The organism is Rothia sp. CCM 9417, assembly GCF_048513575.1.
Taxonomy (GTDB): Bacteria; Actinomycetota; Actinomycetes; order Actinomycetales; family Micrococcaceae; genus Rothia.
Genome location: NZ_JBLXXT010000004.1, coordinates 115,343 through 156,628 on the forward strand (window position 1 = coordinate 115,343; position 41,286 = coordinate 156,628).

Sequence of the window (41,286 nt, forward strand, 5' to 3'; positions counted from 1 at the left end):
TCAGAAGCACTGGGGGAGTTTCTTGTTCGACGCCCAGAGCACACAGACCTGCTAGAGATTGAGGATAAGCAGCTAGCCTATGAAGATTTCCCCCGGTCGCTGCTACCGGAAACTGATAATGAGTTCCTGACCCCCATTGCCCCGCTTGACACCGTGTACCGGACAGACCTGCTCAAGGCCGTAGGAGCGGACCCTGATTCTGATACACCCAAAGCAAGCTTGACGGGAAAAGAGGCTTACACCGCGCTTCGCGTAGCCTACCGCCGGCACATCACCGAGCTAGCTATCCACGACCTCACCAGCTACGCGCCGGTCAAATTTATGCCTACTGTGGGGCATGTCTTAGCTGACCTGGCAGCGGGCGCTCTTGAAGCAGCACTGGCCGTTGCTCGCGCCGAGGTTTCGGCAGCGCGAGGAGAGGACACTGTTGCCGCAGTTGAACTGGCGATCATCGGTATGGGTAAATGCGGTGCACGGGAACTCAACTACATCTCGGATGTTGATGTGGTCTATGCAGTGGCACACGCACCGCTTTCAGACCTTCCAGAGGGATTCACCCCCCTAGATGAGAACACCCTGACACAGGTGGGCCTTGAGCTCGTTCAGGCTCTATCCAAAGCAATTATGGCACCAGCGCCAGAACCAGCCCTATGGGAGGTCGACGCCAACCTCCGCCCCGAGGGTAAAGACGGGGCGCTTGTCCGTACCGTAGAGTCCTATACCAGCTACTACAAACGGTGGGCGGATAACTGGGAATTCCAGGCCCTCCTGAAAGCCCGCCCCATAGCGGGCAACCCTGCCCTGGGGGTACGGTGGGCGAGGGCTATGCGCCCCTTCGTCTGGGAGTCAGCGGCCAGGGACTCCTTCGTGGAATCCGTCCAGGCCATGAGACATAGGGTGACAGATAATATCCCTGCCGCTGAAGTTGACCGTCAGATTAAGCTTGGCCCCGGAGGGCTGCGCGACGTAGAGTTCACGGTTCAACTACTCCAGCTAGTCCACGGTCGAACCGATGAGAGCGTCCGAACTCAGACAACCACCGACTCTCTGAGTGCACTAGCAAAGGCCAGCTATATCAGCCGCAAAGATGCCCTTGACTTCGCCGAAAACTATGCCACCCTCCGGGTCATGGAACACCGTATTCAGCTGCTCTATATGCGCCGGACCCACCTCATGCCCGCCAAAGAAAAGGACCGACGCACCCTAGCTAGGGGTATGAGCTCGCCACTAGCCCCCAACCAGCTGACCGAAGCCGACATGCTCAAACAGTGGGCAAAAATCAAACGGGTGGTTAAGCTACTCCACGAAAGGCTCTTCTTCCGTCCGCTTCTTGCCGCGGTGGCTCACCTATCCAAGGACGAGGTAGCCCTCAGCCCCCAAGCCGCACAAGACCGTTTGGCAGCCCTGGGCTACAAGGACCCCCGCCGCGCTATGGGGCACATCGAGGCCCTGACCAAAGGCCTACGCCGCTCTGCCGAAATTCAGCGAACGCTCATGCCGGTACTCTTGGGGTGGTTCGCTAAGGGAGTAGACCCCGATGCTGGCCTACTGGGTTTCCGCCGTATCAGTGAGTCCCTTGGCGGTACCCCCTGGTACTTGCGTATGCTCCGAGACTCACCCGCCGCAGCAGAGCGTCTATGCACCCTACTCTCCAGCTCACGCTTTATCACTGACCTACTGGAAGATACCCCCGAACCCATTGCTTGGCTTGACCGAGACGAGGACCTCAAACCGCGAGACACCGAGGTCATCATTGGTGAACTACGCTCCCAGCTCACCCGGCACACCGACCCCCTGGATGCCATCCGTGCCGTCCGCATGGCACGACGCCGTGAAATCCTCCGGTTATCTATGGGTGAAGCGCTAGGACTGACCACCACTGAGGAAGTCGCACACGGTCTGTCCGACATCGATCGAGGGGCTATCCAGTCAGCGCTCGCTATTGCCGAACGCGAACTCTACGCTGAGGGCCGAGATCCGCTCACCCATGTAGCAGTTATCGCAATGGGCCGTCAAGGCGGGGCCGAAATTGGCTACGGCTCAGACTCAGACCTCATGTACGTTCATATTCCGCGCCCAGGAGCAGACGAACGTGAAGCCCAAGCAGAAGCCACCGAACTCATTAACCGCATGGTTCAGCTCCTCAAACAGCCGACCAAGCCGCCCATCCGTGCCGAGAAAGTGCTCGAGATTGACGCCGACTTGCGGCCTGAAGGCAAGCAGGGGGCTATGGTGCGCTCGCTGGACTCATTCCGGGAGTACTACGAACGTTGGGCCGATACCTGGGAGTTCCAGGCCCTACTGCGTGCCCGCCCCTTTGCTGGTTCTGAGACGGTGGGTAAGGCTTTTATAGAGCTGATTGCTCCTTACCGTTACCCGTCTACTTTTGGGGCTGCACAGGTGACTGAGATTCGGCGTATGAAAGCGCGTGTGGAAACCGAACGTATGCCTCGTGGAGCCGATAAAACACGCCAGCTCAAACTAGGCCGGGGAGGTCTGACCGATGTTGAGTGGCTGGTTCAGCTCCTTCAGCTTCAGCACGCGCACCGGGTTCAGGGTATGCAAACGACCTCAACCTTGGGGGCTTTGTCCGCCGCAGTTGAAGCCGGAATTGTTGAGCAGGACGATGCTCAGCTTCTGAGTTCGGCTTGGACGCTTGCCTCAAAGATTCGTGGTTTGAATGTCTTGAGGACCGGACGGGCTTCAGATACTTTAACGACAACCCGATCTGATCTTGAGGCCATTGCACGCTGGTGCGGCTATGAACCGAACTCGGCACGCTTACTCGAAGACGACTACCTGCGTATCACCCGTCAGGCTCGGGCTGTCTATGAGAAGCTGTTCTACCCGGCCTAGACACCACGAGGAAAGATAAGAAGATAGTGACTGAGCACAATGGTGTGGCTACTGTACATATCGACCGTCTTGACTCTATGGATGACCGCGTTTTACGCGCCGGATGGCCGACTGGCAGGTTACACCTTAATGTACCGGCTTCAGGGAAGCGAAACGGTTGAGCAGGATGATGGGCGACTACCGAGGCAAGGGACTGGGCCTTGCTCTCAAGATAGCCAACCACCGTCAGCTTGAGCCTAAGGGCACCGATTTTACGGGGCTGGTGAGTTGGGTTGATCGCAATGACCTTGCAATGCGAGCTATCAACCAGCAACTGGGCTATCAAAGCCTGGAACTAGGCCAGATAGTCGAGAAGCAGGGGTAGCTAGTGCTGCTCTGCCTTCGAGATTTGGTCTGCCAAATCTTCGGGGGAGAGATCTGCATTTGAGAAAGCCTCGTTGAGCGGCAGGTGCAGGCGGAGCCCGGTACCCGGGCAGATTTCTACATGCGCACTGCGGAGTTTGAAGTCTACAAGGTGCCCACCCTTATCGCGTTCATCGTTGATAAAGTGTGCATGACACCCGGGCACACCGATACCCTGCTCGTAAATAGGGGTGCGGAACCCAACGATAGTGCCGGTAACATCATCAAACTGGACGATGTCCTCGCCTTCTACCGCATCAACCATCTTGGGGTAGGGCTTGGACTGCTTCTTGACGGTTCGGGTGCGTACCCACTCAAAGTCGCCCACAATTTTGATGGCATACATGTAATTATCTGAGAGAGTGAAATCATCAAGCACCTGGGCTGCTCGTTGACGGAGAAGATTGCGGGGTAAATCCCGCTTAATTGCCGGAACAAAGTTAGTAATCACCGCAAAGGGTGTCTTCTGGTCCAGGTCCGCTAAGGACACAGAGCCGTCAAAGCGCATCTGGTAGCAGGTTCCATCGAGCACAACCATCTCACCGTCAAGACCGTCAAAGGTGCCCACCCCAAAATTGCCGTGCCCCAGGAGCTCACCGATTGTCATATCGCCGTCGTAGATACCGTCTAATAGCTGGCTCATGAGGCCGGTCTGGAAGACTTCGTTCCGGTAGATGGTGCTACGTCCTTCAAGAATTGAACTCTGCTTGCTCATGTTTTCATCTCTTCTGAACTTATCGGTCTTTACACTCAAAAGCCGCGCCCCACACCCACAGAATCTGTGGATGTGGGAGCGCGACCCTGGGCTTATGGCACCAGTTTACGGCAGATTAGACACCGTAGTACAGCTGGTACTCCAGCGGGTGCGGCACCAGTGAGAGGGGCTCCAGCTCCTTGGTGCGCTTATAGTCAATCCATGCCTGGATGAGGTCCTCGGTGAAAACATCGCCGGCGAGCAGGAAGTCGTGGTCTGCTTCAAGAGCGGCCAGGGCTTCTTCGAGGTTGGCAGGAGCCTTCTTGATATCTGCTGCTTCTTCAGCGGGCAGCTCGTAGAGGTCCTTGTCAATCGGTGCTGGGGGTTCAATGCGGTTGCGGATACCGTCTAGACCAGCCATGAGCTGGGCTGCAAACGCCAGGTAGGGGTTTGAAGAGGGGTCCGGTGCACGGAACTCTAGACGCTTGGCCTTGGGATTTGAACCGGTGATGGGGATACGGATACCGGCGGAACGGTTACCCTGCGAGTAGACCATGTTCACGGGTGCTTCGTAGCCGGGAACCAGGCGCTTGTAGGAGTTTACGGTGGGGTTGGTGAAAGCCAGAACTGATGAGGAGTGCTCAATCAGACCACCGATGTACCAGCGGGCAAGGTCGGAGAGGCCAGCGTAGCCACGCTCATCGTAGAAAAGGGGTTCGCCGTCGAGCCAGAGTGACTGGTGGCAGTGCATACCTGAACCATTGTCGCCAAAGACGGGCTTGGGCATGAAGGTGACGGTCTTGCCCCAAGCGTCGGCGGTGTTCTTGATGACGTACTTAAACTTGAGCAGGTCATCTGCAGCCTGGGTCAGGGTGGAGAACCTGTAGTTGATTTCTGCCTGGCCGGGTGCGCCAACCTCGTGGTGAGAACGCTCGACTTCGAGGCCAACTTCATCGAGGGCTACGCACATGGCATCGCGTAGGTCGGCCTGCTTATCGACGGGGGAGACGGGGAAGTAGCCGCCCTTGGTGAGAGTCTTGTTACCCAGATTACCGCCATCTTCGGTCCTAGCTGAGTTCCAGGGAGCTTCATCGGAGTCGATCTTGAAGGAAACAGACTGGGGGGTCACCTCGTGCTGGACGTTCTCGAAGACGAAGAATTCAGCTTCTGAGGCGAAGAAAGCGGTATCGGCAATACCTGTTGACTTGAGGTATTCTTCAGCACGCTCAGCAACACCTCGGGGGTCACGGTGATAGGGCTCTCCGGTGCGTGGGTTGACAATGGAGCCGGTGATGATCAGGGTCTTCTCAAGACGGAAGGGATCAACATAGGCACTGGCTACATCGGGAATGAGCTGCATATCGGACTCAGCGATACCCTGAAAGCCCCGAATAGAGGACCCATCAAACATCTGGCCTACTGTGAAGAAATCTTCATCAATGGATTTTGCGGGCATGTTGAAGTGCTGCTGGACACCGGGAAGGTCGGTGAAGCGGATGTCAACAAACTTGACGTCTTCCTTGGTGATGAAGTCTAGGACTTCCTGTGAGGTTGTGAACATAATTGGGTGTTCTCCTTGAGATATATCGACCCCGGGGCCCCATGGGTGGGCACCTGGATGTTGTATCTAGCCTAGAGCTAGTTTTTTGCCCTCAAGTGTCGCCTTTGTTTCGCTTGTGTAACAGCCTGAGCACCAAGTTGCAGGCGTGTTAAGGGCTCCTGCAGCTGGCTAAGCTCTCTTTCATTCTAGGAAAGCGGTCAGTGCTCTTGGGTGACCGTGGTATCTCATAGATGACTTTTCTGGGTAGGGGAGTTGCTCTTAAGCCGGTAAGGTTAGATGTTGTGGTATCAAGAAAAGATTTAGGTTCATGGCTTGACGGTGCCCCCACCCATATGGATTACCCGGGGCAGGATATGGGGCGCCCCCGTTCTGGCAGGGGAGCAATTGCCCGCCCTTTGAGCCGCTTGATTGCGTTTTGTATGGATTGGTACCTCATTAAAGGTATTTTCTTCCTCCTGGGGAAGTTTGTTTTCCCCGGTGCGAACCTAGCCTCTCTCGATATTGCCCAGCTCATTTTTTTCTGGCTTTACATGGTTTCTGCCGTTGGTTTCATGGGGCATAGCATAGGTCATTTTGTCATGGGAATGCAGGTTCAGAGCCTTGACGGTAAACCTGCTGGGTGGCTCTCTGCTCTCGTCCGCCAGAGCATGGTGATGCTGGTTCTTCCTGTCCTGATCATGGACGCTGACCAACGGGGGCTTCACGACCGTGCACGTCATACCATTTTGGTTCTTATTCGTTAGATGGTGTAGATATGTCAGATGATTCCACAAGGGAAGACAAAAACCCTAGCATGCAAAGAGAACATGACCCAGCTCTGCCCCCTTTCCTGACTTCCCCAGGCAAGGTCGATAAGATTCTGCTGTCCCTACTGGGATTCATGACGATTTTCTCCCTGGCGATTATACCCACTCGGGCTTTCTTGCTGGTTGAGCATCCCTGGGTTCTGTCGCTCTTGACCGGCTCCGGTTTGGGAGTTCTGATTACCGCCGCCCAGAATCCCCACCAGTACCTTCTATGGGCTGTGTTGGTTACGGTGGCAGCTCTGAGCCACATCAAGTTCATGGCCGTTTACTTTTTTATGGGTAAGCATTGGGGCCAAGACTTTATCAATTGGATTTTCGCCAGCCATACACCGCTCTGGTACCGCAAGCTGGAGGGCTTTGTGGAACGGCACCTACTGGTGAGCCTTCTCCTGGGGTTTATCCCTTTTTCGCCTATTCCCGCTACCTTGCTGGTAGCTATAGCCGGTATCCGCAGGATCAAGGGTATGGTCATCGGTGTCTATATCTATATTCTCGCCCTGCTGAATAAGTGCTTCTACCTGTACCTGGGCGTTACCTTTGGTGAGGGAATCCAGCCTATTCTCAAAACCATTGATCGCTACATGATGCAGATAACCCTGGCGCTGTTGCTCTATGTCTTTGTGGTCAACTGGTGGAAGGGCTCCAAGAAGCAGAAAGAAGGTCGGTAGGTACGGTAAAGGCCGGGTTCTTAAAGAACCCGGCCTTTATATATCAAGCCAAATGGTGCTAGCGCATGCCCTTACGGCTGGGGCGCATACGTAGGGGATCAACGCCCTTGGGGATCGCACTGAGCATATTGTTGTGCTTGGAGATGGAATCAATGCGGTTAGAAACCTGGTGCATCTCCTGCTGAGTCAGGTGCTTGGGTAGCTTGTTCATTGCCTTAGTGACCTGTTTGAGCTCTACCTGACCCTCCGCGGTACCTGTGTTGATAACGTGAACGGGTACGGTAGGAACAATCTTCTTATAGCGGAGCTTTTCTTTCTGAACCAGGCCGTTGACGCGGTTAGTGGGGCCCTCGGTCACCAGAACGATGCCGGGGCGTCCAATAGCGCGGAAGACAACATCCTGTGACTTATTCACTGCAACGGGTTGCTGCTCAAAAATCCAGCCGCGGCGCAGGGTTGAGAGAGCAGCGCCTGCGCGGCCGGGGCGGTCCTCAAGCTGAGCAAAGGCGGCCTTTTCTGCGCGGCGAGAAAGAACAATCACTGCGAAGAGGATGCCGAAAGGAATACCGATCAGAAGGAAAGTAATCCAGTTCTTCAGCAGAATACCGATGAGCAGGAAAATAAGGACGGTTGCACAGAAAACCAGCGCCAAAATCCAGGGGATATTGGGGTCTTGTTGGCGGGTCACACCATAGACCTGCTTCATCTGGGCAAACATGCCGGGGCCACGCTTAGCGCGGCGCTCTGCGCCTGCCTTTTTCTTTTCTTCGCGGGTGTTGCCACGAGATTCAGCCACTGTGTATCCTTCGTGAGTCGAGAACCGGGCGCCCTAGCTATCTAAGTGATGAGAGCGCCGTAACTTACCCATTCTATACGGCAGGTGCCCGCCGATAAAGCCGGCAGGCACCCAAATGAGATGATAAAGCTAACGGCTGGGGAGACCCTGAAGCCTGGTTTACGCGCCAGCTGCTACCAGTGAGCTTGCTTCTTGCATGGCAAAGCCTTCATCGTCGATGTGAGAGAGGTGCTCAGGTATCTGGCGGCCGTGCTTCTTCATGGCGCGGGCCCAGAGCTTACCGGCACGGTAGGAAGAACGAACCATGGGCCCAGCCATGACACCGGAGAAACCGATTTCCTCGGCCATTTGGGAAAGTTCAAGGAACTCGGTCGGCTTGACCCAACGCTCGATGGGGTGGAAGAGCGGGCCGGGGCGTAGGTACTGCGTCAGGGTAATAAGGTCTGTTCCTGCATCGTGTAGGTCACAGAGGGCCTCATAGATTTCCTCGTTAGTTTCCCCCATACCCAAAATCAAGTTGGACTTAGTGATCAGGCCGGCTTCTTTGCCCTGGGTTATGACATCGAGTGAGCGCTCGTAGCGGAAAGCGGGGCGAATCTGCTTGAAAATACGGGGTACTGTCTCAAGGTTGTGAGCAAAGACTTCGGGCTGGGCATCAATGACCTGCTGGACGTCTTCTTCTTTGCCTTTGAAGTCAGGGATCAGGATCTCGACACCTGTGGTGGGCGATACCCTGTGAATCTGCCTGATTGTCTCGGCGTAGAGCCAGGCACCACCGTCTTCAAGGTCATCGCGGGCAACGCCGGTGACAGTTGCGTAGCGCAGGCCCATCTTTTTGACATTGAGGGCTACCTTAATTGGTTCCGTGCGGTCAATAGCAATCGGCTTACCTGTATCAATCATGCAGAAGTCGCAGCGACGGGTGCACTCAGAGCCGCCAATCAGGTAGGTCGCTTCACGATCTTCCCAGCACTCGTAGATGTTGGGGCAACCTGCTTCTTCGCATACTGTATGCAGGCCTGAACCGCGGGAGAGGTTAATCATCTCCTGATATTCAGGGCCTACTTTAGCCCTGGTTTTAATCCATGAGGGCTTCTTCTCGATAGGTACTTCTGCATTGCGCGCTTCAACGCGCAGTAGCTTGCGGCCGTCAGGCTGGGCGCTCATGTGGAGGAATCTCCTTTGTAGATTGGTCTCATCGTTAAGTCTATGTGGGGGCTTAAGGTTTTGAGGGGAACCCCTTTGAGGGCTAGGTGGCGGGAACGAAAGATGCCGCTAGCTGGTTGGCGTAGCGGTCGAGTTCCTTTTCAACCTGCTCAACAATATCTGCTGGAGAAATATTCCGCCCGAGCTGTTCACTAATCGTGGTGACCCCGGCATCTGTAATTCCGCAGGGAATGAAAGCCCCGAAAGGGTCAGTGGGGTTATTGCAGTTGATGGAAAAGCCGTGCATGGTGGTGTTTTTTGAGACTCGAATTCCAATGGCGGCTATTTTCTTATCTGGTAGCAGTGCCCCGTCACCCCGGACCCAGACACCAGAGCGACCTTCCACTTGCTGGCAGGTGATACCGAGCCCGGTAAGGACCTTGATGAGGACCTCTTCTAAGACTCGCACGTACCTGACCACGTCAATGGGTTCGGGCAGCTGGACGATGGGATATCCAACGAGCTGGCCGGGGCCGTGCCAGGTCAGTTTGCCACCACGATCAATTTTGATCACAGGAACTCGATTGTCGCTGGGGTACTCATGGTCTTCGGTTCTTTTCCCAGCGGTAATAACTTCCTGGTGCTCTAGGAGCAGGACGGTGTTTTGTTGTTGGCCGGTAGCGACTTTTTCGTGTGTCTTGCGCTGGTATTGAAGCGCCGTCTCATAGTCAACGTACTGGGGTGCAAAGCCGACCCGCTCAAACAAAAGTGCCATACCCTCTAGGGTAGTCCTTTTAGTCAGACTCTAAAAATAGCTAGCCTAAGTGTGGCTTTAAGTTTTTGGTGACCAACTGTGAATTTTTATCCACAGCCAACTAATGTATCTCTGACTAGTATAAATGTCTGTTCTGTGGATAACTTTTTAATGGGTTCTTGCATGTGAGGTATGTCTAGAACATGAAAAGCCAAGCATCTCTTCACCCACAAGACGCACCATCTCACCCTGAGCAGGAACCCCTTGCATCTGACAGCGCGCTCAAGGGCCTGACCGATGTCATCCTCCGATATCGCCTTGAAAGCGGGCCGACCCACTCTACCTGGATTGCTGACTGTGGCTATCAGGCAGCAGGACAGCTTGAGATACAAGCAGGGCCTTACACGCTGACTCAATATTCAAAGAGCGCAACCGCCGCAATGAAAGCAGCTGAGCGGCTCTGCTCTTTACCTACCCACCCCGCCGTCCTGAGAGTAGATGCAGTAACCAGCTCACCTCGTGCAGGTCATATCTGGTATGAGGCAGCTGAAGCAGGTACTCTAGCGGATTATTGCAGAGCCCGGGGCCAGCTTCCACTTGCCCAAGTTACCACCGTAGCTAAGGCCCTGACTGCGGCATTAACATACCTCCACCAGCAAGAGCTTGCCTACCGAGACCTTAGGTTAGAGCACTGCGTTTTCACTGTTAAGGGGGAGCTTAAAGTTCTAGCGCCCGACCTTGATCTCAGAACTTCACCCGATGCTGCCAAAGAAGCCAAAAAGGCAGAGGATATTGCCGCCTGTGCCGCTATTCTCTGGTTCTGTCTTACGGGCAAGGAACCTAAGGCACAAAGGCTCCGGGCGCCGCTTCTATTGAGCCTACCTCAGGCCAGCGACGCTCTTGCTCAAACACTTGAAGATGCTATTGACCTGAGAGCAAATCAGCCGAGCCTGACCGATCTTGCCGCCCTATTTGACCTGACTGCGGATTCTGCCCCCTTAGAGCTCCATCTGAGTGCCAACGAGAGCGTCCTAAGCCGGCTCCCTGCCTACACGGCGACTGAGACTGAGCCGATGACCAACAAGCCTAAAACCCGCATGAGGAGGGCACCGAAAGTCTACGGGCAGCCCCAAACACTGAATAGACGGTCCTCATCAAGTGCTGGTATCTCCTTATGGAAATCGGGGAAGCAGGGGGTTGCTATAGCGCTTCTGGCGGCTATCGTTCTTGCGCTGGGGGCGTGTATATCTGTTTTCTTACCGTGGATCCAGGACCGTCTCAGCGCTAGCCCGCAAGAACAAGCCGCGGAGGAAACTCAGTCACAGGAAATGTCACTACCGACTAGCCCAGCCACGCTATCACCAACAAAGGAGCCAGAATTACAGAAACCTTCCGAACCGGTGAGTGGTATCAGCGGTGATCACCAGGAAGTAATTACCCAACAAACAGCCGAACTCATCCGCCTGCGAAGCCAAGTTCTATCTTCTGGCAATAGCAATCGCGTTCAGGACTATGCCTTACCCGGTTCTGAATTAGAACACAATGACCGTAATATGCTGACTCAAGAAGGAGCAAGAGATCTCAGCCAGATGTCGTCCCAAGTAGTGTCCGTTGAGGAAATTTCTGCCGGTCAGGAGGGTAGCTACACAGTAATAGCGGTTCTTGAAGCTCGCGGCTACAACCCTAAGGGGAGCGACGAGGAACTAGCGCGGTTAGGTATGACCCGAGATGGAGAACGCATTATGCAGAAAGTCAGCTTGTCACTACAGCCCTCTAGTCAAGGGCTAAGAATTGAATCAGCAAAACCTATTACTGCCAACCAAGGCTAGGCTTCAAGCACTGTAAGCGAATAAGAAATAGAGCGGTAGGCAGTTGATGCCTACCGCTCTAGTGGCGAATTCGATATGCCCTTAGATTACAGGCAGTGATTTAGATTTGTGGGTACTGGATAAAAATTGCGATAGCAATATTAATCAGCGCAAGACCGCCAACGGTGTGGGCAAGAGCAATGTTCTTACCTGATTCAGGAGTACCAAGAGCAAGAGCGGCCTTGTACTTCTTCTGACCTACGAATGCAGCGGCAGCGATCACCAGGGCAATCACCATTTTGATGCCAATCATCATGTGGTTGAGTTGCATATTTTCTGCCATCTGCATGAAGTAGAGAGCGAAACCGGTAACAAGCTGCAAGAGCGCGGCATGGAATTGGCCGGGCAGGACGACAGCTTTCTTAAAGTTTGCTACCCAAAGGCCAAACACTAGTGAAGCACCAATAATGTGCAGAAACAGAAGAATTGAAAAAGCAATAGACATGTTCTTTAGTCTACGGAATACTGGGCCCTTTATCGACAGTATGTCACAGCAAGGGGTGTGTTGGTCGGCACCTATGTCAGTTACCCCAGGAAAACAGGGGGTATACAAAAGGTGCTCCCTCATCATGTGATGGGGGAGCACCCTCAAACAATAGCTGGGCGAGTAAAGGGGTTAGATGTCCCTTACTCAGTCACCACCTGTTTTTAGAGGCCGACCTCAGCCTCAAAAGCGGCTTCTTCAAGTCGCTGCTTGAGGAAAGCCAGGAAGCGACCAGCATCTGCACCGTCCACGACGCGGTGGTCGTAGGTGAGTGAGAAGTATGCTAGCGAACGAATTGCGATGACATCGTTACCATCAGCGTCCTGGATCACAGCGGGGCGCTTGTTGGTTGAGCCGATACCCAAGATAGCTACGTTGGGCTGGTTGATGATCGGGGTGAAGAAGACACCGCCGGTTTGGCCGGTTGATGAGATGGTGAAGGTTGAGCCGGAGAGCTCCTCAGGTGCAACCTGACCGTCGCGTGCACGCTTGGCTACATCATTGATCTTCTTTGCGATACCGGCAATGTTGAGGTCACCGGCATCCTTAACAACGGGGACAAGCAGACCCTTGGGGGTGTCAACTGCTAGGCCGATGTTCTCGGATCCGTGGTAGGTAATTTCCTTGAAGTCATCACTCATTGAGGAGTTGAACTGGGGGAACTGCTGCAGAGCTTCGGTAACTGCCTTGGTGAAGAAGGGCAGGAAGGTCAGCTTGGTACCCTCACGAGCCTCAAAACCAGCCTTAGCCTTGTTGCGCAGAGCAACCAGACGGGTGAGGTCAATTTCCTGGACAGTGGTCAGCTGAGCTGAAACTGCCAGCGACTCAACCATGCGCTTGGCAACGGTCTGGCGGATACGAGCTGTCTTCTCGGTGGTGCCACGCTTTGAGGAGACTGCAGGCTTGGGGGCAGCAGGGGCCGTAGGAGCAGCAGCTGGCGCAGCTACGGGAGCGGGTGCTGCGGCGGGGGTTGCAGCAGAGCCCTTCTTAGCCTCGGCAGCAGCCAATACGTCCTGCTTGCGGATGCGGCCACCAACGCCGGTTCCCTTGATGGTTGAAAGGTCGATACCTTCCTGCTTCGCCAGCTTGCGTACAAGGGGAGTGACGTAGGCTTCGCCGTTCTCGCCGGAGGGAATTTCGACAGCAGGAGCCTCAGCAGCCTCATCCTGTGAAGAAACCGCTACCGGTGCCTGCGCCTGATCAGCTACCTTGGCTTCGTCGGCTGCAGGGGCCTGAGGCGCATCAGTTGAGGCGGCGGGGGCAGCAGATGAAGCGCTACCGATGATGGCCAGAACCTGGCCGACCTCGGCATCCTCGTCTTCCTGGATGCGGATTTCAAGCAGGGTACCGGCAACGGGTGAGGGAACTTCGGTGTCTACCTTATCGGTGGAAACCTCAACCAGAGCCTCGTCAACGGCTACTTCTTCGCCAACCTCTTTGAGCCAGCGGGTGATGGTGCCTTCGGTAACTGATTCGCCCAGCGCGGGGAGGGTAACCTCAACGCCTTCAGCGGAGCTTGCAGGGGCTTGAGCCGCAGGAGTGGGTGCAGGTGCAGCGGATTCAGCTGCGGGAGCGGATGTTGCTGGAGCTTCCTGGGCAGGTGCAGCTACAGGAGCAGATGCGCTTGCGCCGGAGCCGTCACCAATGACGAGCAGGGGAGCACCTACTTCGACATCCTGGTCTTCTTCAACGAGAATCTGTTCAACAACACCGGCAACGGGTGAGGGAACTTCGGTATCAACCTTGTCAGTTGAAACTTCGACGATAGCTTGGTCGACAGAAACTGTTTCGCCAACTTCAACGAGTAGGCGGGTAACGGTACCCTCGGTTACTGATTCGCCCAGTGCGGGCAGTTCAACGGTAGTGGACATAGTCCTTCGTGGTCTCCTTGTACGTGATGGAATATTGAAAGGGTAGGTGGTGCTTCACGGGTGCGGAGCGACCACCTACCTGAAGCTTATTTAGCCGTGCAACGGTGCGCCAGCCAAGGCCATTGCTGCTTCACCGAGTGATTCGTTCTGAGTGGGGTGAGCGTGGATAAACTGTGCAACGTCTTCGGGGAAAGCCTCCCAGACAACCCACATCTGTGCCTCACCAATTTGCTCGCCCATGCGCTTGCCAACAGCGTGAACACCGATGATAGGGCCGTTCTTTTCACGGACAACCTTGACCAGACCGCCGGTACCAAGGATAGAGGACTTACCGTTACCGGCCAGGTTGTACTCTGTAACCTCGATGTTTTCCTTGCCGAACTTTTCTTCAGCCTTGGGCTGTGAGTAGCCGATTGAGGCAATTTCGGGTTCGCAGTAGGTGACCTTGGGGATATGGAGATCCTCAACCACCTGTGGGTTCAGGCCAGCAATCTCTTCAGCAACGAAACGGCCCTGCTGGTAGCCACGGTGCGCTAGCTGGACACCGGGGACGATATCGCCAATAGCGTAGATGTTGCCTACCCCGGTGTGCAGTCGCTCGTTAGTAATGACAAAGCCACGGTCCATGGTCAGGCCCTGTTGGTCGTAACCAAAGCCCTCGGTGTTGGGGCCACGGCCTACAGCAACGAGCACGATGTCAGCTTCAAAGGTGGTGCCGTCTTCGAGGGAGACTTTAGCGCCGTTGGCGTCCTGCTCAACAGTTTTGAAGAACTTGCCCAGTGAGGATTTGATGCCCCGCTTCTTGAATTCGCGCTCAAGAACCTTAATGATGGAGGGATCTTCGTTGGGTACTAGGTGGGGTAGGCCCTCGATAATGGTGACGTCAACGCCCATTGAGTTCCACATGGAGGCGAATTCACACCCGATAACGCCACCGCCCAGAACGATTGCGCTCTTGGGGAGGTAATCCATCTGCAGCGCTTCGGTTGAGGTCAGAACGCGATCGCGAATCTCAATACCGAAGGTCTTGGAAACAGAACCGGAGGCCAGGATAATGTGCTTACCCTTGTAGGCGGTGCCGTTAACGCTGATGGTGTCTTGGCCGGTGAGCTTACCTTCACCTTCGATGACGGTGACCTTCTTCATCTTGAGAAGACCGGTTAGGCCCTTGAACTTACCGGCAACGATGCCGTCCTTGTAGTCACGAACCTTGGCCATGTCAATGGATTCAAGGGTGGTGTTAACACCGTACTGTGAGGCGTGCTTTGCCTCAGAAGCGAGCTCTGCTGCGTGCAGGTAAGCCTTGGTGGGAATGCAACCGGTGTGCAGGCAGGTGCCACCCAGATTGCTTTTTTCGATGAGACCTACGGAGAAACCGAGCTGTACAGCTCGAAGTGCAGCTGAGTAGCCTGCGCTACCGCCACCGAGGATGAGGATATCGAATTCTGTTGTTGCCGAGTCGGCCACGTTGACGCTCCCTTACATGGGTTTGCGGAGACACAATGCCCCCTTATCTACTGTCATTTTCTAGCTTATCGCTTGTCGGGGCACAGCTCCACTATTGCGCCGATGAGACTTATGTGCCCCGTGACTAAAACTGAGGGTCCTGATGCACCCAGGGAGCTAGCCTTTTGCTCTAGGACCCCTTGTAGATAGCCTTTCGGACCTCTGCTGAGCCTTTGAAAGGGCTATGAATCTCTGGGGGCAGGGGTAAAGGCTCATGTTCATATTATGGTGGACGCCACGTCATGAGGTGTTAACGATTACATCCCGGTTACCTTTGTGAAGGGTAACCGGGATGCTCAACGATACTTACCGCTTAGGCGTAGGCCTCAATAAATTTGATGAGGGTTGCAACGGAATGGCCTGTACCTTCCTTAGGTGTGTACCCATAGGGTGCTTCTTCGTTGAAAGAAGGCCCAGCAAAATCGAGGTGAGCCCAAGGAATCTTGGCGCCATCTTTCTCACCCACGAATTCTTCAAGGAACTGGCCTGCAACAAGCATTCCGCCGTACCTGGAACCGATGTTCTGAAGGTCAGCAACGGGGGACTTGAGGGACTTTCGCAAATGCTCGGGCATGGGCATGGGCCAGTAGTCTTCGCCAGCGGCGCTAGCTGCTTCAACTACCTTGGCCCGGATATTATCGTGGCCCATTACTGCTGCGGTACGCACACCGAGAGCAATAAGCTGGGCGCCGGTTAGGGTGGCAATATCCAGAATGACGTCGGGCTCAGATTCAGATGCCAGGGCAAGGCCATCTGCCATGACCAAGCGTCCTTCGGCATCGGTGTTCATGACTTCAACGGTGTGGCCACTACGCATGGTCAGGACATCCTCGGGGCGGATCGAGTTGCCACCGGGCATGTTCTCGGCCAGACAGAGATAACCGCTGACTGCCACCGGAATGTTGAGTTCTGATGCGGCAGCAACCACGTTGAGGACTGTAGCTGCACCTGCCATATCTGATTTCATAGTGGTCATAGATGTGGGGGGCTTGAGGGAAATACCGCCGGTATCGAAAGTAATACCCTTGCCTACTATTGCTACGGTTTGAGTAGCGCCCTGTGGCACATATTTGACCTCAACCAGGCGAGGCTTGCGTTCTGAGCCCTGACCTACACCTGCGATTCCGCCAAAGCCTTCTGCTACCAGCTGGTCGTAGTCCCAGACCTTTGCGGTGACATTTTCCAGCCCTTCAATACGCTCTAAGGCTCGCTCAACGAAAGTTGCGGGGTAGAGGTGGGATGGGGGAGTATTCACCAGACGGCGGGTATGATCTACAGCTTCGCCTAGAATCAGGGCACGGGTGAGTGCCGGCTCGGCTTCTGCAGGGTCAAGATCGGTGACAATGGTGATGTCCTCTACCGGTGCCTTGACCAATTCTGCTGTTTTTGCTTTCAACTGAGCATCTGAAAAGGCTCCGTAGGCGGCACCTTCAGCCACGGCGGCAACTTCATCAGGGGTGGTGACGCCTAGGGCAAGGGCAACGTTCTCGTTGCCAGCTAGCTGGCGAACTGCAGAACCTGCGGCATAGCGGAGGCTGTTCAGCTTTTGAGCGAGCTGGTCGTTTTCTACCCCAAGCCCGATGAGAGCAACAAGGTCTGCTCCAGCTTCATCAAAACCGGGTAGGCGAACGAGTTCGTCCTGGCCCCCGGTCACCCCCAGGTCCTCAAGGATTGCTTCGAGACCCTCAGCGGTTTCTTCGCCAAGAGGGTTGGATGCAAGAACCGGGCCTTCCTCAGAGGAATAGACGCCGAGAACTAGAACATTTGCCTCGAGTCCATCAAGGTCTGTTGAGGAAACGGAAAATGACAAATCATGTGATTGGCTCACAGAATTCTCCTTCAGATATTGGGGTGAGAACATAGAGGCCGCGGGAAAAGCGACTTTTCTTGTGCTCCTTCAGTTAATAAGGGTAGGCAAAAAAACCGTCAATGTGTACCGTGGATAACATGCTGGAGGTACCGTGGAGCCGGCTAACAGCTCTGTCGGTTGGGGCGATTTGTGACATTTTTGTGAAATGCTGGTGTGGATGAGGAATATCTCTTCACCGACAACAGTTATTACTGCAAGATACACAGCCGGTATTAGAGAGGCTGGAGTACTATAGAGTCTCAACACAAGAATGGACCTTTAGGCGAAGGGGGCAGAGCATGAGACACGATGAGCGGCTATACATAGCCCACGCTGGAGTATTTGAGAACCAGCGCCTTAAAGGCCTCCCCCTGGTGGTTGCCCTATCACACCCTCAGGACGCCGGTGGAACAGCGGGGCACTTGGGCGAAGTCCTTCTGCACGAACTTGATAGCCTTCCCGTCATCGAGTTTGACGCTGACAGGCTCCACGACTACCGCTCCCGCAGACCTCGCATCACCTTTAAGAAGGACCACTATACCAACCCTGTTTTGCCCGAGCTCAAGCTCTATGTTGTAGAAGACCGGTTGGGTAAGCCATTCCTGCTGCTGACCGGGACCGAGCCTGATTTTCTCTGGCAGAGGTTTACCTCAAATATCGTTGACCTTGCTCAACGACTCGATGTTTCGGTCGCGCTATCTGTGACTGCATTCCCTATGCCGGTCCCTCACACACGCCCGATTCCTGTGACAGCCCATGGCTCACGCAAAGATTTGACTGCCGGTATATCCTCCTTCCAGCCTGAAGCTCTCGTCCCGGGTTCGGTGTCAAGTCTGCTCGAGGTAGCCTTGACCGAAGCCGGTATTGGTACAGCAGGCTTCTCTGTGAATGTTCCCCAGTACCTTTCTGAATCTGAGCTTCCCCAGACTGCTCTGGTCGCTATGGAACACCTTTCGCTTGCCGCCAAGCTGAGCCTGCCCTCCGACCGCTTGCGGGAGCTTTCACTTAATGTGCAGGGCCAGATTGATGAACAAGCAAGTGCTAACCCTGAAATTCAAATGATGATTCACCGCCTAGAAGAATCTTACGATGCCAACGCGTCCAGGGGTTTCAGCGCTTTACCTTTGTCTGAGCGAGCGGCCGGGCGCGTTCCTCCCCGGGATGAAATTGGCGCAGAAATCGAGGCCTACCTGGCGCAACTGAGCAATGATTCTGGTCATGAACCAGGTCAAGGCCAGCTGGGGCCTCTCTAGGGAACTTATGCCAGGTACTGTGCGAGCTGTGGATTGCGATGTCTACGCTCTTAATAGGCGCGACATTGGTCCATTCTTTTTCTGTGACTTCTCTATTTACACATCGGGGCAGTGCAGGGGAAACCCCCGATGAGCTTTTCCACAGACTGTTTAAGGCTTCTCCTGTGCCATGTATAACACTGACACTGGGGGCATGAACAGTTCTTCTCACATAAGCAGTTCCTCAGCCTTAACTTCTCGTATTCGGACTGAGAGAGACGTCGTTGCAACCTGTGTTCACCTTCTAGGGTATTGGCCTAAGGACTCCCTGGTTCTCATGGTTGCAGAAAGCTCAGGGGTCGGACCGCTGATAAGGGTCGATATGGCCGACCCGTTTGAAATGCCTGCGGAGGACTATTTAGATACTCTCTTCAGCTCTATTCCAAGGCTGAATGGTCTCAACGAGGGCCTTCAGAGGATCTTTGTTCTGATGTTCGGGGGCTTGCTTAGCACATGCCCAAGCACTCCTTTAACCCAGCCTGCTGGGCCGATAACTGAGAGTGATCAAGAATTATTTGAGCGAGCTATTTACTACCTAGAACCCATTCGGAGCACTGGCTCGAGGCATAATCTTGAGGTGCTTGATGTCATCGCGGTGGGGCGAACTGTCTACTGGTCGGTCAATCCTGAAACCGGTGGCTTGGAGCCTGTAGGGTGGGCAAACGATATCTTTTCTAGCCCGGTCTATGCAGAACTTGTTTCACGAGGATCCCTTGTATCCAGTAGCTCGCATGAAGCTTTTAGCCTCAAAAAATGGAACCCGTTAGATACTCAGCATCCACACACAACAGAACTGTGGCTGGCCTCTGCAGAGGCTGCCGCTGTGCGGTATATCGAGATGAAGCAAACCCTTAACCCGCTGGAGCCTTTTCAAGCAGAAGCAGAGCTGATGCTCTGGGATAGCCTGCTTGGAGCTGTCGCTGATTCTGTCCGCTTAGAGAAAGAGAACAATCTACTTCCCTCCACTTTAGGCGATCGCATTCGAACAACGGTTCCGCCTGATGCAGCCGGCTATCTTGTAGCTTCGCTGACGAACTCAGCCACCTTGCATTACTTGGTCTACCTTGCCTGCACAGATCTATCGCACACTCTCGCAGCACTGGGTCTGATGGAGGGATATATTCAATTCTTTCTTGATGATGCAGGCAAGAGTAGCAGAAGGCTGTTACCCTCGGCAGAGACTCTGTCAGCCTTTGATCTTGAGAGAATAAGCCCTACCCTCAGCGCTCAAGGCATGCGTGAGCCTGCCGACAGCAACGAAGCAGGGGCCCATTTTGCCGGGGTGCTTTCAGGATCCCTTGAAAGGCCCCCTCATTGGTGCAGGCTAGAAGCTCTGGAGCGGCTGTGCGCCCTTTTCGAAAATATCGCTTGCCATAAGTGTGAATCTATGCTGATTGCGAGCCAAGCCTGGGTTAAATGGCTCCGGGGGAACTCCACAGAAGCCTCTTACCTTCTTGAAAGTGCAGATCAAAAATACCTGGAGTCTTCCCCGCTTCTCTTGAAGAGCCTGCTGGGCAGCAGCACTATTCCTATGTGGCTTACCCAGCCTGGGGGAGCACCCCCTGTTCGCTAATACAAGAAATCTGCTGGTAAGTATCGCGCCGCTTAGCTAGTAGGGCTAAAACATGTCATACTTGACTATTGACCCCGCTTGTAGTGTGGCCGCATGATTCAAGAAAATATATTGGAATAAAATCCAAAGGCATTCTGTTGAAGCTAGAGATATTTTTGTAAATCTACCGGACCTACTTGACAGGGTCTTAGGTGTTTTGACCGCGAACACCGCATCACACTCGCTACGGTCAACTAGCTCAGAAAGGTTTTCTGTGTCACCAGCCGCACGCAAGAAAGCAAGCAGCGAAACCGCTGCAACCAAGGCCACCGCTAAAAAAACCTCTACTCGCGCCAAGGCAAAAAAGGCTGATGAGCAAGCAGAGGCCGTAGAAAATAACGAGGACGATGTTCTTGTTACCACCACGGCAAAGCCCAAAAAAACTGCAACTAAAAAAGCAACAACAAAAAAGGGCAAGAAGTCTGCTGACGATGATGACCTTGTCTTGGATGATGATATTGCCCTTGACGATGTCGCCCTCGGTGATGACCTCGACGAAGAGAACGACGAGGATGATACCGATTCAGTGACTAAAGAAGAGAAAAAGGTAGCGGAAGAAGTTGCTGCTAAGGGGTCCGGATTCGTTCTGACCAACAACGACGAAGACGATGCCCCGGCAATCCGTGTCGTAACACCCGGTGCTACAGCTGACCCGGTCAAGGACTACCTTAAGCAGATCGGTAAGGTCGCTCTGCTCAATGCAGAGCAAGAAGTTGATCTTGCCATGCGTATTGAAGCTGGTCTTTACGCTGAGCACAAGCTCAAAGAGAACCCCGATATGGACCCCCAGCTTAAGAAAGAACTGCGCTGGGTTATCCACGACGGACGTCGTGCAAAGAACCATCTTCTTGAGGCTAACCTCCGTCTCGTTGTTTCGCTGGCTAAGCGCTACACCGGGCGTGGCATGCTCTTCTTGGACCTCATCCAGGAAGGTAACTTGGGCCTGATTCGTGCGGTAGAGAAGTTTGACTACTCTAAGGGCTTTAAATTCTCGACTTACGCAACCTGGTGGATTCGTCAGGCTATTACTCGCGCTATGGCTGACCAGGCACGTACTATCCGAATCCCTGTACACATGGTCGAGGTCATCAATAAGCTCGCCCGTGTTCAGCGTCAGATGCTTCAGGACCTGGGCCGTGAGCCCAGCCCCGAAGAGCTTGCAACTGAGCTAGATATGACCCCCGAGAAAGTCATCGAGGTCCAGAAATACGGCCGTGAGCCTATCTCGCTTCACACCCCTCTGGGTGAAGACGGAGACTCGGAATTTGGTGACCTCATTGAGGACTCCGAAGCTGTGGTACCCGCCGATGCTGTTTCTTTTACCCTCTTGCAAGAGCAGCTACACTCGGTGCTTGACACCCTGTCAGAGCGCGAAGCTGGCGTTGTTGCTATGCGATTTGGCATGACTGATGGGCAGCCCAAAACCCTTGATGAGATTGGCAAGGTCTATGGTGTGACACGTGAGCGTATCCGCCAGATTGAGTCTAAGACCATGTCCAAGCTCCGCCACCCCTCCCGTTCACAGGTTTTGAGGGACTACCTCGACTAACACTCAGGCCTACTGAAAAGCCCTGGCACTTCAAGGAGTACCAGGGCTTTTGTTATAGGGGAAATATATTAGGCAATGAGCAGGGTACTAATCTTCCATTGTCCACGTTTCCGTTCCGCCCTGAGTGCAACTGCTCTTGTGCGGCAGCCATCGGTTACCAGGAGGCTAATCTCGTAAGCCTGTGGAGATACTTTCTGGACGATAACTCTCCGGGGGCGGATCAAAGCTGGAGCGCGGTGGGGTTCGATGGGAGGGTAGTCCTTAAGCTTTTGAGCTATTGCAGGCTGTATTCTGGAAAGATTCTGAGAGATGGTTCGGTAGCATCCTGCTGTCATCCACGGTGAAAGATGGTGTAGCGGACGCCTGCCCATGAACACTTCAACACAGGCTGTGCCGATGCGAACGCCTAATCGTTCAACGGCTGATTCTTCTTCACTGATGTAGGGAAGGTCTTGAGAGGGTGTAGCGGCTCTACCTTTCTCAAAGTAGTGAGCATAATTTTTTGCGTAATCGCTGGCCTCAAGCACAATGAATTGGGGTCGTTCACGATCTGGGAATGCTGTTTTCATGGTCTTACTCCTTAGCTGAGGGTTATCGGGGAAGTAGTATCTCTTGGCCTGGGAAGATATATGAGTCAAGGGTTGGAATCAGATTGCTGTTGAGGTCTTGTATCTCATGAACGCAGTGGAGAATTTCTGCTCCGCTTGCTGTCTTTGGCATATGGTTTTCTGCTATTGACCATAGCGAGTCACCCGGTTTGACCCTGTAGTGGCTAGAGCCAGCATTTGCCTTGCAGTTTTGTTCTGGTGGGGAGGTCTCAGTTTGCTGGCTGGTCGATGTCAATCCACCGAAGAGCGGTGAGATTGTTTGCCTGGAGTGACTACTGGCCAGGGTAACCGCCACAGGCTTTGGGGGTGTTGAAGAGGCAAACAGCGGTGTTATCGATGATGAAGTAGCGCCGTGCTCAGATACTGAGTATGCGCCTTCCCCGTATTCTTCTGGCATAGGTGGAATATTGTCCTGCCCTTCAGCGGAGATAATAGCTGGTGTGGTTTCAGCGGTTTGGCTAACACTGATGCTTGAGTCATCGGCTGTTAAAGCCTGCGCCTGTTGGGGACCAGCGATGAGGCTGACGCTGAGTGAGCCACTGATGAGTACCTTAAGCGCTGAGGGTGCCCACCGAGGAAAGGAGGGGGCGCGAGTGCTGATTCTCAAGTTAAAAAGTATGAGCCGGTAAATGTAGAGAAAATAGCTACTAGACCACCACAGAGCAATCAAGCCGCAGGCAAAAGTGCTCATCAAGGTCATGAATATCTGGGACCAGATCTCTGCAGTAACTGCTTTTGCCGGTACCTCGGCCGCCTCTATAAATGTGAAAAACAGGTAGGAACCGGTCAGTGCCCCTGTCATCGAGAGCAGAGGTACCGCCGCTGCCAGCAGATGGCGAAAACCATAGGATCTCATCACTACACCCCAAATCGTTTCATTTGATGTCATTTGATGAATTATGATTTATCTTACTGATGTTTTATGTTCAGGCAAGAGTATTCGCAAATTTTTTCACTATATTTCTGTTATGCCCTGACTTCGGGATATCCTCGGTACATGAACAGCCTGGATCGTTTATTCCGAGACTTTGAAGTGCAGCTACAGGCACAAAGAGTGCGCGACTACGAGGCAGATGCGCGTGAACTGAGCATGATGGAGCGCTCAAAAGTTACCTGCGCAGATAGATTGGCTGCCCAGCTGGGGGTTGCCTTGTCTGTGCACGGTAGCACGGGAGATACGTGGCGAGGGCAACTCATCGGGCTTGGATTGGGGTGGATCCAGCTATCAACCGACACAGGTGATCTGATAATTCGCACTCAGGAAATTGTCTGGTGGGAAGGCGGCGATAATAAGTCCTATGTTGAGGCTGAATCTGTTTCTCGAAAACTAACAATCGGTTCAGCCTTGCGGGCTCTCGCTAAAGGGCATCGTGAGGTTATCGTGATACACAACGGATCTGCCGGTCTGACCACGGAGGGGCACATTTCAGCTGTGGGGGCAGATTACTGCGAGCTCTTTGCTACAAGGACTCAGGCATCAGGCAAGAAAGTCTCGTTTGTGCGGACTATTCCATTTACATCAATTGCGGCAGTGAGGGTAGCTGCTGGTAGCTAACCCTTTAGTGCAAGCTTTAGAGAAGCTGGTCCTCCTGGGCCGGTTGCCCGGAGCGTATTGACTCTTCCGTCATGGCATAGCGTTCCTTGATGTACTCTTCCAGCATTGATTTTTCAACTCGCCACTGGTTTCGCCCACCAATCTGAATTGCTTTAAGCTCCCCTGAGCGAACCAGCGCACGAGTCTGACTAGGGGTGATGTTGAGAATCTCGCCTACATCGGTCAGGGTGAGAAAGCGTTGCTGAGCCATGGAAGAGAAACCTTTGCGCTAGGTGCCAACAGAATGATGTCTTTGATAAATTTTAGTGCATTTTGGGGTATCTAGGGGTGAAAAGCAAAGGCTGTGGAAAACATCTTATTTTCTGCGTAACTTTGAGGTAAAAACCCTTCTGAACTTTGTTTTATACCTCTGATTAGTAAAACTACTGTCATCAATAGATTTCGTACCTAGCTGACGGAGGTGGCCAGATGGCTCATGAACAGACCGCTCCGCGTTTTAAGAAACCTGGCTTGAGAGATCCACGGCTACTTGTTGGTGTGCTCATCATAGTGCTTTCAATTCTAGCTACAGTAGGCCTTATCCGTGCTACCAACCAGACTGAACCTTACTATGCCGTGAGTAAAGACTTGGGCATAGGTGACCGGATTAGTAGGGAGAACGTGCAAGTCGTTCAAGTTCGGTTGGGCGATGCCGCACCTCAATATATTTCAGCTGAGCAAGATTTGGCTGAGGGGCTTGTCGCCACACGCCCTCTGAAAGCCGGTGAAATCCTTTCGCCCAATGCCGTCTCCTCTGAAGTCAGTGAGGGGCGGCGACTCGTGACCCTTTTGCTCGATCAGTACGCTGTATCTGGCTTTTCTGCAGGCGACAGAGTTGATATCTGGGTATCCCGCAAAGAAGAAGGCTCAAACTCTTTTGGTGATCCGGAACCTATTGTCGAGGGGGCTGAGATTCATTCTGTCACAGCCCAAGAATCAATTATCGGAGGCACCGGTCGCTCTGCCGTCGAAGTATGGGTCAATAACGAATATCTCTCGCAGGTGCTGGGAGCCTCAAACGATGGTTCTGTCATTAACCTGGTTCCTTCGGCCTATGAAAGCGGTCGCCAATGATGCAGATTCCGATTATCGTCGTAGCGGATGAGGGCGGCAGGTTTATCTCAGCCATCGAATCCCAGCGAGGCCACGTCAGTGTGGTGCGACACGTTCATGATATGGGCGAGATGCTGGGCATTGCACAAAGTGGAATAGCTCGCGCTGTCTTAGTCGTTACCCAGGCTCATGAGATGACCCAGTCCCTGATCAGCTCATTGCATCAGATGGAACTATCAGTGTGCATTGTTGCAGATACTCATGCGCCGCCCTCCCTAGATAATGTAACTATCGTTGACTCTCTGGCAGATACACAAGAAATAGTTGAAGCAATTGAGCGTTCTGTCAAAATCCTGCTGGAAGAAACCGAAACCCCACAAGCTGACTGCCCCCCTGAACAAGTCAGAGACTTGACCCAGGCACCAGGGGCACAGGCTCAGATAAGGGAAGAGGCGGGGAGCGAGAGCCTGCCAGGGAAGCTTCTCACCGTTTGGGGCCCGCTCGGTGCCCCCGGGACAACAATGCTTGCCACAAACCTGGCAGCAGCCTACGCAGAAGCTGGCTATAAGACCTGTCTTGTGGACGCCGATACCTACGGTGCCTCAGCCGGTGCAGTATTAGGGCTCACCGATGACTACTCCAGTCTCGCTCAGCTTTGCCACCAGGCAGAGAGAGGGCCCGTTCAAGAAAGGCATCTCAAGGAACTGGTCCAAACGGTCCGCCACAAAGATTCATACTTCGACATTGTTACCGGCATCAACAGGGCAGACCGGTGGGCTGAAATTAGAAGAACCAGCCTTGCTAAGGTCTACGAAACCCTCTTGCAGAAGTATGACTTGGTCATCGCCGATACAGCCTTTTGCCTGGAAGAAGACGAAGCGCTTTCATTCGATTCCATCGCTCCGCAACGCAACGAAGCAAGCCTAGTAAGCCTTCAAGACTCTGACGGAATTGTGTTGGTTGGCTTAGCAGATGTTGTGGGTGTACCCCGACTGATTAAAGCCTATGACCAGCTCATCCAAACTGTTCAACCAGAAAATCCTCAGGATATTTCTATCGTCTTCAACCGTGTTCGCTCAGAAGCCATAGGACCTTCTGCGCGTCTAGCGTTAGACCATTCATGGCAGCGATTTGGGCCAGCACACCCTATCGACCTTGTGATTTCTGAGGATGCTGGCACAGCCGATAAGGCCCGTCTTTCCGGCAAAACGATTCTTGAGGTGGCCCCGACTTCTCAGCTCGCCAAGGAGCTCCATAACCTGCAAGCAATTACACGGGCACGCCTGGGGCTTAAACCAGGGCCTACCCCTGACGAAAATGGGGGTTCCTCACAGAACGTGGTAGAAAAGAAGAGATTATCTTTTAGGTTCCCAAGCCGTTCGCGCTCCAGCTCGTAGGCTTTGACCCAAGCCAGGAGGCCACACAGCATGTCATTGACAGAAACCCTTGAACGGAGTGGTGCCTATGGGCCAGGTGATATTGAGTGGCTTCATCTGCTCACAAACGAGTGGCAAATCATCGCTGATACCGGTTACTGCGACCTCATGCTGTGGGTCCCCGATCCCGAGAGTATTGAAGGATTCTTTGCGCTCTCACAGTCTTTACCATCTGAAGCAAGCTTTGTTAGCCTCGCTCAAATCAGACCATCCACCACGCATACCGTCTTTCATTCAGATCTGGTAGGCAGATCCCTCCACAAGTCACTTTGTGAACGGGCAATAGCGAGCTGGAATAGCCAGACCCCCAAAACGCTAAACGATGAAAACAACCTGACCGATATTGTTCTTGAGACTGAGTTCATCCCACTGATTAGAAATAACCGCCCGGTGGCTTTGCTCTCTGTCCACAGGGAAAGCCTGGGTACCCGCAAACGCCAAAAAGCTGAGCGGGCCTATCGTGACGTATCGCACCATATACTCCAGATGGTGTCGCGAGGTGCCTGGCCGGAGTTCTCAGCCCCGGTCGGTACTGCACACGGTAACCCTCGAGTCAGCGATGGGCTCATGATGCTTGATACCGACGGGAGGGTAAGCTACGCATCACCTAACGCCCTCTCGATATACAAAAGACTCCAATTCTCGGGCGACATGATTGGTAAAAGCCTTCTAGAGGTTACTCGTTCGCTCTTACCAGCAGGAGAAAAAGCAGACGAAACCTTGCCTCTGGTTCTTACCGGCCGAATGCCCTGGCGGGCTGAAATTAAAGCGCGCAGAAAAAATGTCAGTTTCAGGGCGATACCCCTTCGGCGCTTTTCACGGCTGGGAGAGGAACGTTATGGGGCGGTTCTGCTCTGCCGAGACGTCACCGAGCTAAGAAGCCGTGAGCTAGAGATGATGTCAAAGGACGCAACTATTCGAGAGATACATCATCGGGTAAAAAATAACCTCCAAACCGTCTCTGCATTGCTTCGTCTCCAAGCTCGTAGAATGACCAGCCAAGAAGCCAAAGAGGGGCTGGAGCAGGCTATGCGTCGCGTGGCAACTATTGCCCTCGTACACGAAGCCCTCTCTCAGGGGCTTACGCAAGACGTTGACTTCGATGATCTCATTGGTCGTCAATTCCGGCTGGCCGCTGAGCTGGCATCCCCCGGACAACAGGTAGAAACACTTGTCAAAGGGCCCTTTGGGCGGTTACCGAGCCAGATCGCAACTCCGCTTGCCTTGGTTATCAACGAAGTAGTAGCAAATGCCGTCGAGCATGGGCTGGCTGGAGAAACTGGAACGGTTACTTTGCGCTGCCAGCATCACTACAGCGATAACCAGGAGCACCGGCTAACTGTAACTGTCGCAGATACGGGTGCAGGTATCAGCGGCGCAAAGATTAGGGAACTTGAAGAAGGGGCCAGCACAACGGGGCTGGGAACACAGATTGTGAAGACTCTGGTATCTAGTGAGTTAAACGGTTCGATTCACTGGTCATGCCTACCTGAGGGAGGGACACAGGTGACTATCACCGCTCTCATCTCCTAGCGGGCCAAAAAATTCAGGGGAAGCCGTCAAAGGCTTCCCCTGATAGGTTTTCTTGAGTGCCAGAACCGCTAGGATGCCCTGCGGGCCCGGGCGGCACGACGTTTCATGGCACGTCGTTCGTCTTCACTCATACCGCCCCAGACACCAGAATCCTGGCCAGTCTCGATAGCCCACTGCAAGCATGTATCCATGACAGTGCAGCTGCGACAGACGTTCTTGGCTTCTTCAATCTGAAGTAGAGCGGGCCCGGTATTTCCTACTGGGAAAAAGAGTTCGGGATCTTTCTCGAGACAAGCAGCACGGCTTCGCCAATCCATTAGCATGCTCTCCTACAGGGTGTACCGGAATATGCTGGTTGAACCACCAGCTACTAAACAATAAATTTGGCTCCTTAGGTTAAGGAGCCAAACGTGAACCTCAATAACTTTCCCACGATATAGACCGTCAGACAAGAGGTTGTTGGCGAAAATAACAGTGATGAGCTGAGGTAAATCTCACAGAGAGCTCTGAACTGGTGTTGCGGCGTGAGGGTAAACACTCCTGCCCGCCTATCCTAGATAGAAATAGTACTTACCAGATCAGCCATGAAAGTCTCACAGCATGAAACAGCTTCTTCACGGTGCACCTTTGAGCGTGAAAATTACCCTTGCAATATCGTTGGGACAGGTGATCTATTTTCTTGCTAGGACTGGGCTAGGAATTATGGATTCAGCAGATAGGGGAACCACGCTAGTTATCGCCGCTTTCTACCTAATGGTTACCTTAGCGCTGGCAGTAGGGGCATATGCTCTCCTACAGGGGCGTAGATTCGGGCAACCTCTCGTCCTGGTCTGGCAACTGTTTGCCTTTATCATCGGAATACAAACCGCTCTGGGCGGTCAGCTACTCATCGGGGCTGGGGCGGTTATCTTGAGCGGTGTGGTTATTCTTGCGGTATGCGCAAAATCCACCGTTGATTATGTGACTGTTACCCCTCGGTAAACGCAACTTGGACTGGGTAGCAGTCTGAGTACTCAATAATAACGGCTCTACCCGGTGGCACCTTTCCCATCGTTTTGAGGTCAAGAGGCAGGTCATGTCCAGGGTAGAAGCTAAGATCTGTAGCGATTTCGGGTTGTAAAACGATGCCTGTGGCAGTGCCATTAAGGGCAGATAGGATGGGCGAACTACTCCATCGGGGCCAGGGCGTGTAGGCCACGAGTACCAGCTCAAAATCTTCCTTTCGTGAGAGTACGAGATGCTGGACATCGTGGCTAAGCTTGTCGATGTCATCAATGAGCAGTACTGGGCGTCTCTTGGAGTCCTCGAATCTATCGATGGTCTCCCTAAGAATGTCGACCTTGATGCTTGGTCCAGCGGGGATATACACCATGGGGTAGCTACGGTTGAGCGTAGCGAGGGCCTTGAGGCAGGTTGTCTTACCTGATCCCCGAGGACCGCTAATAGTCATAAAACCTCCTCGCGTCTCTGGTAGAGTGGCGACTTTTCCCCAACGATCCAGACCTATCGCAAGCCTCTTCCTGGGCTTATCGGTTTTGAGACTTACATCCGCGACAGTGCAAAGAGTTGGGAGCTGTTTCCAGCGGGAGGAAAGCCCGGTTGATAAAGCGACAGTAGCCAACCTCTCCTTTCCACTTGGTGCCAGTGACCAGCACAGCGTCCCCGCTTCCACCTTCGGACCACCGTGTTGTTCAATAAGAGGCCCTTCAAGAGCAAACTGCCCTGCGGTTGGAAGGCTGTATGTTTTACTGGTGGAACGGGTAGGGTCATTTTTTACCGCAGATTGAGTAAAAGCGAGGTAGGGGAAGAGGGCTTGCCATTTTCCTCGAGGAACAGCTAGAGAAGTGCACAAGGTCAAAATCTGGTGATGTGCTGCCTGCTGCAGAATCTCAAGGAGATGGGATTCAGAGAGCGGGTAACGAATAAGACTCTCAAGAAAGCTATCTAACCCGTCAATAACGAGCAGGGTTCTGTGCGGGAAATTTTGGGCCATATCGGCCAAGATGAACCGAATAAACTCAAAATCTTGAAGCGAATAGATACTGATTGCCTCAGATGAGCCAAGGGCTGTACGCAGCTCCTGCGCACCTTGCTCAGAAGCAGTGCAACAGACGATGGCGTATCCTCTATCCGCCGCCTGGATCAAGGTGCTTTTCAGGTGTTCAGCCCGATCAATGGGGTTGCCCACCATCAGGAGAGGGCCGTCTTCTGAGGACCACCAGAACCGGCCCTGGTAACTGCTCTCTGGTATCTCGAAAGTTCCCAGGTCAACACCAAAAAGGTTTTGGTGATCGGTTTCTGGTGGTGTGGTCGGGGTAAGTTCGGGAAGCACCGGTGTATAGGCAGAAGAGCCATAGACCTGCTCTAGTTGTGCATTGAACTGACTCAAGTTTTGGTCTGATATGGGACAGGCTCCTGTGTATGCCCCCTTATTTTCTTCCAGCACAAAACTTGCTGAGCAGTGCGCTCTACTGTCAGGGCTGTAAAATCCGGTCAGCAACGGTGCTTGGAAGGCGATGAGCCTATTTTCCGAATCTTTTATGAAGCCCCTGCCAGGCTTACTGGCTGGCAAAGTAGCAGCATCATCAGACTCAAGAATGTTGTAAGAATCTTGACTGGAATTCACCCGGAGACAAAGAACCGTTGAGATATTAGTCCGGATGTCCTGTGAGATAGCGCCCTGAGGGCGTTGTGTTGCCAAGATGAGGTGATAACCCAGGGAACGTCCGATGGTGGCTATGCGCATTATTTCATTCATAATGTCGGGAAAACTGTCCACTAACATTCGAAATTCATCAATACACAGAATGACCTCCGGGAATTCTGGGTACTGCTTTTGCCCAAACCGTAAAGATTGGTAGTCCTCGTATGAGCTCACTCCAAGAGAACGAAAAAGCTTCTCACGTTTTGTGAGGTCAGCTTTCAGGTACTTGAGGGACCGCTGGAGAGCCGCTGTTTCTAAATCTGAGATAAAAAGGCTGGTGTGGGGCAGATATGCGAGCGGTCCAAGACCGGCACCGCCTTTAAAATCTATCAAGACTAAAGACAACCGTCGTGGGCTATTGCCAAGGGCTAAGGACCAGAGCATAGTACGGAGTAACTGAGACTTACCCGATCCCGTCGTGCCAGCGCAGAGGAAATGAGGCCCATGTCTTGTAAGGCCTAGCGCAAGATCTTGGTGGGTATCGAGGTCTTGACCAACATACATGGATAAATCTTGGTCATGAGTCGGAAAGCTCTCAGGCAGATTTCTTTGGCAGGCAGGGGGCGCAAAAAAAGGTATTTCTGAGGTTGCGGAGTCAGCTGTCTGGAGGGCCCGTGAGGCAGTAGTTCTACCAGTGGATTGGGAGAGAAGTGCGGTATATGTTTCAGTAGAAATCCCGTCCAAAAATAGCTTGTCCCAGCCGGGCACTTGTAGGATTCGGGTGCTAGCTTGGGGCGTTAGAACAAATTGCATAAGACCGTCAGACGTATCAGGAACAGGAGTCGAACAGATAAGCAAACCATTCTGTAGCCCCGGCAGCTGACCCGAATCGATGAGCTGGACGTGTTCAAAGGTAACTAAGGGCTCAACCAAGCGGAGATACTCAGAGTTTTCTTGTCCTCTTATCAGAACATAGATCGGTAGGCCTGTCTTGATCAGCTGACATAGAGCCAAGCGTTGGGTTGCGGTAGGTAGCGACCCCGCTACATCACTGAGCTCTTGTGCAGAACATAGCCAGGGGGTGCTCGACAGGAGGGGAACAGCCGCTATATCCCGGTGTTTTCCTTGAATACGTGCTTTCCTGGTTCCTCTGCCCAGGGCGATACCTGAGCCTTGGGCTAGGTACCTGACGCCACGAAACTTTTGGATAGCTGCCTGCTCATTGGTGACCGCTTCGGCAACTATCCGGCGAAACTTGCCGCTCTCTTTCCCCTGTGACAAGGCATGAATCCCCATGAGGAGCGAAGAGCCGCAGGCCATCAGTAGAATAAACCAGAGTTTTGTGAACCAAGCAATGAGGCAACCTATTCCGATGGGCAGAACAGCCATGAGGACCAAGGCTAGTTTGGAACGGGGGGCAGGAACATCTAACTCGACTTCCTCCGGGTCCCGGAATAATACGGGTTGCTCATCCCAGGGGTCTATCGAACAGATGCTGGAGCCTAGCTGAAACACTTCTCCGGGGTTTATTTTCTGTTCAAGGTGATCGGCTCGGTAGACGATACCGGTACTTTGAACCAAAAAATATCCCTCGATAGGGGAGAGCGCAGGATCTTGGATTCTCAGGAGCGGAGCCTGGCGACCTACTGGCCACTTCCCGCGTGTGAGAGGGAAAGCTGTTTGTGAATCTGGGCCGTGCAGAACCCTAAGCTCAAATAGAGGAGCTTCAGCATCTGGGGTAACTTCGCTCAAATTTGCATGGGGTGCTGTTGTGAGTACAGCTCGGTTGATCAAGGGCGGCTGGCCAGGGACCAGGTCACGTATATCTTTACCCGCAATGAACCAGGTGGCTTGTTGAGAGCTCCCCCAAAGGGAGGCAAGGCCTCTGCGGCAATCTTCGCCAGTCACCTTCCCCTCGCAGTGCAAACGGATAACTCTGTATCTGTTTCCCTGAGGTTGCTGAACATGTAATAAAAGCTCCATGGCTCCGTATAAAACACCAGATTATGTGGCATGACAAGGAAAGAAAACAGAGAAACAACCCGCATCAATTGTTATGACTCCCCGCTGCATAAAAAATTTTTCGGAGCCAGCCATCTCAGTCTCACAGCCCCATGCGGTGAGAATGGGGAATAATCACACAGACTTCCCAGCCTGTTTGTGAGCGAGACAGACCGCTATCCGGTAATTTTGTAAGTGACTGTATTTACCCAATAATCGGGTTGGTACGACCAGTACGCTTCTACGCTGTAGTAGCAGAGCACGGTTCCACTGTCACCAGACGGTGCAGCCCCTAACAAGGAGTATGTAAGTGAACGCTGATCTTGTAGTCGTAGGCTCGGGTCTCTTCGGCCTGACCATCGCAGAGCAAGCTGCAACCGAACTCGGTCTTAAAGTAGCCCTGTTAGACCGTCGCCACCACATCGGTGGTAACGCCTATAGCGAGAACGAAGAACGTACCGGTATCGAGGTTCACCGCTACGGTGCCCACCTCTTCCATACCTCCAACGAGCGCGTATGGGAATACGTCAACCGATTTACTGGATTCACTAACTACACCCACCGTGTCTACACTAACCACAAGGGTATCGTCTACCCCATGCCCATCAACCTGGGTACTATCAACCAATTCTTCAATGCAGCGTACTCGCCGGCAGAAGCTAAGGCACTCATTCAGGAACAGGCAGGCGAACTAGCAGGTACTGACCCCAAGAACCTCAACGATAAGGGCATCTCCCTGATTGGTCGCCCCCTCTACGAGGCATTCATCAAGCACTACACTGCAAAACAGTGGCAGACCGACCCAGCTGACCTTCCTGCCTCAATCATCTCCCGTCTACCGGTGCGGTATAACTACGACAACCGTTACTTCAACGATAAGTATGAGGGCCTGCCCGTAGACGGCTACACCGCCTGGCTCGAGCGCATGGCAGCTCACCCCAATATTGAGGTTCACCTCAATACTGACTTCTTTGAAGAAGGCCACGAATACTCACGTTCTAAGGTACTCGGCCAAGTACCCGTTATCTATACCGGCCCGGTCGACCGCTACTTTGACTATGCAGAGGGCAACCTCTCCTGGCGCACTATTGACCTCGAAGAAGAAGTGCTCGATATTGAGGACTTCCAGGGCTGTTCTGTAATGAACTACCCCGATGCAACCCATCCCTACACCCGTATCCACGAATTCCGCCACTTCCACCCCGAGCGTGATTACACCAAGGAAGCTACCGTCATCCACCGTGAATACTCACGTTTCGCTGAAAAGGGCGACGAACCCTACTACCCGATTAACACCAACGCTGACCGCGACATGCTTCTGCGTTACCGTGAACTAGCTGGCGGCGAGCAGAACGTCCTCTTTGGCGGACGCCTGGGTACCTACAAGTACCTCGATATGCACATGGCAATCGGCGCAGCCCTCTCCATGTTCGACAACAAGCTACGTCCACACTTTGAAAAGGGTGAAAAACTGGTTTCTGGCGGTATCGACGCCTAAGATAAAACGATGATGACAACTACTCAAATTTCACCTACGCAGTTGCGTGTTTTGCAACGGGTAATTCTACCCGAGGCTGTTCAAACCGATGTTATCCCGCTCTACATCGATAGTGGCGGCGCAACCGGCGTTCAGCTACCCACCCGCCTAGATGGTGATGCCAGCAAAACAATTGCTCAAGCCACAGCACGGCAGGATCAGAATACAGGGGCAAACTATGGTTCTGCCCAAAGCTCTGCTCCGGATATGCTGAGCCGTCGTTCGACCCATCTGGGCGCCGGTAAGACCGTTTCATTCGGTACCTATTTCAATGCTTTCCCGGCTTCTTACTGGCGCCGTTGGACACCGCTCAAATCGGTGACTCTGCGCCTAGAAACTTCCGGCCAAGGCATGGTTGTGGTTTACAAGTCCAATGCCCGAGGCGTCATTCAACGTGTTGACGCTAAGGTTCTCTCTGGTCTTGAAAAGACTGAGTTTGAACTGTCGCTTGCCCCCTTTGGCGACGGCGGCTGGTACTGGTTTGATTTGAGCGCAACCACAGAAGACCTCACCCTTGTTGAGGCTGAGTGGTGCGGTGCTATTACTCCTCGTTTGGGAGAAAACGGCGGTAAAGCTACCGTTCAGATTACGACCATGAACAAGGTCCAGTACTGCATCGATAACATTCGCTCACTGGGCGAAAACCTTGATGCTCTTGAGACTGTTCAGGAAATCTTGATTGTGGATCAGGGCACCGAAAAAGTATCAGATCACCCTGACTTTGAAGAGGTCGTCAAGCCTCTGTCCGGTAAGTTCCGCATCATCAACCAGGCTAATCTGGGTGGTTCTGGTGGATTTGCCCGTGGCATGTTTGAGTCTGTCAACAATGGCAGCGATTACGTCATGTTACTCGATGATGACGTTGTGGTGGAGCCTGAATCTATCCTGCGACTTATTACGTTCGCAGACTACTGTAAGAATCCCACCATTGTGGGTGGTCATATGTTTGATATGTATGACCGCTCTGTTCTGCACGCTTTCGGAGAGGTTGTTAACCCCTGGCGAACCTTCTACGACAAGCCGCACGATGACATGTCCCTGGGACATGATCTGGGCAAGAGTAACCTGCGTAGCACCCACTGGATGCACCGTCGCGTAGACGTTGACTACAACGGTTGGTGGATGTGCCTCATTCCTACCGATGTTATTAAGCAGATTGGGCTGTCGCTTCCCCTCTTCCTCAAGTGGGACGATGCCGAATACGGTCTTCGTGCGAAAGCAGCTGGTATCGCAACCGTATCCTTCCCCGGTGCGGGCCTTTGGCATGTTTCGTGGCAGGATAAGGACGACTCTGTCGGCTGGCAGGCTTATTTCCACGAGCGTAACCGTTTGATTACCGCTCTGATTCATTCACCTTTTGAAAAGGGCGGGTCTGTTTTGCGTGAGTCCCTCTTCTTGGACGTCAAGCACGCTCTTTCCATGCAGTACTACACTGAGGAAGGTCGCCTGATGGCCATTGAGGATCTGCTATCTGGACCCGAGCATCTGCATCCCTCACTGAGCGAACGTCTGCCTGTTATCCGTGGCAAGGTCAAGGAGTTCAGGGACGCGCAACTTAAGTCGGATTTTGATGATTATCCTCAGCCCAAGACCACTAAGCCTCCCTTCAAGGGGCGTCGTAACTTTAGCTCACCGGGTTACCAGAAGCTGATTCCTTGGACCATCTCCACGGTGGGTCGTCAGCTTTTCAAGCCGGTTGATGATTTAGCTAAGAAACACCCGCAGATTCAGCTGAACTACTCAGAGAACCGCTGGTGGACTGTTTCTAAGTTTGACTCCTTGCTGGTAACCAATGCTGAAGGAACCGGTGTGTTCTGGTATCAGCGTGACCCCAAGAAGCTCCGGGAGAATCTTGCCCGAGCAACCAAACTGCATGCCAAGCTCTTTAGCGGCTGGGCTGACCTCAGTCGACAGTACCGTGAAGCTGCTGACCGGGTAGCGTCCTATGATGCCTGGGCTAAGACCTTTGAGAAGCATACGGAGTCTGAGCTGACCCGATGAGTGATATAAAGACTGTTCCCCTATCGCCCCCCGGGCGCGGGAGGGGACTACGAGATGTTTTCCATAACCGTTATCTGCTCAAACTCCTGGTTGATAAGGAAATTCAGGTCCGTTACCGAGGCTCCGTTCTCGGCATCCTGTGGTCCTATATCAAACCGGGTGTACAGTTCGGTGTTTTCTACGTTGCCATGGGCCTTTTCTTGGGGCTTGAGCGGGGCATGGAGAACTACGCTATCTACCTGTTCTCAGGCATGATTGTTATCAACTTCTTCTCGGAGGGCTTTAGTAACGGTGCCAAGGCAATGGTGGTTAACGGAGCTCTGATTAAGAAGATTTATCTTCCGCGTGAACTCTTTTCTGTTTCGACGGTCTGGGTAGCGCTGATTCACTTTGTGCCTCAGATCGTGGTGCTTCTAGCTGCCTGTTTCTTCGCTGGGTGGAGCCCTGACATCAAGCAGATTGGCGCTGCTTTCGTGGGTATGGCTATCATCATGCTGTTCTCAGCCGGGCTAGGCCTTATTTTCGGTGTCGCTAATGTATTTTTCCGCGATTCAGAGAATATTGTGGATATGCTCCTGATGGTGGCAACCTGGTTTTCACCGGTACTTTACTCCTGGACCATGGTGCGAGATAGCCTCTATCCCTGGGTCATAAACGTCTACCTGATGAACCCGCTCACTGTTGCGGTGGAGCTGTTCCACTACGCCTTCTGGATTCCCACCTTATCGGCTGACGCCGCGCAACTGCCAACCTCCCAGATTCCCCCGCACCTGCTGACTTTCTGGGTTCCTATAGCACTTCTTATTTCACTGGTTACCCTGTGGATTGGCGATACGCTTTTCCGCAAGCTTGAGGGTAACTTTGCTCAGGAGCTCTGATTCATGTGGATGTAAGGAAATTTGATTTGCCACCGGTCGCTCCTGACGCCCCCGTTGTGATTAGAGTCGATTCGCTGGTTAAGCGCTTTGTCTTAAGGCATACCCGCTCCATGAAGGAGGCCTTTATTTGGCTGATTAAGGGCCGTAAAGGGGACCTCAACGAGAAGTTTAATGCTCTCAACGGGGTATCGCTGGAGGTCCGTGAGGGTGAGCGCATAGCTTTGCTGGGCTATAACGGTTCGGGTAAATCGACTCTGCTCAAGCTAATCTCTGGAGTGATGCACCCCGATGAGGGCAGCATCTTGGCTGGGGGACGTATTGCTGGCCTGATTGAGGTAGGCGCTGGTTTCCACCCGGATCTGACCGGGCGGGATAACGTCTACCTGAACGCCGCTATCCTGGGCATGAGAAAGGAAGAGATTGAAGAGAAATTCGACCAGATTGTTGCTTTCTCAGAGATTGGTGACTTTATTGATACCGAGGTGAAGTTCTATTCTTCGGGTATGTATCTGCGCCTAGCTTTTGCTGTGGCTGTGCATACGGACCCTGAGATTTTCTTGGTTGATGAGATTCTTGCGGTGGGTGATGAGCCTTTCCAGAAGAAGTGTATTGCCAAGATTAAGGAGCTCAGTGCCGAGGGTAAGACCCTGGTGGTTGTCAGCCATGACCTTGATTTGGTGGCAAAGATTTGTGAGCGCGGTGTCGTGCTGGATCACGGTACTAAGGAGTTTGACGGCCCGATTGACCAGGCTATTGAGTTCATGAGAGCCAAGAACCAGTAGCTCGATTGCCCTGGTAAAGGTGCCCGCAGGATCTATGTCCTGCGGGCATCTTTCTGTGTTGTTACTAGTGAGTAACATATTGTGTGCCAAAATGTTACGTCACACACAAGGGAGGGCGTGGAAGAGGTGCTTGACTAGCTAAGCCGTGAGTATTACCTAGTCAGCTAGGTCTTACAAATTTTAATTGCTTTCCTAGGACTGTGCCTGATGCGGGTTATCCACAGGTGAGCTGAGAAATGCTTTGGTTGTTTACACTAATCAACTGTATCTTGTTGATGAACGTAGCAGCGAGTTGCAAGGAAGCGCAGGTGATGGCTCATGGGTCTCACAGAAGCCGAGCGTCTGATTGAGTCTGATGTGCGTGAGCTAATCCGCAAGAGCAGTATCGACCCGCTAGCCCAGCAGAATGAAGCGAAAGAGCTTATCTACAAGGCGCTGCGGTCTTATGAGCAACAGATGGTGCGTGGGCTGGTTCCCCGGATTGAAGGAACTGACCAGCTTGTTAATACCCTGTTTGACCGTGTCTGCGGTTTTGGTGAAATTCAGCAGTATCTTGATGATCCGTCCATTGAGGAGATTTGGATTAACTCACCGACTGAGGTCTTTGTAGCCCGTGCCGGCGAATCGGAGCTCACCGGGTTGATCCTCAGCGAAGAACAGATTAGGGCTTTGGTTGAGCGGATGCTTAAAACTTCTGGTCGCCGCCTAGACCTTAGTACTCCGTTTGTTGATAGCTCTTTACCAGATGGCTCCCGTTTGCATGTTGCTATTCCTGATGTCACCAGAAAACACTGGTCTATCAACATCCGGAAATTTATTGCCCGGGCGACTAGATTGACTGACCTGGTTAAGCTGGGGTCTTTGAGCTCTGACGCTGCTAAGTTTCTTGATGCGGCAGTTGCTAGCGGCCTTAATGTCCTGGTCTCTGGGGCTACCCAGTCTGGGAAAACGACCATGCTGAACTGCCTGGCTGCTTCGATTGGTATGCGCGAGCGCGTTATTACCTGTGAGGAAATCTTTGAGCTAAAGATTCCGCTACGCGATGTTGTGAATATGCAATGCCGCCAGCCAAACCTCGAAGGCCAAGGGGAGATTCCGCTCAGACGTTTGGTTAAGGAAGCACTGCGTATGCGACCTGACCGGCTGATTATTGGTGAAGTCCGTGAAGCCGAATCACTAGATATGCTCATAGCATTGAACTCAGGTCTACCGGGTCTGTGCACGATTCACGCAAATTCAGCACGCGATGCAATTACCAAGATGTGTACGTTACCTCTTCTTGCGGGGGAGAACATCTCAAGTTCCTTTGTCGTTCCGACCGTTGCATCCTGCTTTGACCTCGTTGTTCACTGTACCCGAGACCTGCATGGTAAAAGGCAGGTCCGGGAAATTATCGCAATTGGTAACCGTGTTGAGAACGGGGTTATCGAAACAACTACTCTGTTCAAACGTGATGGTGACAGACTGATATGCGTGGCCTCTGAGGTTCCTTCACCCGAGAAGTTCGACTATGCGGGTTTTGTGCCTGACCAGCTTCTTAACTTTGAGGAGGCAGACTGATGGGTGTTCTTCTCGGTATCTGCCTTGGGTTTGGCGGCTTGCTAACCTATATGTCGTTTTGGGATCTGCCGCCCAAAGCTAAAAAGCCTCGTCCAATCCCAGCTCTCGTGCAGCTCCTACGGCAGGCTGATCTTGAAAAGGTAACGGTGAGCATGTTCTACTCGCTCTCCACCTGTTCAGGATTTCTAGGTCTTGTTCTTATCTTTGCGCTCACCTCACTGATTCCCTTGTCTCTCTTGGCAGGGCTTGTGGGATTTTTTGCACCTCGCATGATGGTCAAGCACCGGGCAAATAAGCGCCAGGCCCAGCTCCGTGATCTCTGGCCCGACGCTGTGGATCATCTCCGGTCCGCTATTCGCGCCGGTATGTCACTACCAGATGCCCTTATGCAGCTTCAGTATCGAGGCCCAGAACCTTTGCGTCCAGCATTTGCTTCTTTTGCCTCTGACTATCGTGCAAGTGGTGAATTCCTGCCAGCTCTCAACCGTTTGAAAGACCGGCTGAGTGACCCAACAGCTGACAATATTATCGAGGCACTCAAAGTAACGCGTGAGGTGGGCGGTACCGACCTGGGTAGATTGCTTGGAACTTTATCTAGCTTCTTACGTGAGAATAGTAGGACGCGTTCTGAGCTTGAAGCTAGGCAATCGTGGACAATCAATGCGGCGCGTCTAGCCTGTGTTGCTCCGTGGGTGATTCTTTGTCTGATGGCAACCCAGCCCAGCACTATCCGTATCTATAACAGCTTTGCCGGTTTTGCGGTGCTGGGTGGGGGCCTGGCTCTGACAGTTATTGCCTATCGCTTGATGATGAGGATTGGCGCTCTGCCTGAAGAAAAGAGGGTTCTACTATGAACTCCGCACTGCTTCTAGCTATGCTGCTCGCTACCGGAATGTGGCTTGTGTATTCAAGCGTTACTAGGCACCGAACTGAAGATTTTTCTGATCGTATTGCGCCACAACTTCGGGCTGCCGAGCTACGCAATAACCGGGGCTCTGAACCCTATGCGACATTACCTGAGGGGCTGTACGGTGCAAGCATGAGCTTGCTGGGGCCTTGGGTTGAGAAAGCCTATAAAGCTGTCGGCAGCTCAAGCTTTGACCCGGCCGGTCTTGAAAAGCGAATAGATCAGCTCGGGGGTGGCCTTACTATCGCTGAATACCGGGTTCAGCAGGTACTTTGGTGCCTTTCTGCTCTCATGATGGGCACATGTCTTGTGGCCTTGGGGGCAGCACAGGGGAAAATCGGACTTATCCCCGGTCTTATTCTTATTGCTTTGGCAGGGATGAGTGGCTATCTTGGCCGGGACTACTGGCTAAGTCAGCAAATTAAGAAAAGGGAAAAAGCGATGCTGGCCGAATTCCCAGCACTTGCTGAACTTATGGCCCTCTCCGTTACTGCCGGTGAATCAGCACTAGGATCACTTGAAAGAGTGGTGAGGAGTTCCAACGGAGAACTTGCCCAGGAGTTTAAAGAGATTCTTGCCATGACTCGTACGGGGGAGCCTCTAGTCTCTGCACTACAAAACTTTTCTCAAAGAACCTCAGTAGCCGCTCTTGCCCGTTTTGTAGATGGGTTGGTTGTCGCTATCGAGAGAGGCACGCCGCTTGCCGATGTGCTGAGAGCCCAGGCTCAAGATGTCCGCGATAATGCCAAGCGGGAGCTCATGGAGACAGCTGGGAAAAAAGAAATCGGCATGATGGCCCCAGTTGTTTTCCTTATCCTCCCCCTCACTGTACTCTTTGCCATGTTCCCGGGGATATCACTCCTGAACCTTAATTTTTAGACCTTATCCACCAGTTGCCTATTAGGGCAGACCCATAGAGGAGAAACACTATGAAGAAGCTACTCACCGACACCTACATCAAGGCTCTGCTTGCAGTATTTGCGCCCCTTGACACCAAGGATGACACTGAACGCGGCGACGTTCCGGGCTGGGTCATGG

At 53.0% G+C, this 41,286-nt stretch carries 34 protein-coding genes (1 of these 34 running past the window's edge); 20 read left to right on the top strand and 14 right to left on the bottom strand.

Features of this window, described 5'->3' with window-relative positions; genetic code table 11:
- Window positions 1-2,856 carry the 3' portion of a bifunctional [glutamine synthetase] adenylyltransferase/[glutamine synthetase]-adenylyl-L-tyrosine phosphorylase gene (locus ACN082_RS06725; protein ID WP_419100082.1) on the top strand. 318 nt of this gene lie to the left of the window's left edge, so the window shows 2,856 of its 3,174 coding nt (coding positions 319-3,174); its start codon lies beyond the left edge, outside the window; it ends in the stop codon at window positions 2,854-2,856.
- A 166-nt stretch (window positions 2,857-3,022) separates the two neighbouring features.
- A complete protein-coding gene (locus ACN082_RS06730; RefSeq protein ID WP_419100083.1) occupies window positions 3,023-3,220 on the top strand; it encodes a hypothetical protein in 198 nt (65 codons plus the stop codon).
- Here ACN082_RS06730 and budA read toward each other — a convergent pair whose 3' ends face one another.
- On the bottom strand, window positions 3,221-3,973 hold the full coding sequence (budA, locus tag ACN082_RS06735; RefSeq protein ID WP_419100084.1) for an acetolactate decarboxylase: 753 nt from the start codon (window positions 3,971-3,973) through the stop codon (window positions 3,221-3,223).
- A 115-nt stretch (window positions 3,974-4,088) separates the two neighbouring features.
- Complete coding sequence (glnA, locus tag ACN082_RS06740; protein ID WP_419100085.1) at window positions 4,089-5,513, bottom strand: type I glutamate--ammonia ligase; 1,425 nt, start codon at window positions 5,511-5,513, stop codon at window positions 4,089-4,091.
- A 281-nt stretch (window positions 5,514-5,794) separates the two neighbouring features.
- Between glnA and ACN082_RS06745 the strand changes: the two genes are divergently transcribed.
- Both ACN082_RS06745 and ACN082_RS06750 read left to right on the top strand, forming a co-directional pair.
- Window positions 5,795-6,256 (top strand): RDD family protein, encoded by a 462-nt coding sequence (locus ACN082_RS06745; protein WP_419100086.1) that lies wholly within the window; start codon window positions 5,795-5,797, stop codon window positions 6,254-6,256.
- A 50-nt stretch (window positions 6,257-6,306) separates the two neighbouring features.
- Window positions 6,307-6,987, top strand: coding sequence for a DedA family protein (locus tag ACN082_RS06750; RefSeq protein ID WP_419100087.1), 681 nt, complete (start codon window positions 6,307-6,309; stop codon window positions 6,985-6,987).
- A 58-nt stretch (window positions 6,988-7,045) separates the two neighbouring features.
- Here ACN082_RS06750 and ACN082_RS06755 read toward each other — a convergent pair whose 3' ends face one another.
- The 3 genes from ACN082_RS06755 to lipB all read right to left on the bottom strand — a co-directional run bounded on the left by ACN082_RS06755 (window position 7,046) and on the right by lipB (window position 9,704).
- On the bottom strand, window positions 7,046-7,783 hold the full coding sequence (locus ACN082_RS06755; RefSeq protein WP_419100088.1) for a DUF4191 domain-containing protein: 738 nt from the start codon (window positions 7,781-7,783) through the stop codon (window positions 7,046-7,048).
- 159 nt (window positions 7,784-7,942) lie between these two features.
- A complete protein-coding gene (gene lipA, locus ACN082_RS06760) occupies window positions 7,943-8,950 on the bottom strand; it encodes a lipoyl synthase (protein ID WP_419100089.1) in 1,008 nt (335 codons plus the stop codon).
- Between the two features lie 82 nt (window positions 8,951-9,032).
- Window positions 9,033-9,704 (bottom strand): lipoyl(octanoyl) transferase LipB, encoded by a 672-nt coding sequence (gene lipB / locus ACN082_RS06765; RefSeq protein ID WP_419100090.1) that lies wholly within the window; start codon window positions 9,702-9,704, stop codon window positions 9,033-9,035.
- A gap of 182 nt (window positions 9,705-9,886) precedes the next feature.
- On the opposite strand from lipB, the gene ACN082_RS06770 reads away from it, so the two are divergent.
- Window positions 9,887-11,512: a protein kinase domain-containing protein gene (locus ACN082_RS06770; RefSeq protein ID WP_419100091.1), complete on the top strand. Its 1,626-nt coding sequence runs from the start codon at window positions 9,887-9,889 to the stop codon at window positions 11,510-11,512.
- 100 nt (window positions 11,513-11,612) lie between these two features.
- Here the strand turns inward: ACN082_RS06770 and ACN082_RS06775 are convergent, their stop codons facing one another.
- The 4 genes from ACN082_RS06775 to ACN082_RS06790 form a co-directional block, all read right to left on the bottom strand.
- Window positions 11,613-11,996: a hypothetical protein gene (locus tag ACN082_RS06775; RefSeq protein ID WP_419100092.1), complete on the bottom strand. Its 384-nt coding sequence runs from the start codon at window positions 11,994-11,996 to the stop codon at window positions 11,613-11,615.
- Window positions 11,997-12,199: 203 nt separating this feature from the next.
- A complete protein-coding gene (sucB, locus tag ACN082_RS06780; protein WP_419100093.1) occupies window positions 12,200-13,906 on the bottom strand; it encodes a 2-oxoglutarate dehydrogenase, E2 component, dihydrolipoamide succinyltransferase in 1,707 nt (568 codons plus the stop codon).
- Between the two features lie 90 nt (window positions 13,907-13,996).
- Complete coding sequence (lpdA, locus tag ACN082_RS06785) at window positions 13,997-15,373, bottom strand: dihydrolipoyl dehydrogenase (RefSeq protein ID WP_419100094.1); 1,377 nt, start codon at window positions 15,371-15,373, stop codon at window positions 13,997-13,999.
- Window positions 15,374-15,725: 352 nt separating this feature from the next.
- Window positions 15,726-17,240, bottom strand: a complete 1,515-nt coding sequence (locus tag ACN082_RS06790; protein WP_419100095.1) for a leucyl aminopeptidase — start codon at window positions 17,238-17,240, stop codon at window positions 15,726-15,728.
- A 320-nt stretch (window positions 17,241-17,560) separates the two neighbouring features.
- Between ACN082_RS06790 and ACN082_RS06795 the strand changes: the two genes are divergently transcribed.
- From ACN082_RS06795 to ACN082_RS06805, 3 genes are all read left to right on the top strand, one after another.
- Window positions 17,561-18,514, top strand: coding sequence for a proteasome assembly chaperone family protein (locus tag ACN082_RS06795; protein ID WP_419100096.1), 954 nt, complete (start codon window positions 17,561-17,563; stop codon window positions 18,512-18,514).
- A 193-nt stretch (window positions 18,515-18,707) separates the two neighbouring features.
- Window positions 18,708-20,126 (top strand): DUF4192 family protein, encoded by a 1,419-nt coding sequence (locus ACN082_RS06800; protein ID WP_419100097.1) that lies wholly within the window; start codon window positions 18,708-18,710, stop codon window positions 20,124-20,126.
- Between the two features lie 196 nt (window positions 20,127-20,322).
- Window positions 20,323-21,714 carry an RNA polymerase sigma factor gene (locus ACN082_RS06805; RefSeq protein ID WP_419100098.1) on the top strand — a complete coding sequence of 464 codons (1,392 nt, stop codon included), beginning with the start codon at window positions 20,323-20,325 and terminating at the stop codon, window positions 21,712-21,714.
- A gap of 68 nt (window positions 21,715-21,782) precedes the next feature.
- On the opposite strand, the gene ACN082_RS06810 is transcribed toward ACN082_RS06805, so the two are convergent.
- Window positions 21,783-22,283 carry an Rv3235 family protein gene (locus ACN082_RS06810; protein WP_419100099.1) on the bottom strand — a complete coding sequence of 167 codons (501 nt, stop codon included), beginning with the start codon at window positions 22,281-22,283 and terminating at the stop codon, window positions 21,783-21,785.
- 22 nt (window positions 22,284-22,305) lie between these two features.
- Window positions 22,306-23,178 (bottom strand): LysM peptidoglycan-binding domain-containing protein, encoded by an 873-nt coding sequence (locus ACN082_RS06815; protein WP_419100100.1) that lies wholly within the window; start codon window positions 23,176-23,178, stop codon window positions 22,306-22,308.
- 141 nt (window positions 23,179-23,319) lie between these two features.
- Here ACN082_RS06815 and ACN082_RS06820 point away from each other — a divergent pair, with 141 nt between their 5' ends.
- Window positions 23,320-23,877: a hypothetical protein gene (locus ACN082_RS06820; RefSeq protein WP_419100101.1), complete on the top strand. Its 558-nt coding sequence runs from the start codon at window positions 23,320-23,322 to the stop codon at window positions 23,875-23,877.
- 16 nt (window positions 23,878-23,893) lie between these two features.
- Here the strand turns inward: ACN082_RS06820 and ACN082_RS06825 are convergent, their stop codons facing one another.
- Window positions 23,894-24,127 carry a helix-turn-helix domain-containing protein gene (locus ACN082_RS06825; RefSeq protein WP_419100102.1) on the bottom strand — a complete coding sequence of 78 codons (234 nt, stop codon included), beginning with the start codon at window positions 24,125-24,127 and terminating at the stop codon, window positions 23,894-23,896.
- Between the two features lie 218 nt (window positions 24,128-24,345).
- Between ACN082_RS06825 and ACN082_RS06830 the strand changes: the two genes are divergently transcribed.
- Genes ACN082_RS06830 through ACN082_RS06840 form a run of 3 tightly spaced genes read left to right on the top strand, consistent with a single transcriptional unit; the run spans window position 24,346 to window position 27,938 of the window.
- Window positions 24,346-24,990, top strand: a complete 645-nt coding sequence (locus ACN082_RS06830) for an SAF domain-containing protein (RefSeq protein WP_419100103.1) — start codon at window positions 24,346-24,348, stop codon at window positions 24,988-24,990.
- The gene (locus ACN082_RS06835) at window positions 24,987-26,366 is read left to right on the top strand and encodes an AAA family ATPase (RefSeq protein ID WP_419100104.1); all 1,380 of its coding nucleotides are present in this window, start codon (window positions 24,987-24,989) and stop codon (window positions 26,364-26,366) included. Before ACN082_RS06830 ends, ACN082_RS06835 begins: the two co-directional genes overlap by 4 nt.
- Window positions 26,367-26,396: 30 nt before the next feature.
- The gene (locus ACN082_RS06840; protein WP_419100105.1) at window positions 26,397-27,938 is read left to right on the top strand and encodes a sensor histidine kinase; all 1,542 of its coding nucleotides are present in this window, start codon (window positions 26,397-26,399) and stop codon (window positions 27,936-27,938) included.
- 68 nt (window positions 27,939-28,006) lie between these two features.
- Here the strand turns inward: ACN082_RS06840 and ACN082_RS06845 are convergent, their stop codons facing one another.
- Window positions 28,007-28,255 (bottom strand): WhiB family transcriptional regulator, encoded by a 249-nt coding sequence (locus ACN082_RS06845; RefSeq protein WP_135013289.1) that lies wholly within the window; start codon window positions 28,253-28,255, stop codon window positions 28,007-28,009.
- A gap of 385 nt (window positions 28,256-28,640) precedes the next feature.
- On the opposite strand from ACN082_RS06845, the gene ACN082_RS06850 reads away from it, so the two are divergent.
- Window positions 28,641-28,919 (top strand): hypothetical protein, encoded by a 279-nt coding sequence (locus tag ACN082_RS06850; protein ID WP_419100106.1) that lies wholly within the window; start codon window positions 28,641-28,643, stop codon window positions 28,917-28,919.
- On the opposite strand, the gene ACN082_RS06855 is transcribed toward ACN082_RS06850, so the two are convergent.
- Window positions 28,906-32,163, bottom strand: a complete 3,258-nt coding sequence (locus ACN082_RS06855) for an FtsK/SpoIIIE domain-containing protein (protein WP_419100107.1) — start codon at window positions 32,161-32,163, stop codon at window positions 28,906-28,908. The two genes, ACN082_RS06850 and ACN082_RS06855, sit on opposite strands and share 14 nt — an antisense overlap.
- A gap of 730 nt (window positions 32,164-32,893) precedes the next feature.
- On the opposite strand from ACN082_RS06855, the gene glf reads away from it, so the two are divergent.
- From glf to ACN082_RS06890, 7 genes are all read left to right on the top strand, one after another.
- The gene (glf, locus tag ACN082_RS06860) at window positions 32,894-34,081 is read left to right on the top strand and encodes a UDP-galactopyranose mutase (RefSeq protein WP_419100108.1); all 1,188 of its coding nucleotides are present in this window, start codon (window positions 32,894-32,896) and stop codon (window positions 34,079-34,081) included.
- A 9-nt stretch (window positions 34,082-34,090) separates the two neighbouring features.
- Entirely contained in the window at window positions 34,091-36,121 is a 2,031-nt protein-coding gene (locus ACN082_RS06865; protein WP_419100109.1) for a glycosyltransferase, read from the top strand.
- A complete protein-coding gene (locus ACN082_RS06870; RefSeq protein WP_419100110.1) occupies window positions 36,118-36,999 on the top strand; it encodes an ABC transporter permease in 882 nt (293 codons plus the stop codon). The genes ACN082_RS06865 and ACN082_RS06870 overlap by 4 nt, the downstream gene beginning before the upstream one ends.
- A 5-nt stretch (window positions 37,000-37,004) precedes the next feature.
- Window positions 37,005-37,781, top strand: coding sequence for an ABC transporter ATP-binding protein (locus ACN082_RS06875; RefSeq protein WP_419100111.1), 777 nt, complete (start codon window positions 37,005-37,007; stop codon window positions 37,779-37,781).
- A gap of 318 nt (window positions 37,782-38,099) precedes the next feature.
- Window positions 38,100-39,341, top strand: coding sequence for a CpaF family protein (locus ACN082_RS06880; RefSeq protein ID WP_419100112.1), 1,242 nt, complete (start codon window positions 38,100-38,102; stop codon window positions 39,339-39,341).
- A complete protein-coding gene (locus tag ACN082_RS06885) occupies window positions 39,341-40,195 on the top strand; it encodes a type II secretion system F family protein (RefSeq protein ID WP_419100113.1) in 855 nt (284 codons plus the stop codon). The genes ACN082_RS06880 and ACN082_RS06885 overlap by 1 nt, the downstream gene beginning before the upstream one ends.
- Window positions 40,192-41,127, top strand: a complete 936-nt coding sequence (locus ACN082_RS06890) for a type II secretion system F family protein (RefSeq protein ID WP_419100114.1) — start codon at window positions 40,192-40,194, stop codon at window positions 41,125-41,127. The genes ACN082_RS06885 and ACN082_RS06890 overlap by 4 nt, the downstream gene beginning before the upstream one ends.
- Window positions 41,128-41,286: the final 159 nt, after the last annotated feature.

What these genes read in the sequence shown, in the direction of transcription:
- ACN082_RS06730 (WP_419100083.1), top strand. Translation starts at nt 3,023, where the DNA reads ATGATGGGCGACTACCGAGGCAAGGGACTGGGCCTTGCTCTCAAGATA.
- budA (WP_419100084.1), bottom strand. Translation starts at nt 3,973, where the DNA reads ATGAGCAAGCAGAGTTCAATTCTTGAAGGACGTAGCACCATCTACCGG.
- glnA (WP_419100085.1), bottom strand. Translation starts at nt 5,513, where the DNA reads ATGTTCACAACCTCACAGGAAGTCCTAGACTTCATCACCAAGGAAGAC.
- ACN082_RS06750 (WP_419100087.1), top strand. Translation starts at nt 6,307, where the DNA reads ATGCAAAGAGAACATGACCCAGCTCTGCCCCCTTTCCTGACTTCCCCA.
- lipA (WP_419100089.1), bottom strand. Translation starts at nt 8,950, where the DNA reads ATGAGCGCCCAGCCTGACGGCCGCAAGCTACTGCGCGTTGAAGCGCGC.
- lipB (WP_419100090.1), bottom strand. Translation starts at nt 9,704, where the DNA reads ATGGCACTTTTGTTTGAGCGGGTCGGCTTTGCACCCCAGTACGTTGAC.
- ACN082_RS06770 (WP_419100091.1), top strand. Translation starts at nt 9,887, where the DNA reads ATGAAAAGCCAAGCATCTCTTCACCCACAAGACGCACCATCTCACCCT.
- ACN082_RS06775 (WP_419100092.1), bottom strand. Translation starts at nt 11,996, where the DNA reads ATGTCTATTGCTTTTTCAATTCTTCTGTTTCTGCACATTATTGGTGCT.
- sucB (WP_419100093.1), bottom strand. Translation starts at nt 13,906, where the DNA reads ATGTCCACTACCGTTGAACTGCCCGCACTGGGCGAATCAGTAACCGAG.
- ACN082_RS06795 (WP_419100096.1), top strand. Translation starts at nt 17,561, where the DNA reads ATGAGACACGATGAGCGGCTATACATAGCCCACGCTGGAGTATTTGAG.
- ACN082_RS06800 (WP_419100097.1), top strand. Translation starts at nt 18,708, where the DNA reads ATGAACAGTTCTTCTCACATAAGCAGTTCCTCAGCCTTAACTTCTCGT.
- ACN082_RS06810 (WP_419100099.1), bottom strand. Translation starts at nt 22,283, where the DNA reads ATGAAAACAGCATTCCCAGATCGTGAACGACCCCAATTCATTGTGCTT.
- ACN082_RS06815 (WP_419100100.1), bottom strand. Translation starts at nt 23,178, where the DNA reads ATGAGATCCTATGGTTTTCGCCATCTGCTGGCAGCGGCGGTACCTCTG.
- ACN082_RS06820 (WP_419100101.1), top strand. Translation starts at nt 23,320, where the DNA reads ATGAACAGCCTGGATCGTTTATTCCGAGACTTTGAAGTGCAGCTACAG.
- ACN082_RS06825 (WP_419100102.1), bottom strand. Translation starts at nt 24,127, where the DNA reads ATGGCTCAGCAACGCTTTCTCACCCTGACCGATGTAGGCGAGATTCTC.
- ACN082_RS06830 (WP_419100103.1), top strand. Translation starts at nt 24,346, where the DNA reads ATGGCTCATGAACAGACCGCTCCGCGTTTTAAGAAACCTGGCTTGAGA.
- ACN082_RS06835 (WP_419100104.1), top strand. Translation starts at nt 24,987, where the DNA reads ATGATGCAGATTCCGATTATCGTCGTAGCGGATGAGGGCGGCAGGTTT.
- ACN082_RS06840 (WP_419100105.1), top strand. Translation starts at nt 26,397, where the DNA reads ATGTCATTGACAGAAACCCTTGAACGGAGTGGTGCCTATGGGCCAGGT.
- ACN082_RS06845 (WP_135013289.1), bottom strand. Translation starts at nt 28,255, where the DNA reads ATGGATTGGCGAAGCCGTGCTGCTTGTCTCGAGAAAGATCCCGAACTC.
- ACN082_RS06850 (WP_419100106.1), top strand. Translation starts at nt 28,641, where the DNA reads ATGGATTCAGCAGATAGGGGAACCACGCTAGTTATCGCCGCTTTCTAC.
- ACN082_RS06865 (WP_419100109.1), top strand. Translation starts at nt 34,091, where the DNA reads ATGATGACAACTACTCAAATTTCACCTACGCAGTTGCGTGTTTTGCAA.
- ACN082_RS06870 (WP_419100110.1), top strand. Translation starts at nt 36,118, where the DNA reads ATGAGTGATATAAAGACTGTTCCCCTATCGCCCCCCGGGCGCGGGAGG.
- ACN082_RS06880 (WP_419100112.1), top strand. Translation starts at nt 38,100, where the DNA reads ATGGGTCTCACAGAAGCCGAGCGTCTGATTGAGTCTGATGTGCGTGAG.
- ACN082_RS06885 (WP_419100113.1), top strand. Translation starts at nt 39,341, where the DNA reads ATGGGTGTTCTTCTCGGTATCTGCCTTGGGTTTGGCGGCTTGCTAACC.
- ACN082_RS06890 (WP_419100114.1), top strand. Translation starts at nt 40,192, where the DNA reads ATGAACTCCGCACTGCTTCTAGCTATGCTGCTCGCTACCGGAATGTGG.